Below are 44,736 nucleotides of genomic sequence, written 5' to 3'. Positions count from 1 at the left end.
TTTTCAATGAATTGGCGAACAACTTCCAGCGAATCAACCGTTTCTTGTGCGGTTTGTGTAGGAAAGCCATACATCAAGTAAGCATGCACTAAAATGCCTGCTTGTGTAAAATGATCAGCTACCTGAGCCACTTGTTCGACCGTAACGCCTTTGTCAATTAATGTCAATAATCGGTTGGAGGCAACTTCCAATCCACCCGAAACGGCAATGCAGCCTGACCTCACCAGCAGTTGGCATAAATCCTTCGTAAAACTCTTCTCAAATCGAATATTTGTCCACCAAACAACCGTCAAATCCCTGCGGATAATTTCCAATGCCACATCACGCATCAATGCCGGCGGTGCAGCCTCATCTACAAAATGAAAACCATTGTTGCCGGTTTGGGCAATCATGGCTTCAATTCGGTCAACCAACAGGGGTGCCGAGGTGAATTCGTAGTCTTTGATATAAGATAATGAGATGTCACAAAAGGTACATTTACCCCAATAACAGCCATGTGCTAAGGTCAATTTATTCCATCGGCCATCACTCCACAAGCGGTGCATGGGGTTTGCAATTTCGATCACCGACAAATAGTTTTCTAATGGTAAACCTGTGTAATCTGGGGTGCCCACATCTTTTTGTTTCACGTCAGAATCCTTCGATCCATTCAAGTAGGTAACGGTTCCATCGACGCAGCAAAAGGTTCGTTTCAAATCTTTCAATTCTCGATTGCCTTGTAGATGTTCCAAAAGATTCATCAAAGGCGTTTCTCCGTCGTCGAGCGTAATAAAGTCGACAAATTCAAATACGCGGGGTTCTTGTACGGAGCGCAATTCAGTATTTGCATAGCCCCCACCCAATGCCACTTTAATGTGTGGATGGTGTTTTTTTAGCCATTGTCCACAGCGTAGTGCGCTGTATAAATTGCCGGGGAAGGGTACAGTTATGGCGACCAGATCGGGTTTTTCTTGTTGGATTTTGGTCTCTAATTGTGCCACCAATAATTCATCGATATATGTAAGAGGTGCATCAAGTGCTTGGTGTAATTCATGAAATGTTGAAGCTGACCTACCTAGTCTTTCAGCATAGCGGCTGAAACCAAAATGTGGATCAATGGCCTCTATGATTAAATCTGAAATATCTTCTAGGTAAAGTGTTGCCAAATGCCGCGCTTTATCTCGTGTTCCCATACTGCCAAAGGCCCATTCTAAATCCGTTATTTGTTGAAAGCGGGATGCCTCAGGTAGGTAATTCTGTTCGGCAATGACGTGCGCCATTGTTGGATTTTTGTCGTGCAAAAAGGAAATAACCGGTTCGATGGTTCGCAGGTAAGACTTTTTGAGTCGGAGCATACGCGCTCCATTTGCATTGAGTTTTTGTCCAGAGCCTTCAATGTATTCAAATAATTGTTGGAGTCCTGTTTTTGAAAAAAGTTGTAGGATAACCTCCAAACCTAGGTCGGCCTGACAAGATGCCAATCCTTTCGTATTCATAAATCCCTTTAAATAAGCCGTTGCTGGATATGGCGTATTTAATTGGGTAAATGGAGGGGTAATAAAAAATACCTTCGGATTCTTTGCGCTCATCGAAATCAAAAGTAGGTGAAAAGCGGCTAAAAGAAAAGAGTCCCCTTACCTTTGGCAAACCTTGGAGGATTGCCAAAGGTAGTGTTTTGGGAATTTTTTGGCATTTTAAAAACTGATTTTTTTCTCCAGCTTCTTGGATTTCGTTCCAATTTTCGATTTTTCAAATTCCGAACCTGTACCTTTGGCAAACCTTTAAGGATTGCCAAAGGTTAGGGGGAAATGGGGGATTTTGATCCCGTCCTAAATTTAAAATCAAGAACTTGATTTGAGGTCAAAAATGCTTTACCAAGCATCGAGGCCTAGAATTTTTCTACCCAGTTCATTTAGTTCGGCAGTAGTGTATTTTGTTTGTTCCCATTTCCTAGGGTCGCCTGGAAATGCATATCCCTCGGGAGCTATGCGGTCTTTCCAGGAGTTGATGCGCCAATCTTTCAATGAAGCATTGTCCTCTTCAGCTGGCATCATGGATATATATTGGGCACAGCGTACCTTGTCGCTGTTATTTGCCCGAATGCCATGTGGCTGCGTGCTGTTGAAGATTAATAAATCACCGGCTGCCAACTTGACTTTTGTGGGGGTAAAACCGGTGATATCCGGTTTGAAGCGGTCGCGGTCTTCGGGTTGGGTTAATTTCCAGGTATCGTAGGAACGAAATAATTCAGGGATGCACTGAAATCCTCCCATGTTTTCGTCGAGTTGGTCCGCTAAAGCGAGTACCCCTTGTACATTGACCGGCTTTGTTTCTGGGTCATAATCCCAATGTATAAAGGCTTTGTATTCGTGGCCCGGTCGGATTGGAAAGTTCAGATTGGCTCGGTCAATGGTGACCCAAAGTTTTTCAGTTCCCCAAATATCAACAAAGGCGTCATAAACGCGTTGCTGCGATCGATTATCCCATAATAATTGATTATTGTAGCATTCTACCATGCCCGTACCTGCTAACTCTTTCATTTTCATTTCTGCACGTGGGGCGGTGTACCAGGTAGCTGGATCATGGGGATCTTTTTCCTCAAATTCCCATAAAAAATCGGCTGTTTTTAACGCTTGTTCGCGCAGAACTGCCTGTTTGATAACCACGTAGCCATTCGTTATCCAAAACGTCCAATCTTCATCGCTTAACATACGAAGTGCACGACCGTTTTTTCGATCATTCAGTTTGAGTGCGCTACTTTTTGCAGTAGATGGGTTGCCAGGAATTTCATAATGGGCATTATTGGGGATTTTCGTTTGCATGCAGTTTGTTTTTGATGAATCAAATTTCGACTATTTATTGATAGGTGAATTTCATTCTATTCGCCAATTTTTGACCTGTATTGATAATTTAATTTGACATATACATTAAATTGGTAAATTTAGGTATGAAAATAGCTTTGGAGTCCATCCGTCCTGATGCGGATAGTTCGTTTCGATTTTTGCATACACCTAATTTAAACGAGGTGTTTTATTGGCATTTTCATCCGGAGATTGAGTTGGTTTACGTAGAAGCAGAAAATGGTATTCGCCATATTGGGGATCATTTAGCTACCTATGAAGGATGTGATTTGGCTCTGATCGGGTCGTATATTCCACATTTGAATTTTGATTATGGAGTAAAAGCGACGGTGGAGACCGTGGTGATTCAGTTTCCGGCGGATTATTTTGAACAAGGTTTGGCACGAATTCCAGAATTAAGTCAGGTTGTAGAACTTGTTGCTCGGGCAAAACAGGGTTTGGCATTTACGGGTGAGACGAAGCGGATAGCTGGAGATAGGTTAAAAAAGCTACATCATTTAGACCGATTTAGTCAATTTGTAGAGTTGATGGGCATCTTTCAAGATTTAGCCGCGAGTGCTGAATACATGGAATTGGGTGCGCGACCTGTTGCGAATGCATTGGTTTTTAAGAAGCAAACGCGTATACATCAGGTGTATCAATATGTTGATACGCATTTTTTGGAGCCAATTAACACGCATAATATCGCAGAACACATAAGTTTATCTGTTCCTGCTTTTTGCCGATATTTTAAAAAAGCAACTCATTTGACCTATACTGATTTTGTAAACCAATATCGTATCCGTTATGCCCAAAAGCTTTTATTACAAGGCAGTAATGTGAATGAGACTTGTGTAGCATCAGGATTTGAAAGTTTATCTTATTTTATTCGTGTATTTAAGAAGTTTAGTGGCGAATCTCCGTCAGGCTTTAAGCGTAATAGTACTTAATTTTTCTTGTACTAGATTTTTAAATTTCGTGATTTTGGTACAGAATCGATTTGCGAACTTACTTGCAAGCATGTTATTTTACTCTAGGTCTTAACAACATCTGCGCGCATGAAAAATTTACTTATTTTACTTCTTTCTTTTTGTATATTTTCATGTAACGAATTAAATTTTCTCGAGAACCCAACTATACTTAATAAAACAAATCCCATCGTTTCCCCAGTAGATTCATTTCAGGTTGCTGGAGAATTTGTTCCAAATCAGTTTTTGGTCAAATTTCGAGTTCCTGTATCTGTTGCTCGACGTGATTCTATTTTTAAGTCATTTTCAGCGTCCATATCAGAATTCATTTTCACGAAAGCGATGAAGTATTATGGCGACAGTACGGGTATTTATGTGCTCGAAATTCCCCTTAAAACAACTGAAGTTTTAACGAAAGCAAAGGAATTCAAGGAGTTACAATACATCGAACCTAATTTTATTGTCCAGGCGGTTACGGTAAGCGATGATCCTTATTTTAAATCGAACCTACTTTGGAATATGAATGGTGTTTATGGAACGGATGCTTCGATTGCTTGGTCCAAAGGGTTATTGGGTTCTAAAAAGATCTATGTTGGCATTTTGGATGCAGGTATTATGGTTCAACATGAGGATTTGTTAGGTAACATGTGGGTAAATACGAAGGATACAGTCAACAAATTTGATGATGATCGAAATGGTTTTTTGGATGATGTTTCGGGTTGGGACTTTGATGGAGGTAATAATTCTGTCTTTGATGGTCCTCAAGATGAGCATGGTACGCAGGTTGCCGGAGTTATAGGGGCTGTCGGGGGTAATGCCAAAGGAATTGTTGGTATTAATTGGAACGTTACCATGATTCCAGTTAAATTTATTGGCAGTGCGGGTGGTACAATTTCAAATGCAATTAAATCCATTAGTTATTTGGTTGAATTGAAACTAAATCAAGGTATCAACATAGTTGCGATTAATGCCTCTTGGGGGTCTAGTTCCTACTCTCAAAGTTTATTTCAAGCTATTGGCCTAGCGGAAAAAGCGGATATCCTTTTCGTGGCGGCGGCGGGTAATAATGCGACAAATTTAGAAGTGACTCCATTTTATCCAGCCAGTTTTTTACTTGAAAATATTATTTCGGTTGGCGCCTCAACGTCAACTGGCACCCTTGCTTCTTTTTCGAGTTACGGTTTATCGGCCGTCGACCTAGTAGCCCCGGGCGTGGGAATTTACACAACGATTCCGCCAAAAACAGGAGCTTCCGCGTATGCGCCATCCTCTGGTACCTCGCTTTCTGCGGCTCATGTGACTGGTGCGGTAGCGTTGTATGCCGCAAGCCAAAAAGTTGTACCAACAGGAAAACGTATAAAAGCAGCTTTGCTAGACTCTGTTGTTGTGCAAGCAAATTTAAAATTAAAGGTGAGTAAATCAGGCCGACTGAACATTGCGCATTTAAAATAGGTAATCAGACATTATTTATTTTTCGGACTAAACCACTAATTAATGGGTACATTGGTGAATGATTTTGAAACAAATGTGTTTATTTTTTTGCTTTTTGGCTTTTGCTTTTCCATCATCCAGTCAACCTACTACCTTATCCTTTGCAAGCATAAATATATTAGATAGTCTAATTCATTCCGCTCCATCATTGGCTTTGCTTACCGCCGATTACAATCACCTTAAATTGGATTCAATGATTTTGAGGCAAAAGCCTTTAGATTCTGTTGCAATTTACGCCGTTGCCCAATCTTTTTTTAAAGATCTACGCGATGGAAATCGAAAACCTAATCTATTCTACCAAGGCTTAAAAATTGATCGTAAAAATATTAATCTGACATCAAATTTTAAATCATTAGCTAACCATCTAATTAATTGATCGTCTGAAGTGGTTCGGTTTTTGGTCATGCTTCGTGATTCAGTGAATATCTCAGACGAAAAAAAGGACTTACTCATCAAAGCCGTCAATGAATACCGTTGGCTTAGCACCTTGCGCCAAAATCGATCCGTTGTTTTGGTCAATATTCCATCGACAATTTTACGGGCATATGATGGTCAGGTGGAAAAGGCCTCCATGCGCGTGGTGGTAGGTAAAGCTTCAAGGCCGTCTAAATTGTTAGTAAGTCCGATGAAAAACTTGATCATTACGCCGTATTGGAATGTACCCCGGAGTATTAGTGTAGAGGAATTAGTTCCGGAGATTCGTAAAAATATACGGTATTTTTATGCTAGTCATTTAGAAATATTTGATACAAAGGGGAGAAAGGTTGCGCCTGAAAAGGTGCCTTGGTCACGCTTAAACGCTAATTATTTCCCTTATGAAATGCGTCAGCGTTCGGGCAAATGGAATACATTGGGCATCATGAAGTTTCAGTTTGACAATCCGTTTCGGATGTACTTACATGATACGTCGGAGAAAAAATTATTTAAAAATGAGAAGTGCTTTTATAGTCATAGTTGCATCCGTGTTGAGCGCCCAATTGATTTGGGACGGTTTTTACTCAAGCCCCATTCCAAGGCGGTGGATACCTTAGATGTTACGGCGGCCTATTCATATTTGACGCCGAGATACATCAAAATCAACCGATCTATTCCACTGGTGATTTGGTATAGTTTGGTTGATTTTGATGCCAATGGCCAAATCAAATTTTATCCGAATATTTACGGACGAAACTAGATTTTATAATATTGTTCCCAGCCTTTTCTTGGCTCAGGACCGGCAAGTAATTTGTTCGCCAAAGCGTTATTCGTGATTTTTTTTGTGTTGCGATCGAATGTCAATTTCGCATTTAACCGTTGGGCCAATACCCCTAGTGCAAACACTTGACTCAATGGTCCAGCAATTTCAAATCGTGAACGCGTTTGTTCTTGCCCCATACAGCCCTTGAGAAAATTGGCATAATGGTTGGAAGGGCTTTTTTGTACTTCAGGTAATTTCAAATCTTTGGCTGCATCACCTAAAATGGATAATGATGAACCATGAGACCCTCCTTTGAACGTTAAATCTTTACCATAAATAATCTTTCCCGGATTCAATTTAGCCGGTTGGATTTTACCATTACTAGCCGGCGGAATATTCGGATCTAATTCGGTTGTCCCATAGTTTTGAGGAACAGATGGAAGGTTATTTAAACCATCATACCATGTAATGTCCATAGCGGGCATGTCCTTGCGTTTTGGGAATTTGAATTGGATGGTTGACGACATCGGATAGAAAAAGGCATTATGGCCGTCGGCGCGAAGCATATTTATCTCGGTCGGTAATCCCAATTCCAAAAATTCATGTGCGGTATCCATAATATGTGCGCCCCAATCTCCCAATGCGCCCAGACCATAATCGAACCAGCAGCGCCATTGGCCATTAACAAAATCCTTCTGATAATCATGTGTTTGCGCTACTCCTTGCCAAATATCCCAGTCTAATGTAGATGGAATAGGTTCTGCCGCTGGGAAGCTTTTGATGTTTGGATCCCAACCATGCCACCTGCGTGGGGAGTTCATGTGTGCAGTCATAGAGGTAACATCTTTGATGATACCTGCTTCTTTCCATGCTTTAAATTGGAAGAAATTAGCCTCCGAGTGACCTTGGTTTCCCATTTGGGTAACTAATTTAGGATGCTTTTTAGCGGCAGCCATCATGAGTTCAATTTCCTGGAAGGTACGAGCCATCGGTTTTTCAACGAATACATGTTTGCCTAAGCCGAGGGCCATCATGGTAATAGGAAAATGGGAGTGATCTGGAACACCGATTGCCACCGCCTCAATCTGATTGCCCATTTGGTCAAACATCTTGCGGAAATCTTGAAAACGCGGAACGTTTGGAAATTTTTCCAACACTTTTAGTGTTTGAGGAGCACCCATGTCTACATCACAAAGTGCAACGATCTCAGCCAGTCCTGTGTTGAATAAGGACATGACATCAGATCCACCTTGATTACCGATACCTATACAGGCAAGTTTAACTTTCTCGCCGGCGTTTCTACCGTGTAAAATAGTGGGAAATGCAGCAGCTGCTGTGAATAGGGCGGAATTTTTTAGAAAATCCCGGCGGGAGTTGTTTTGATTTGTCATAGGTTTGGGGGTGTTTGAGTATTAAAGACGTAGATGTTACTAATTTACTTAATTTGACACCTTTCTTCCTTACAATCTGCCCCGATTTCCTTTTGTGTAATATTTGTCAAATTGGGTAAACGCTGCCGGGGTCGTAGACCCCGGCAGCGTTAGTAAACGAGTAAACAAGTGACATAGTCTATCTACTTATTGATAATTTAATGTAATCAGCATGAAGGAGGATTAATCACCAACTTTTTCACCTATTTCTTGATAAACTGCGCCGAGGAATTCAATGATCAAGACCCAAAAGAAGTAGGTGTTTCATCTATCGTAAGGTATACGACATATTACCCTTTACTTTGATGACTTCAGCAATTTTCTTAAATACGATTTTAGGAATATCTATTTTGTATTCATCCAAATGTATATCAAACTGGCACGTTAAGACTAAATTTTTACCAGTTGAAACCAACGTACCCTTCAATTCAACCGGACGCGAAACGCCATGAATCGTTGCCGTACCCATCGCCGTAACCGTATACGTACCCGCGACTTTTAAATCAATGGACTCCTTAATTTTACCCTTGAACGTAGCTGAAGGGAATTTATCAGTCTCCAAGTAATTTTCGTTGAAATGCTCTTGCATCAACTTATTTGGAAAGATGAAACTAGTCACGCGCATCTGAACAGCAACTTCATTGGTCGCGGAATTAATAATGCTTCCCACTTGCTTATTAACCGCATCAATATCCTCCATCGGAGTCTTTGAGAAAAACGAAATTTCACCCGTCTGCGTGGTGAATAATTGGGCATTTGCCGCCCAGGTAAGGCAAACAAACATTAGCGTGATTAGGTATTTCATTGTTTCTTAATTTTTGGTTCGAAACTAAATGTTCGTGCAATATTGAAGCCATAAAATATGTCTCCATTTTCCCAGGCTCCTATCGTTTGACCTATAAAATGTTTCTCAATCATCCCCCGCGAATTACTTAGGTGTAATTGAAATACGTGACCGCCCGTTTCAATGTCAAAGCCGATGGCCAACGAATTATGATATGGGTAATTTTGACCAGCCGATTCTTCAAATGCTGACTTGTCAACCAGATTATAATAATACTCAGCTGACACGCTTAAGCGATTATTCAGTTTATAGCGTCCCCCAAATCCCATCGCCGCCTGCGTATTTTCCATATAAACGCTTTCTGCTAAATTAGTATGTAAAATCGTGGGCATCACTTGTAGGGATAACTTATCCGAAAACTTACGGGCAATCAATACTTGGCCGAGGTAGCTTTGGCGTTGCAGATTATTGTAAAATCGCATCACCGTTCCTGATTCCATCGTATATCCCGTTTTCATCGTATTACTCGCCACACTACCAAAAGCCGTTACCGTTACCGGCATCTTATTCGATTGCCGGAGCACCTTGTATTTTGCATAGGTATCATACGTTTTTTCAATGGTAGACCGACCAGCACCCACCAGTAAATTATCCGTAATAGCATATTCCAATCCCAAACGAATACGCGCCTCATCCAGGCCAAAAAAATTATCTATAAATCCAGAATTAATCGCCCCAAACCGATGAGAGATCCAAAAATTCACATGCTGCTTAGCGATCGTTTCAACCGATTGTCCATTGATCAACCGGGAAGCTTTAAATGTTGCCAAGGTGTAAGTTGGCTTTTTTGCATCTTCTTTTTCTAGCATGGCCAACAAGTCATCTTGCGCAACAAGTTGAAAAGAACTCAGCAGTCCACATAATAGGAGAAACCTATGCATATACACGTAAAGTTGTGCCCGAAAGAGCCGTTTTATAGGAAGCTATCGCTTTGTTTGTTACAGCAGACGTTGGTGCCCCCGTCATACTAAAAGTCGCCCCATGTGCCGTGCAAAAAAAGTTAGTGCCATTAAATATCACTTGCGCCCGGCCCTCATGTGAGCAAATTTGCGTTACCGCAGCAAAGCTCGTTGATGATACACGCGCAACAACAACTTGATTGTAGATCACATATTTGCCCACTGTATTAAGTACCGAATAGGCTGCGTTTGATAAATCAAGGGTAAAGTCAATGGCTGATGCAGGACCTACAGATTCGTTTTCACATGAGCTTAAACTGGCAGCACCGCAATAAACAGCTAGTAAAGAAGCTCCTTTAAAGCCCAAAGATTTCAAGAATTCATGGCGTTGTATTTTTGTTGACATATATGGTCGGGTTTAATGTTGGCAATTTAACGGATTTTTAACGCATTTGTTTTTTTCTATATTCCTAATTCTCATCAGTATAAACCATTTGAATTTTGTTTACTCTATCATTGTCGAAAAAAAATGCTGCCGAAATCCTTAGACTCGCGGCAGCGCTTACATTTAATTCAATAGAGACTTATGGTCGAACCCTAAATACCATCCCTGGGTTTTCAGTAGCTACATACAAAAAGCCATCAACCCCCATTTTGACATTACGCATTCTTCCTAAATTGACGAGCACCTTTTCTTGCTTAACAACTTTGTTGTCTTTAATCACACATCGGTTTAAGTAGTTGAATCGCAAAGAACCAACCATCAAATTACCCTTCCATGCTGGATATTTGTTACTGTCAATAAAAGCTAATCCCGAAGGAGCAATCGATGGAATCCAATATGAAATCGGCTGCTCCATGCCATCTTTTTTCGAAATAGCAGATATCGGTTTGCCATCGTAGTTGATGCCATAGGTGATGGTAGGCCAACCGTAGTTTTTTCCTGCCTGAATGATATTAATTTCATCCCCACCGCGAGGACCATGTTCCGTTTCCCAAATCGCACCGGTTGTTGGATTCAACGTCAATCCCTGCGGATTACGCTGTCCGTACGAATAAACACTTGGATGAGCTGATTTAGAATAAGGGTTGTCGGCCGGAATACGTCCATCATCAAACATCCGGTGAATTTTCCCATTATCATTATCTAATGCCTGTGGAAATACTTTTTCCATGCCACGTTCTCCCACACTGAAAAATAACATCCCCTTTTTATCGAAGGCCAAACGCGATCCAAAGTGATGGAACGTAGGCGTATACGGCAAGGCTTCAAAAATCTCTTGCGATTCAACCCAAGCATTATTCTTGATTTTTCCACGGACGATTGCCGTTGAAGTTAAGGTTTTGCCACCTTCTGTTTTGAATTTGGAATACGACATGTAGACCCAACCATTCGATGCATATTGTGGGTGCAAAACAACATCTAATAATCCACCTTGACTTTTGGACATAACTTGAGGCGTCCCGGAAACAAGCGTTTTATTTTTCTTTTGATCTACCAAATATAGTTTTCCAGACCTATCAGAAATTAAATACTCAAGACTAGGTAGTTGAGCAAAACCCCACGGACTATCAAATCCTGTGGCAATCGTATCCAATTCCACGCGCATCCCCTCTGATTGAAATACATTCGAGGTAGGCTTGTTGGCGAACTTATATTGTTCCACTCCAGCCAAATTCTCAACAATTAAATCCGCTAGTTTTTCAATTTCTTTCGCTGAAATTGTCTCTTTCCAAGTAGGCATACCTAACTCTGGATATCCATTCGAAATACTTGCTAAAATTTGCGCTTTGGTATTCCCATGCTTCCATTGGCGGTCTACGAAGGCCTCTACTTTTTCACCGTGACAAGATGCACAATATTGCGTGTAAGTTTTTTCAGCGGGAGCTTCTTCGGCAGGTTGCGTACGTAAGGACATGACGCTCAAAGAGCCCACGAGTAATAAACTTAATCCAATTAATTTCTTTTGCATAGTACCTATTATTAAGGTTACGAATCTAATAAAATTTTAACAAATTTAATATCCTGATTTAAACAGGCAATCGTTACTTTTAGAAAAAACCTATACCTATGAAATTAACTTTACTTTTCGTTTTCGTTAGCTCATTTAGTCTCTTTGGTCAAATTCCTTCCGGGACATGGAGCGCCGTAGAAGTTCAAGCGAGTGGCACTAAGCGACACGAAAGTGCATTTGTCAATTGCGATGGAGTATTTTATGCGCTAGGTGGGCGAGGAAAACGGCCAGTGGATGCTTATTATCCAAAACAAAATCGCTGGGAATTTGTGGCTGATGCGCCCTTCGAATTTCATCATTTTCAAGCTATTTCTTTTCACCATGAAATTTATGTGATGGGCGCGATGACCGGAAATTATCCGCATGAAAAGCCTTTGGGGATAAAGACCTATTTGCTTTATAGTTTTTATCACAGTCCGTTTAAATCCCAAACTTCGGTTTGGTATTTTTTGTTAAACGCAATAATTTCGTTTATTTAATGGTAATGCATTTTAATTGCGAACCTTTGGCTTTTGGATTTTTTTTGCATCTGCATCCGTAAATTTTGAAAAGTAGCCATTCTGCTATTTCTTTGTACTCTTCAAATTGGCCTGATACGCATATTTTGATCTCAATGAGATCTTTGATATAAGACAATAAATTAGAACTAGGATTAAATAAACCCTCCCTGATTTTCGGGGAGGGTTTTTGTTTTAGAAGTAGCGCACGGGTCTAACTAACAACACAGCTCCTTTAGGAATATCTGTATAAAAAACCTCTTCTGAATTACCGCCTGTGTACGGTATATATATTGGCGTTGTTTTTACAGTGAATGCATCTGCTTCAGATGAAGAACAGTAATTGCCTCCAGTTCCTCCTATAATATTTGCGATAAGTTTTAATTTTAAAAGTTCTTGCCAACTCGGCAAAAACCAATCTTCATATCCTTCATTTGAATATTCTAAACACGCTTTTGCAGCACGCGAGTCTCTTAGACAAGAATTGTAGCTATTGATTGTATTTTGACACCCTGAACCTAATGAAGTACTCGTATTAGCGCTAATTCCTGGACACCCAAAAGATAATCCAAAACTTGGTTGACCTATATCTGCCGGCGCTGCGATCAACCCGTGAACTTGTCCTGCGATATATCCTGGGTCACCAGGCTGAAAGATATATGTAATTATCCCCCCTTGAATTCGATCTCCAATTCGTACATTACTAGCAACCGTATTTGTGGTCTTCAAACCACAATCATTTGTTAATTGACTCGGCGGCGTACTGCTTGACCCACCTGAACTCCCACTAGTACCTCCCCCCGAACTTGGCGGCGTTCCACTAGATCCACCCGAACTACCCGCACCCGGATTTGAAACAACAGGTGGCGGGGTGACTTTTATGCGAACACTGCGTTCTTCCCCATAGGCTACCCCTTTTTGATTGATGGCATAAGCACGTGCATAGTAAACTTGACCCTCTACTAAATTCCTAAACGTATAACCAAAAGAGCCTGGGCCACTGCCGGCAGTAATTTTCGTATTTTCGATTGTAGGGTTGCGATTCGTGCCCCAACAGATTCCGCGTTCCGTCACTGGTGTATTCCCTTCCGAAATTACTTTTCCATTCACCTCCGCTGAATTGGTCGTATACGTCGTGATTTCATGCGTAAATACTTCAGCAAATGTATAGCCAATAGTCTTAAATGAAATGGTCTCACCGTACCCAATTCCCTTTCTGTTTTTTGCAAATGCCCTGATATAATAAGTCGTTCCATCTTCCAAATTTTTGAGAAAGAGGTTCAAATTGGGCGATAGGGCAATAGCGTCATTGATATCCGGATTAGGTTGTTTGCTGTAACAAAATCCTAGTTCAATAATGGGAACACCACCATCATCCAAAAGCTTTCCGCTTATATTGGCACTTGAAAATGTTTCATTTGACACATTCGTTGTTTCTACTTTGGGCAAACGAATATCTTGTGTTTGGAATATTTTGTCCTCACCGTAGGCATATCCTTTTTCATTTTGGGCGAAGGCGCGCACATGGTATTTTGTGTTTTCGACCAAGGAACTCACCACGATTTTATACATCCCTAAGCCATTCGTGCTCGACGTAAATCGGGTGTCCTCGATTGTTGGGTTGGGTGTTCTGCTCAAGCAAATGCCCCGTTGAATTATTTCTCCTCCACCAGCATCTTGAGTTTCGCCACCTAATGTTGCTTCAAAAATTTGGACTGCTTCCGGATCCAAGGTACGTAAGGTAACTGGCCGATAGTCCTGCGTTTTAAAGCTGAGTTCGTTTCCATAAGATATGCCAATTTCATTAATGGCATACGCGCGAATAAAATAGGTCGTAAACGGTTTTAACTTCGTAATGACAATTCCATAATCTCCCTCCCCTTGACCAATCTGAATGCGTATATCTTGGATGGTTGGGTTGGCGGATAAACTCAAACAAACGCCACGGTCAACGACCGGTTTGCCTCCGTCGTAGGAAATGTTTCCACCGGCCAAACACGTGGTAATGAGTATGTTTTTGACGTCCGAGGTGGTTAAAGTAGGTGCCTGAAAAGCTAAGGTTTTAAATCGTTTTACAGGTCCGTGCACATCATTTGACGCCGTTTTTGCAAAAGCAAAATAGGAGTATTCAGTATTGGCTTGCAAGGACATGAGTGTCTTGGAAAACCCAGTATCAGCAACGATAACTTTATTCTCTAGAATGCGAGATGAAGTATCATTTTTGGCATAATAGAATCCTTTTTCGGTGATGGATTCCTCACTTGGATTGATAAATATTGCCTCAGCTTGCACAGAGGTTGCCTTTATTTTTTTTGCATCCTGAGTAAGCACCTGAACAGGAAATTTGTAAATCTCCTCCTTGCAACCTGAGATTGATAACATGATCACCAAAATCCATAACCCTAGTTTTTTCATAGATGCTAGTTATTCAATTGGTTAAACGTATTTCCTTTCCTGATGTGGTAAATAAGTTGGATTTGCGTACTGATAAAAAGGTCATTTCCTTTTTTCGCGAATGAGCTATTTTCGTTAGGTAAAATAGGTATTCGATTGCGCAAGGTATTTGCACCGAATGGCTCCAAACTCCGATCAAAAAAATCACTCTTTGGCGTAATGGACATGTTACTTCGATTATCTGATACGTCATCTAGATAATCTGAAAATGTAAAATGAACCGTTGAGGTTAGGCCTAGGTCAAATTGGTCACTCAGTTTTGTTTGTAGGCTAAGACCTATGGGTATGGCCAAAATAAATCGGGAATAATCTTTTCCTTCTGTATTTACAGCGGCTAGATTTTGCCATTTTTTTTGTTGGGGAGTATTCGAGGCTAATGAAACCATAGGCCGAGCGAAAGGTGTATGGAAAATCAAGCTCAAACCACCATGTACTTGGGTGCGTATACGCTGCCTTTTTAACACATTACTTCGAGTTCTCTGGAAATGAAAGGCGCCTTGTGCACTCAGCTCATGGACGTAATTTTGAAAATGTAAGTTTCGAATAAAATTACCCCCAAACTTTCCATTCGCGATATATTCATTGTCATCAGTGTTTAGTTGGGATAGCTGATAGCTAAATTTTCCAGAAAATTTCTGTGTATAGTATCGATTCAAGCCTATTCGGACGTTAAAACCTGCTGTTTTAGGGCCCATGGTGGGAAATGCCTTCCAAGGAACAAGATCGCCGATGTAATTGGCGGAACCGCCGCCTAGTTCAAGAGCATTATAGCGCTTAAAAACACCTTGATATACTTCTTGGCCAAATGAAATTTGGCACAAAAGGAGCGCAATAATCAAATGCTTCAGTTGGCAAAATCCCATGGAATTCGATCAATTTACTCCGCAAAATGAACCATTTAAAGTGTAATTCCACCACTTTTTTATTAAGTGGTTGGAGATTTTATTTATCGGATTTAGTATCCGGATTATTCCCCACGTTTTTGCCCGCAATAAATCCCGTTGTCCAGGCCGATTGAAAATTAAAACCACCGGTGATTCCATCGATATCCATTACTTCACCGGCAAAAAACATACCTGGGCACACGGTACTTTCCATCGTATTCACATTAATTTCAGCCAAATCCACTCCGCCAGCCGTCACAAATTCCTCTTTGAACGTGGTTTTGCCTTTGACTTCATACCGGTCGTTAATGAGGGTATTAACTAATTTGTTCAGGCTTTTTCCGGCTAGGTCGTGCCAACGGCCCGAAGGGTCGATTTCGTTTTTAGCGAGAAGAAATACCCAAAGCCGATTGGGCATCGGGAATGGATTATGATTACTCATCATTTTGGAGCCATGGGCGCCAATAATCTGTTTGATTTGTGCGCGTAGACTTTCTTCTTTTTCTTCATCAAGCCAGTTGACAAGCACCGAACACTGGTATTCCTTTTCGGCTAAGATGCGAGCGCCCCATGCCGAAAGCTGCAAGATAGCCGGACCGCTCATGCCCCAATGGGTGATGAGTAAGGGACCGCGGCCGATTAATTTTTGACCTTCGATGCGCACTACTGCTTTTTCAACGACGATACCCATCAATTCACGAATGGGATCTTGCGGCATATTGAACGTAAAAAGCGAGGGGACAGGCGGAACGATTTGATGGCCGATATCCGCAAGCCATTGGAGTCCCGAAAATTTCGGTTGGCCTCCGACGGTTACAATTACACGGTCAACTTCCAGTTCAGAATCCTTAAAATGCAGCTGAAAGCTGTTATTGGTGCGTTTTATAGCGTCCACCCCTTGGCTAGTAAAAAGTTCGACGCCTAGTTTGCGGGCTTCGTACCAAAAGCAATCAATGATGGATTGCGAGTCGTTGGAAAGTGGAAAAATACATTGATCCGGATATGTTTTCAGCGCAACATCACGCGATTCAAACCATTCAACCGTGTCTTTTGTATCAAATTGCTCAAAAGCCTTGCGTAAGAATTTTTCACCGCGTGGGTAATTTTCGGAAAGGATACGCTTGTTGAAGGTTGCGTTGGTTACGTTGCATCGTCCGCCACCTGAGATTTTCACTTTACCCAAAAACTTAGATGTTTTTTCGTATATGCAAACCCGTGCCTCGGGGAAATGTTGTTTGGCAGTTAGTGCAGCAAAGAATCCGGCGGCACCCCCACCGATGATGGCAATTGTGAGCATACCGTTAGGACTTTACGACCTTTAAATAAGTTTTGTATAGGGTGACAGGATAACGAACAAGTCCACCGGAAAGACTATTTGAATCGCAGCTCACAGGATTTGTTTCTGTCGTATTATATGAATTTCCGTGGTTTTGACATTTGAATCGACCATTTGTTAATATCCAAGCGCCGCGTGTACCCTGATGTGGACAGCAGTTGTCGAACGCTTTGATGGTATTGGCATCTGTTTTCAACAGGAGAATTCCAGCTTCGATGATGTTGCTAAAACCTGAAATATCTGCTAACTTATCGAAGTTTTTGTGTGCCAAATTAACGAAAACGGTTTTGCCTTCTTGGAAAAAGCCGTCTGCGTTGAATAAAGCCGAAATTCGTTTGAATTCTTTTTCCTCTTCCGTCGTAGCTGGAAGCATAGGTTCCTCCTCTGTTTGGCAGCTACTAAGTAGAGCGATTTGTGTAATCGTTAGCGCAGGACAAAGATGTTGAATGAAGTTTCTACGTTTCATGGTCGCAAGAAACAACATATTTAGGAAAATATAGATGGCAGACGAAAAAATACCTAAGGTTAACACACCTAACCTAGTGGATTTATTTACCAAGGAAAATATTCGCTTGGAGACCGTAGGTATTCGAAAGGATCGTGTATACACTTCTAAAAAAGGGCTTAGTCCATATACTGGGGAATTTGGTAAAGCACAAAAAATGCATTTGCTCAATCGAGCGCTGATTGGCTTTAGTTACAAGAGTTATCAAGAGATCAAAGACTTTTCACTTAAACAAAGTATTGATCTATTGCTGACTCCTGAGAAGCCTTTTTCCTTACCCATTAATGATTATTATTTAGATGTTTCAGATAATGCTGATGTCGTTAAGGCAGATGTTCCCAAGGGGGCTGTCTGGGTGACGGCGCCTGAATATATTAAGGATAATGGTACGTTGAATGGTAATCGCACGCAGTCATTAAAAGCGTGGCTTTCGAAGCAGTTTGTGAATCAAAAGACTTCTATCCATTGGCGTATGTTTTTGTTTTATCACAATTTATTAGTCGCCTCACTTCAAAATGGGGGTCCTGTAAAGAATGCATTTCAGTATGTGGATACGCTATTTAAATCTTCTTTAGGCAATTTTAAGGATCTGATTTACCACATTACGCTGGATCCTTCGATGCTCGTTTATTTGAATGGCAATCAAAATAATAAATTTTCACCCGATGAAAATTATGCACGTGAGTTACAAGAATTATTTACCGTAGGGAAAGGTCCAGACTCCAAGTTTACTGAAAAAGATGTGGCTGAAATGGCGCGTCTGTTAACGGGTTGGAATTTTGATTGGGATAAAACCATGAAAACGGAAGGTCGGACCGTAGTGACCAATGGATACTGGAATCACGATATTGGCGATAAGCAGTTTTCTGAGTTTTATGGTAATCGAAAGATTTCTGGGGCCAACAATCCTGATCGTGCGGATGGCGAATTGCGCGAGGCGATCGATATGATTTTTACGACCGATGAAGTTGCCAAATATATCTGTCGGCGCATCTACAGCTTCTTCGTCAACCCCATGATCGATCCGGCGATTGAGGATTTGATCATTACTCCACTGGCTAAGGTATTCAGAGATGCCAAATTTGAGATTTTACCGGTCGTACGTACCTTACTTTCTAGCGAACACTTTTTTGATTCGATTCATTACAATTCGATTATTAAGTCGCCTGCCGACTTTGTTATCGGCTTGGCCAAAGAATTTGATATGCCTTTATTGGACAATAAATTCGTTCCTGTTGTCATGGGTGAGGATGCGATTTATTATGACTATAAACGCTATAATGGGATCCATAATCAAATGAATAATTTGGGTATGAATATGGGTGATCCTCCCAATGTGGCTGGTTGGCCAGCATACTATCAAACTCCAGCCTTTGATTTGTTTTGGATTAATTCAGAAACAATCGTTAAGCGCGCCCAGCATACCGATTCAATGTTCAATTGGGGGAATTGGGTCTATTACAATAATGCCACGAAAACGGGCATGCTTGTTCGTGTAGATTTACCTGAATATATACGCAAGTTTAATACGCCTGAGAATTTAGATGCCTTGGTGGATCAGTTGATTGACAGACTCATCAACATCCCAATTAATGCAGCTTCTCGGGCAAGAATTATTGATCGGGTCTTACAGGGGAATAATAATCCGAATTATTGGTCGGGAGCCTGGTATGCTTTTGTAGGCAATCCTACGGCGGATAACCGACAAGTAATCCAGAATCGGTTGGCACAGGCGATGGGCTTTATTTTCCAATTGGGTGAAACACATTTACATTAACGAGCCATGAATAGACGTAATTTTATACATAATATGGCTCATTTGGCAGCAATGCCAGCCTTCATTCCGGGTATGGACTTGTTTCAACAAAATGAGTTGATGCAAAATACCGTGGCGGAAGGTAAGATTCTTATTCTCATCAGGTTAGATGGAGGTAATGATGGATTGAATACGGTCATTCCGTTGGATCAATATGAAAGTTTGAAGAAGGTCCGGCCAGGGGTGATTATACCTGAGTCCAAAATCATTCCGATTAAAGGGACTGCTGCCGGTTTACACCCCGCGATGGGAGGCTTGAATAATTTAATTGAGGAAAAACGCTTAGCGATCATTCAGTCTGTTGGCTATGCTAAACCCAATTATTCCCATTTCCGCTCCTCCGATATTTGGATGTCGGGCTCAGATTCGGATATAAATGTGTCTTCCGGCTGGATGGCGCGTTACATCGAATCCAAACACCCGAATTACCCTAAGGCATATCCCAATGCGAATTTTCCACATCCTTTGTCCATTGAAATCAGCTGGCAATCTAGCTTACTTTTTCAAGGTCAAAATTCATTCACCAGTCTGATCTACAACAACCCAGATAACTTTTACAAGTTGATGAATCCATTTGTCAACACCTATCCGGAGACGTTGCAGGGGTCAAGATTGGCATATTTACAGTTGATCGGCCGACAGTCCCAAGAGTACGGTTCTGTGGTTCAAGCAGCTTATCGGGCGGGTACGACGCCGTTTCCGTTTGAGGAAAATGATTTAGGGAAGCAGTTTAAGATTATTCACCGCCTAATTGCGGGAGGATTGAATACGCGGGTTTATATGTTGCGCTTGGGTGGTTTTGATACGCATGGCCAGCAGGTGGATACACAAGATTTTACGAAAGGCCAACATGCTGTTTTGTTGAAGCAATTGAATGATTCGATTGTCACGTTTATGAAAAACTTGGATGCGCAGAATTTGGGCGATCGTGTCGTGGGCGTAACGTTGTCGGAGTTTGGCAGAACGATTCATTCGAATGGTAGTTCGGGAACGGATCATGGAACTGTTGCGCCAATGTTTGTTTTTGGTAATGCGGTGAAAGGTGGTGTGATTGGTAAGAATCCTGTGATACCGACGAATTATAAAATGAATGAAGATTTGCCGGTGTTATATGATTACCGACAAGCTTATTCGTCTTTATTGAATCAATGGATGGGGTCACCTGCATCCATGAATAAACAGATTTTGTATCGTGAGTTCGAGAAGATTCAATTGATTAAGGATACGTTTGCGGATTCAGATTCGGATGGTGTTCCAGATGTATTCGATCAGTGTGCGAATACTCCACTTGGTACGGTAGTGGACCTAAACGGTTGTCCAGTCTTTAAGCTGCCAGCGGACAATTACTCGATTCAGTTGACAGCCACGACCTGTCCAGGCAGCACAAATGGCTCGCTTCAAATGACATTTAAAGATTTGAAATACACCTATTTGGTTGAAATTAAAGGACCTTCATCGTATGCCAAATCGCTCAAGGCTGTGGCCGGTGCGAAGCAAGTCTTGGATAATTTGGTCATAGGAACCTATACGATTTCCATCACGATTGAGGGGCAAAAGGATTATGTGCAGTTGTTTGATGTTCAGGTAAAACAGCCAGATCCGTTGGCTGTACAAGCGAGTTTGAGTCCAGATAATCAAATTTTAAAACTGGATTTACAGGGGGCGGATTCTTATTTTATTAAGGTTAATGCGCAAACTTTTGAAGTAAAAGCGGGAACGTGGTCGACGGATTTAGTCACAGGGAAAAATCAAATACGTGTGTGGACATCGCAAGATTGTCAGGGTGAGTTTAGTCGGGAGATATTCCGTTCTGAACAGATTCAATGTTTCCCGAATCCGACGATAGGTCCGATGACCGTTTATGTGGCAGGACGAGATCGTGAAGTGGAGATTGGATTGTATGATTTACAAGGAAAGATGTATGCGCGTGCGCTGCATGTGGTGGATGCCATGCGGATGGTTTCTTTAGATTTGAGTTCATATGTTACAGGAACCTATCTGTTGGAAGTAACGGGTCAAACGGTGCAACAACAAGTTAAATTGGTGAAACTATGAGAAAGTATATCGCAATAATCGTGGTGGGATTTTATTTGATGTCTTGCAGCGCTAAGAAGGAGGTAGAAGTTGTGCCAGCGGTACCTGAAAAGGCACCTGAGGCGGTGGAGTTGAGTAAGCCAACGAATAATTCCGTTTGTTTAGTGGGAGCTAATTCGCGTGCGGATGAAGTTCAGTTTACGTGGGTTCCTGCAGCGGGGGCTACGAGTTATGACTTGAAGATTACGAATTTAAAGACAAACACGACGGAGACTAAAAGTTTTCCAACGAGTCCGGCAACGGTTACTTTGGTGACTGGATTACCGTATGAATGGCAGATCGTTTCTAAATCCGTGAAGACGGCGATGACCGCAAGTTCGGCTAAATGGAAGTTTTATTTGACAGGTGCGGGAGAGGTAAGTTATGCTCCATTTCCTGCGAGTTTGACGTTTCCGGCCTCGGGCCAACAAGTCTCTGCGGCTTCGGGACAGTTGAAATTAACCTGGTCAGGATCAGACCCTGACACCGGAAATTCGTTGTTATCGTATGAGGTATTTGTTGACACGGACATTGTCAAAGTTAGGAATCGCGAGGTAGCTACTATAAAATCCAAAACAGAATCCGTAAGTATTCCGGTGAAGTCGGGTGGCACGTATTTTTGGATGGTCAAAACCTCTGATGGGACTTCTACGAGTTATTCGGCTGTGTATGGGTTTCGGGTAAATTAAGTTTCACCAAAAACATGTAGGGGGATTCTCGGAATATTTTCCGTACTTGTTGGCCTAAACCCCAGCACCATGGCTAAAGGCATGAATTCCAAGAAGGCGGATAAGAAGGAACCCGCGAAGACTCCAAAGGAGAAGAAAGAAGAAAAGAGAGAAAAAAAGAAAGCAGGCTATCAATAGATGGCCTGCTTTCTTGATTAAACACCCATTTTACCAATGGCACAGCTTACATAGGACTTCGCTTCTTTGAAAAGCGTATTATTGCCTTTTTCAGGATAGCCCATGCCATCTAATTTTTTGGCGATGGCAGTGCGGTTTAGGTGATCTCCTTCGATGGTGATTTTTTCTTCTTCTAATTCAATATCCACCTGCGTGACTCCCGCTAATTCGAGAATTCCTTTTTTGATGCTCGTCATGCACCCTCCACATTTAATGTTTTCAACGAATAATTCGAGCTTTTTCATATTGCTTGTTTTTTCTGCAAGGTAAAAAAGGCAGGTTAATTGAATCGTGATAAGAATCACAATTTGACTTTTATAAACTGATTTTTGCGCTAAAGAAACTAGCCTAAAAAAGGCAGCCCTCTCGAGCTGCCTTCCATTTTATTTCCCTTTTTTCTGTGCTGCCAGCCACTCCATAATCGTCACAGGTTTCCCGTTGACACGAACTGCCGACCCATCTAAATCTGTTCGTGGTAAGTTCTCATGCAAATATACCCACGACCAGTGGCCATTGTACTGGAAGCCTTTACCGCCATAGAAATTCGTGATGTCATTCACATGATCATAATAGGTGAAATGGACATTTTTCGCACCAGCTGCGCGTAGGCGATCGAAAACGGGCTCAACGGTCAATTTGGGAATAGTCGTCATGTCATCTTTAGAATGCACAAACCAAATCGGCATTTGCTTGATTTTTTGAAGATCGGTATCCGCAATGTATTCAGACCGATATGCTAAAGCACTAATGTATCCCGCCGCAAAATAATCTGGGTACAACAAAATTAATTTTAAAGCCATATACCCACCATTTGAACACCCACCTACATAAATGCGGTTGGCATCAATTTTCGGATTGGATTTGACATAATCCTTAATCAAGGCCATCAATCCTTCGTTATAGATATCGTTGTCTTTACCCTGCGTTCCAACGCCCTTTTCATTGTGCATCCAAGCGCCCGGACATTGTGGCGATAATACATAGGCTCCATCAAATATGGCTTGAATTCCTTCTGACGCATAATTTGCTGCCTTATTTCCTAGCAATGGGATCGTTGGGTCCGTTCCGCCTTCACCTCCACCATGCAACCAAATCACCAGTGGCGACTTCTCTTTTGTTGTTTTTGGCGCATAGGATGCATACGACATGGTTAATTTTTCACTAAATGTATATTTTCCTGTCAAGTCAAATTGATCCACCAAAGGCATGATTTTGCTTGTAGGCGTATCCCAAATTTGTTGGCTCTTCGTATGCATGATCGTCATTGCATAATCTACCCATACATTTCCTTTTCCGCGCAGGTATTGAATAGGTGAGGTGATCGGAGAAGTAGGGCTCACAGCTAATACAAGCGTGATGTTTTTACCTGTTTTTACGCGATTTCCTTGTTCGTCAGAGACATAAGCCGTGACGATATCCCGGGTATTTTGAAGATCAGCAATAGGGCCTGCGGCTGATTTCCGACTGGCAAAAACCTGGTATTCGGATGCCATTACTTTCGAAGTGGTGTCAGCCAAATGAAGGATCACTTTATTGACACCCGCACCCCAGTCAAATCCTTCAACAACATAAGAATAGTTGTCGGTGGGCTTACCTAAAGCGTTTAGGCAAATAAGGAGAGCTAGGCTGAGGAAAAATGATTTTTTCATGTTGAATTGAGTTAGATTTTTTAGTTAATTAGTTGTTAATAGAATAGACTAAGGTCATGATCGACGCACTGGGTACTTGAATCTTTCCATTCCGAACAGATTTAAAAGTTAAATTCTGATGTTCGGCGGTGGTGTAGGTTTTGATTTCGAGTTGGCTAGGCCAATTCATTTCAAATGCATTCCCCATATTAACAAGTACAAATACATTTGATTTTTGATCTGTAAATCCGGTGATTAGGCAATCGGGCTGTTGGATACTTACCTCGAAACGTTTCATGCCTGGCCTGACGAATCTGGAATAATTGCCTAAGGTCCAAAGGGTCTTGGAATCATATAGCTCCGCATCCAATTTGTTGGCATCATTCTCTCCTTTTGTTTGCCCATTAAACGTATAAATCAACCCATCTTTAAAGTCATTTGCGCTGACGGCTAGCCACCAGCTCCAGGATGTTGCGTTTGCATCGTGGATATCTGAATGGATGACTTTGGCGACATATAGCGCTGTTTTCATGCCTAAATCGACTCCGTTGCCTTTTATTTCACCTGCATTATCCCCTAGAATGCAATATTCAGATTGCCAATAATTGATATGCGCTTCTAGTGCTTTTTTGCCAACGGTCTGCCGGAGCGCGACACGTTTACTCGTGGGCGATGTGGTGAAGTAACTATGGCCAGCGATGACCTTTTCCACCATGGGTTCATTCCCGAGATAGTTCGGCGAATTTGCATTGAAAAAATCATCAATTTGGCCATCTTGACCAGGTCGATTGCTTTTGGTGTCAACTAAATAATTCAACTGGCCCGCCTCTGGAATTACAATCCGAGTTTTAGAATTTGTTTGTTGGAATTTTTGAGCAAGCTTACGTGTTGCCCAGGCCAAATCCTGATTGTTGATAGGTGTCCCTTCTTGCGAAGCTTCGCCCGACTTTCCAGGTCCCCAATCCCACTGGGGTTCATTGAATGGGCTTAGGTAGGTGAATTGAAAATGGCTTGAAACGGTCGTGATGAAATCAGTCCACGCATCTATTTTCTCTTTATTGAAGTTCCATTCAGCTAATTTTCCACTCCCGATGGCAAGCCCATTGCGTGTCATTTCTACGGGCGAAGAATTCAAGAAGCCCAATGTATAGGGAACTCCGTTTTTCTTTGCAGCGTCCAAGAAATATTGTTGGCCTTTCTGTTTCTCCCAATCATAGGTGTTGCCTGTGAGAAAACTTTCGGCGCGTCTCCATTCGTTAGTGATTTTACTGGTTTGTCCTTGTTCAAAACTTCCGGCTCCGATATTGAATCGCCATTGCGAAAGACCGATTCCTTTTGGGGTACCTGATGCGTCTGTTTCCAGACTAAAAAGCCATTCGGCAATTTGTTTTTTTTTGCTTTCGGGATAGTATTTTCCGATTATGGCCATGGACCAACAGTCCGACGCACCGAAGCTGTGCATCGTCTGATAAGTCTTGCGGGTATTGAAGGTAATTTGTTGGCCCTGCGCATGTAAACACATCAAAAACAAACCAATCCAGGCGTATTTTTTCATCTAAATCGGGTCGAATCGATGACTAAACATAGGCCTGCTTGGAAGACAATTAATGCGCCGGTTCCATACCAGAACCAATCTCCACCTTGCATTTTATTCATTCCGGCATCAATAGCGAGGGAAAGTCCGCTTCCCGTGAGGAGTAGTCCGCTGGTGGCTTGAAGGACCCAGCGGGTCGTCGATTTATTTTTCATCACTTTAACAGGTTGGAATAGATTGGTTTTCGGGTGTAGGTATCGTCAAACAAAAGTGGATATTCTTTCGGTCTTTTAAAATATCCACGTAACCAGGAGTCACGATCGCTTACATTCCAGAACGTAATGCCGTATTGTTGGTGTTTAGGCAACTCTTGATATGCCTTGAAAACAAGCTCAAATTTTTCTTGCTGAGCCTTTTTGGCCGTTTCATGATAAACAAACGTGGAATCGTTTTTTGGATTTACCGCAATGTCTAATTCAGAAAAATGGATGGTCAGCCCCGTCTTCGCGGATTGATTAATCACGTTAACAAGTTCGTCATTTTTGGAGTTGATGTTGATGTGCATTTGCAGCCCAAGTCCATGAATTGGGATATTCCGGGTTTGCAGATCTTTAACCAGATTTAATATGGCTTGCATTTTTTTTGGCTTGCCGTCTTGACCATAATCGTTGTAAAATAAGATGGCGTTGGGGTCGGCTTCATGGGCCCATTGGAAACTTTTTGCGATGTAGTCGGGAATGTTTTTTGACCAGACCGTTGGCCGTAAACTCCCATCATCCAAGAATGATTCATTGACAACGTCCCAGCCAGCCACTTGGCCTTTATAATGTTTGGCAACGGTTTGGATGTGATTTTTCAACATTTCTTCCCAGGCTTGGGTATCGCCTGAATATTCATTCATCCATTTGGGAACTTGATTATGCCAAACCAGGGTATGTCCATGGATGCGTTTTTGGTGGTCTTTGGCAAAAGCGACAATCTCATCTCCTTTACTGAAGTCGAAGCGATTGGCTTCGGGGTGGACGAGCATCATTTTCATGTGATTTTCTGCCGTGACGCTTGTGAATTCAGTGATTGCTACGTTTCGATAGGCGTTATTTTCTGATACTAATCTAGGATTTATAGATGCGCCGATGGGGAAATTATATCGGTCTTTGAGGTAAGGTGCTTGTCCGTAGGAAATATGGGTCAAGCCGACGAGAATGCCAAAAATTAATGTTTTCATATCAAAAAGGTTTCTGCAAGATAGGAATTATTGTTAATTCGTTTGACTGTCTTAACTACTTGCGAATTTCTTTTTTTTATACTAACTCGCTTATACATAGACACAAACGATATGAAAAAAACTTTTCCAATCCTTACCCTGTTAGCTTGTTTGATATCTACATCATTACTTGCTCAATCTCCCAAAGTTCTTGTGGTTACTGCACATCCAGATGATGAGACTGGTTTTTCAGTTACTATGTTCAAGATTACCCACGAGTTGAAAGGTATTGTGGACATGGCTGTTATGACTGATGGAGGTGGCGGATTTGCGGATTCGCAATTGGGAGCCATGTACTATAACTTGGATTTGACAGATTCCGTTGTGGCTCGTACGCATTTACCTATGTTACGGAAACAAGAAATTATAAATGCCGGGAAAATTATGGGGGTGCGCAATATTTATTTTATGGAGCAACCGGACGACTGGTATACCTTAGATGTGAAGCCTTATATCTCGGGTGAAAACTGGGATATTGGTTATGTAGAACGGCGAATGGATCGGCTGTTGGCCGACCGCGAGTATGATTTCATCATCACCATGTTGCCGCATGCGGGCCAGCATGGACACCATAAAACGTCGGTATTAATGGCATTGCGCGCGGTGCAGCGTTACAAAGGTCCAAACAAACCTATCATTATCGCCGGAAGTCCTATGTCGGCAACGAGTAAGCCCACCGAATTCACCCAATTGGAAGGCTATCCAGAAACGAGAATCAATCCCAATACGCCTACCGTTACATTGAATCGTGCATTTCGGTTTAAAGAGAATGATAAGGTGAGTTATAAGATTGTTGCCGACTGGGTTATTGGCGAATACAAATCTCAGGGAGCGATTCAAGAAAATGGAATTCACAGAACAGATTTGGAAGTATATCGCTATTATGACATTAATGATCCGAAGGGTTTAGTGAAAGTTCAGAAACTATTTGAGGCCTTGGCGAAAAGTGGTTTTGCTGCGCCTGGAAAGTAAACTAGGTAGATAAGGATGGAATAGGCGCATTTCTATTTAGGACACTCATGACCAGTTTTTTGACTATCAACATTTCCTCGGGATTACTCGATGCGACAAACAGCGTTAATCCCGCTAACGCATCATTGCTAATTAAAGGTTTAGTAGCCGCATTGAAAAGCAACTTGTTTTTAGCTAGAAATAATGGAAAGCTGGCTGCTGCAATGCGTTTGTTCCCATCGACAAACGCATGATTTTTAACAATGAGGTAGAGAAGCATCGCTGCTTTTTCTTCAATGGAAGGGTAAAAGTCGGCTTGCCCCCAACCTTGTTTTATTTGATTAATGGCGCTATCAAATCCGCCATCTTTTATTTTTCCAAAAACCTTTGAATTGAATTCGCTGCACATCACTTTGATAAGCTCTTGATATTCAGTCGGGCTAGGATAGGAGGGAGTTGCCGTATGATTTCCATATGTTTCAAGTGCCTCATGGTCATAGTCATCAAGCAACTGTAAGCCTTGATTAAACTGTTGGAGCCAATCAAAACCCTCAGAAGTATGTAGCTTTTCTTCTATCGCCCGACTTAATATGCGAATGCCATCATGCAGCACTTGGATTTCTTTGTTTTTCTGATTGAGTCGTTTTTCATTTAGGGCAATGCCTTCAATCAAGTACTCTTTTAGTCGCTGCGTGGCCCATTGACGGAATTGAGTACCACGATTTGATTTGACTCGATATCCTACGGATATAATGACATCAAGACTAAATTTTGAAATTGGTTTGTCGGATTTAGCAATATGCATTTTTTGCATATTGCTAAATTGATTTAATTCACCCTCATGGAAGACATTATTAATGTGTCTTGAAATTACGGATTGATCTCGATCAAATAGAATTGACAGCTGTTCTTGACTTAGCCAAACAGAATCATTATGAACTTCTACACTTAATTTGATGCCATCCTTACTTTCGAATATTTCTATTTGATTTTCCATTTTGCTTTTTTTCTTCCAAACGAATACGTATAATTTTTGGTATGAAAAAACCATTTAGATAGCCAGATTATCAACTACTTGATCATTTGAATTCTAGATTTCCGGTCAGGTTTTTAGCGCATTTTATTTATCTTTAATGCTTACCTGCAGCAACGCTATGAAAAAAACAGCTTTACTATTTCTATTCGTATCCCACATCATTTTTGGCCAAGTGCCTAGTCCCAAATCTCATTTTGGATTTTCAATCGGCGATAATTACCACCTAGCCACTTTTATCCAAACCGAAGCCTACTTACAAAAAGTATCGAAAGCTTCGCCCCGGGTAAAATTGCAATCCATCGGCAAAACAGAAGAAGGAAGAAACCAATACATGGTCATTGTTTCCGATCCCAAAAACATCAAGAATTTAGCCAAATACAAAGCCATCTCTCAACGCCTCGCTCGTGCAGAAGGCCTCTCTGAATCCGAAGCGAAGGCGCTAGCTAAAGAAGGCAAAGCAGTCGTTTGGATCGATGGCGGTTTACACGCCACGGAGACTGTAGGCATACACCAATGGATCGAATCCATTTACCAATTTACCACACGCACCGACGAGGAAACGAAGCGTATCTTAGAAAATACCATCATCCTTTTTGTACATGCGAATCCAGATGGACAAGAGCTTGTTTCTGATTGGTACATGCGCAAGGCGGATACGCTTAAGCGGTCCACAGAGCATTTGCCCCGACTGTACGAAAAGTATATCGGACATGATAATAATCGAGATTTCTACATGATGAATATGAGCGAGTCGGCAAATATGTCGCGCCAACAATACATCGAGTGGATGCCCCAGATTCTTTATAATCACCACCAAACAGGTCCAGAAGGAACAGTAGTTGCCGGACCTCCCTACCGAGATCCGTTTAATTATGTCTATGATCCACTATTAGTTACCGGAATCGACGCCTTAGGAGCGGCGATGAGTTCGCGTTTAAATGCGGAAGATAAACCAGGCTATACGATGAAATCGGGATCTGTTTACTCGACTTGGTGGAATGGGGGACTTCGCACGACGGCTTACTACCATAATATTATTGGATTGTTAACGGAAATCATCGGAAGTCCGACGCCACAAACTGTTCCATTGGTGCCGAGCCGTTTGATTCCTAATTCGGCAACTCCTTTTCCGATTACACCCCGGAAATGGTTTTTTAAAAACTCCATCGACTATTCACTTTCGCTAAACTATGCGGTGCTGAATTATGCAACACGCTATCGTGAAGAAGTATTGATGAATATCTACAAAATGGGTCGCAAATCCATTGAACTTGGTTCCAAAGATTATTGGACCCTTTCGCCGAACAAAGTGGAGAAATTGACTAGCATAGCAGGGACCAATCTCAGGTCAAAAAGTGACAGTTTATTTAGTGTCGTTTATAAAAATCCTGAAACACGAGATGCCCGAGCCTACATCATCACAGCTGATCAATCGACCACACGTTTTACTTTTGTAAATATTTTGTTGAAAAGTGGAATTCGGGTTGATAAAGCTACAAAAGCTTTTGAATTCAACGGAAAGAAATATCCGCAAGGGTCGTTTGTTGTTCAAACCAATCAAGCTTTTCGCCCGCATGTGATTGACATGTTTGAGCCACAAGATCACCCGAACGATTTCCAATATCCTGGAGGTCCTCCGGTGCGTCCGTACGATTCGGCTGGTTGGACACCTGCCTTTACGATGGGTATTCAGTTTGATCGGATATTAACCGACTTGCAAGCACCGTTGGAAACGATTCCGTATGGCCAACTGCAAATGAGCGCGCAATCATTTGAAGCAGCTAATTTCTATGCATTCCCTACCTCAGATAATACGTCATTTACCTTGTTGAATGACTTATTGAAAGCGGGCGTTGAAGTGACCAAAACAAAAGACGCATTTTATGTCGCGCACAGTTCAGCTGCTTCGTTGATCCTTTCGAAGTCTACGGTGAAGATTACGCCTTTGGCAAATCTTCCTAAACAAGATTCGAAAAAAGTAGGCGCTAAGCGCATTGGTCTTTGGGACGTATATGGTGGTTCGATGCCGTCTGGTTGGTTGCGCTGGATTTTAGAACAACATCATTTTGATTTCAAATTGGTCTTTGCCAAAGAAATCGACAAAGGTAATTTACGCGCTAAATTTGACGCAATCATTTTTGTTAGCAGAGCTATTCCAAGTGTGAAAGTAGAAGCACCCAACCAGTATTCTGGTAGAGAGCCCGTGGAAGCGGATATTCCTGCTGAATACCAAGAAACATTGGGTAAAATTACCGCAGCAAAATCGATTCCTTCGTTGCGTGCTTTCTTAGAAGCGGGTGGAGATATCATCACGATTGGTTCAAGCGCTAATTTAGCTTACCACTTGAATCTGCCGGTAAAAAATGCCTTAGTTGAGGTGGTCGCTGGTAATGAACGTGATTTGCCAGGTGAGAAATTTTATATCCCGGGTAGTGTGATGCAGGTTGCGGTGGATCATGGGGTGGAGGCCAACTGGGGTATGACGCCAAAAGCAGATGTTTATTTCAGTGCGAGTCCCGTATTTAATTTATCCGCGGAGGCGATTGCGCATGGCAACCTAATTCCATTGGCTTGGTATGCATCAGATAAAACCTTACGAAGCGGATGGGCTTTTGGTCAGACGTATTTGAAGGATGGTATTGCTGCTTTTCAAGCGAAAGTGGGCAAAGGTAACTTGTTCGTTTACGGTCCTGAGATTACTTTCAGAGGACAAACCCACCATACGTTTAAGATGGTATTTAATCAATTGTTTGAAACTAAATAGGTAATGCAAAAAAGATTTTGGGTACTTTTTGTATTGGCTGTATTCTCAATAATTACCTATTTAGATCGAACATCTATATCGATTACGGGTAGTCAAATTACCGAGGATCTTCATTTAACTGAAAAAGAATTCGGGTGGATCATGGGTTCCTTTGCATTCGCATATGGAATATTTGAAATACCTGTTGGCCTATGGGGAGATTTTAAGGGTCCCAAATCCGTGCTCTTTCGCATTGTGCTTTCTTGGTCCGTATTTACGATTCTGACGGGATTTTCGTATTCATTTACCATGTTATTTATCATCCGATTTTTATTCGGATTAGGAGAGGCAGGAGCCTATCCAAACGCTACGATTGTTGTTGCCCGGTGGTTCCCAAAACAAGAAGCTGGTCGGGCGCAATCATTCATTTGGATAGCTAGTCGGCTTGGTGCTGCTTTGGCACCATTCTTAGCAATTTACATTATGTCGATCTGGGGATGGCGTTATGTATTTTACATTTTTGGAGGACTAGGGATTATTTGGGCTTTCTTTTGGGCATATTGGTTTCAGAATGAGCCTAAGGATATGCCTGGTATTGAAGAAGCAGAACTTGCCCATATTGAGTTAGGACGTGAGGTTAAAATTCCTCAAAATAATCTGGCGGTGTTCTTAAAAATTATTAAAACCCCCAATGTCTGGGCCTTAATGAGCATGTATCATTGCCTGCTTTATGGCGCTTATTTTTATCTTTCTTGGATGCCCAAATATTTAAAAAATGGCAAAGGTATTGACGATGCGCACATCGCTTTTTTAGCCTCATTGCCGTTTATCTTAGGTACTGTCGGTTGTTTTAGCGGTGGTTTTTTATCCGATTTTATCGCCCGGAAAAAGGGATTAAAATGGGGCAGGAGATCTGTGGGAATGTTCGGATTGGTGATGTCGGGTTGTTGCATGCTTGGTTCTACGTTTATCCCAGACCCTACTGTCTCCATTATTATATTAGCTTTTGGACTCGCTTTTAAAGACTTTACCTTACCCGTTTCTTGGGCTACCTCTGCCGACATCGGTGGTCAAAATTCAGGTGCTGTTGCCGGTGCGATGGGTATGGCGGGCCAGTTAGGTTCTACTGTCATGTCGATTGCCTTTGGCTATATTTTAACCGCCACAGGGAGTTGGGATATCCCCGTTCGCATCATCGGAGTTGTGGTTATTTGTGGAGGTTTACTTTGGTTAAGAATTGATCCTACCAAGAAAATAGCATTCTAGATTTTAAGGAATACTAATTCGACTGTGTTAGAATTTTTTAAGAAAGAAGTGATCAAAAATGATAACGCTATCGATTCAATATTTAAATAAGGGACACCTGTTTTGGATCAAAATGTGAGACTTTATTTTTCACACTAGTAGGATAAAGATTTTTCAATTTGAACTATTTCCCTCAAGATCAATAACCCCAAAAACCGCGTGAAGGTTATCATTTATGGCGGAACCAACAATCTGTTCGCTCCGTTTCGTATAATTTAAAAACGGTATTTACCGGTGGTCCTGAAATAAGTTGATCCGCATATTGCGTTCGAGCTAAGTAATTGAACGCACCCATATCGCCGGTATAGGCTGTTTTGTTGTTGGCATTATACCGTTCATGCAATTCACATAGCTTTTCTAGGAAGCCATAGAAACTTGAAAAATGCCCACCAATAATACCGCAATTGAGCAACGTATCCTTCCCAAAACGATTTTCATAGGCTGCATAATCAGCAATTTGTTCACGTAAATGCGTGGCGTGATCGCGCATCCATTCATTGTCAAGTACTTTAGCTTCATCTCCACAAAAAATAGCATCGGGTTGATTAATGAATCGTACATCTTCAAACGGATTTGAAATCAGAACAACATCGGAAACATCTGTCACAAAGACAGCGCTTAACGGCGTGTGTTGGTTTTTCAAGTAGTCGAGGTAAACGAAATACCGAAAGACATTAGGGTTGAATGCGGGGTTATGATGAATGCCAACAAATGAAATAAATTCATTGGTATAGGTTTCGCAGGTTTCTTGGCTCAGATTATTATGGAAAAGAACGCCTTTGATTTTAGCTGCTGCTATGGATTCGGCCCAAGATTGAATTAAGGAATAATCGTCATGTGCCAGCGTCACATTTCGATTAACATCAAAAACGCCTGTGATGTGACAGGCCATGATGAGCGAATCGCTTGGTTTGTAATCAGGAAGACTCATTAATCAGAAATGATTAAATTTTCTTTTTTTATGGTCGAGCATGTACTATTAGGGTTATTCCGGTAGTAGATGTAAGTCCTTAACGCCACTTTTTTTGTTGGAAATTGCGCCAATGCCTTTTCATAAAAATGTGAATCTGCCGCAAATCCTCCTTCAAAATCAATCGCATCAAATACGTGTTTCCGACCAAAAAGCGTCCCAAATAATATTACATCATCTAAATGAATATGCTTGGATAAATCGTTTTTATCGGGGACATAATAGTCATCTTGCGAATCAACAATCGTTTCGGTGGTGGAACAAATTAAATCTACATCATGCATTTCGCGCAAACAGGCACTTAAGTGATTTGATTTGTATTCATCATCGCTATCTAAGATGGTTATGAATTCCCCTTGACTATTCCAAACTCCCCGATTTATGGAATCGGCTTGTCCTTGATTGCGATGGCGTATATAAATAATTTTGTCCTCATGCGCTTCCACCAGACGTAACAAAGATTCCCGGTCATTCGTATAACTTCCATCATCAATAATGATTAATTCGAATTGCTGAAAATCTTGATTAAGGACCGAATTTATAGCTCGTTTGGTAACTTCAAAGGCAGTGTTATACAAAGACATTAACACTGAAATTTTTACCGGAATGGACATAAAATAATATTTAGGCTAATTTAACGCCGTAAAATTAGCTTTATAAAGCTTACAAAACTAATGATTTGGAGCGCTTTGAATTTAAGCGAAGGATTTATGCATTACTGCTTTTTCGATTATTTATGAGGTAGAATGCCAAAATAGAGAAAGCAAACCCAATAAAAATCAGAAAGTAATTGATTGGTTTTTCAGCAGTCAGCGACATTCTCAATAAAATAGTCGTAATGATAAAACTTGCGTTTCGGAATATCATGTAAAATGAAAAGTGGTACATAAACGAAACAATCAGTAAAAAAACATCCATGAAAATCATTACCGTGAAGAAATCACCGTAAAACACAGTATTGGGATTGGGGTAATTTTGGTTGGACTGCATCGCAGTGTACAATTCCATTACCCAACTTCCCAAACTTGAAAAACTTAATAAAAACAATATAATCATCATCATAAATGACATGACTTTTTTGATGGCAACAAAATGTTGAATATCAGTAATCGCCTCTGATCGCTGCGAATTCTTGTAAATCTTGTAGTAAAACATGGTGGCTGCAAGCATCAACAAAGAGGCAATCAAATCATAGACAAGACTTAATAAATGGACATCTTCGATGGAAAGCGCTTTTCCAAAATCTAAATCTGCAATGTCATGGAAAAAACTTCTCAGCGTGATGAGTGTAATTACCTCAAATTGCTTGCCAATAAACTCGGAAATAGATTTGGGTATTATGATAACCAACAGCAAGACTTCATAAAACAAAATGAAACTAAAAGGTGTATAAATAGCCTTTAAGTAGCTGTGTTGGAAATCGCTAAAATAGGTAACATTATTCGATAAATATATAAAAGCCAAATGGAGAACAAACGCAAGCAAAGCAAGCCTTAGGATGATTAACTCTACGATTCTTACTCGTTTGGGATTTACGAGATGATCGAAGAATTGACTAAAATTTTCCAGATAACTCAACATATAAACTTACGTTTGGTCAAATTTAGCGCAATCGAAAACCGATTGGGTTTTTATTTAGTCGTAATCTTCTTTGCTTTTGGTAATGGCTTTTCCTCATTTTGTTCCAAAACTTCTATTTGGTCTTGAACAATTTCTTTGAGCGAATTATCAAAATAGACGCCATCTGATTCCATGTCAGCAATGTTACGGTGCATTGCCTTATAAATCAATTTTTTATCTTCTTTTGTTAGCGATTTATTAGATGCAAGGTTTCCAACAAAATTTACTAAGCCAGCCCGAGGGCCTGTTTCTTTTTGGAAAACATAGGTCTCATTTTCCATAACGGCAAACTCCCTGTAAACCGCAATAATAAATACGATAAACAATGTCGATATAATTGCTGTGAGTAAAATAATATCCATATCCATTATTTTTTCAATTTAGAGTTGATAAAATTTAATAAACCTAGGATTGTTGGCGGCCATAAACCTATAAAGATGGCCTTGTCTTTGTCGCCAACTACCAAATACAGGTATTCGCTGACAAAAATGACAATGATGACAACAACGATAATTAGAATTTCTGAAGCTTTAAATTTTTTAAACATGACGAATTTTTTTAGTATAAATCTGTAGTAATTTTTGGAAATATAAACAGATTATTTTTTTGGTTGAATAAAGTTGTAAAACAAATTTAAGGCCGCAGAAATCTGCGGCCTTAAAAAGTTATAGCTTATTATTTTGGAAGTACAACCGTATCAATTACGTGTACAATTCCATTACCAGCTTTCAAGTCCGTAGCAACAACCGTCGCTACACCACCTTTTTCGTCAGTCAATACAACCTTGCCATTTTTAACAGAAGCCGTAATTGTTCCACCGCTAACTGTTTTTAACGCCAAAGAACCTTTTGCATCTGCTATAGCTTTCACTACAGTTGCTGCATCAAATGTTCCCGCGATTACATGGTATGTAAGTACTTTAGTTAATGTAGCCTTATTCTCAGGCTTTAGTAAATAGTCTACCGTTCCTGCTGGTAACTTAGCAAATGCAGCATTCACCGGAGCGAAAACCGTAAATGGTCCCGCACTTTGTAATGTTCCAACTAGTCCAGCTGCCTTTACTGCCGCTACTAATGTTGTGTGATCTGGAGATCCTACCGCTACATCTACAACTGTTGTCTGTGCATTAGATGCGAATGACAAGCCGATTAAAGCGATTAATGATAAAGCAATTGATTTTAATTTCATTTCTATTTGTTTATGTTCTTGCATATAACTCTTTAATTATCAATTAGTTTTAAAATTAGGTCGATATGGATCTAGGAAATTATCGATTCGTGCCAATAAGCCAGATAGAGGCACTTTAAGTGCCTCAGATGCGTCTAAATTTATTTTCATACGATATGGTGCACAAAAGCTGCATCAGATTCATTTAATAGAAAAGCACTTTCATTCTCAACGAAATTTGGTACTTATTGATTGCTATTTGGCCTAGGTAGATTTTTCAAAAAGGCCATTACGCGTACATCTATTTTCTTGAAAATCTCGTATTTTTAGTTACTCGAAATTAGCTACCATATCTGAATATGAAATTTCTACTCTTTTTGCTTTTCATACTTGCATCGTCCATCCAGGGTAAGGCCCAGCAGATTAATCTGATGCCCATGCCCTCCTCCATCAAATTGAGTAATAAAAATTTCCGACTTACCCCAAATTTTGCCTTTAGTATCTCAGGAATTTCGGATAAAAGACTAAATAAAGAGTCAAGCCGATTCATGCAACGCGTATCCGAGCGAACCGGTCTTTTTTTTAAAACATGGAACATCACAGATAAAAATTTTAATAATCCCTTTGCGCCACTTAAAATTCATTCCCTTAGCAAAGGGGTCGTGCAAATGGACATGGAGGAGTCCTATGAACTCAATATTGACGAATCAAAAGTAACAATTCATGCCAAAAGCGATATCGGTGCCATACGAGCTTTGGAAACTTTATTGCAACTCATTGCATCCGACGCAAAAGGGTTTTATTTTCAGGGCGCAAGCATACAAGACAATCCCCGATTTGCTTGGCGCGGATTATTACTTTCACAGCCCTATCATTTTATGCCAATGGACGTTGTCAAAAGAACGCTCGACGCCATGGCAGTGGTGAAAATGAACGTTTTTCATTTGTACATCAGCGACGATCAAGGGTACACGATTGAGTCCAAAGTTTTTCCTAAACTTCACCAACAGGCATCGGGGGGTAATTATTTTACGCATGCACAAGTGGCTGAAATCATTGAATATGCTGACCAACGGGGCATCCGAGTTATCCCAGAAATTGACCTTCCTGGCCACTCAACGGCTATTTTAACCGTATTCCCTGAGTTGGCCTCCACTAAAAAAGCCTATGTTTTACAAGATCATTGGGGGGTGTTTGATCCAACGATCGACCCAACACAAGAGCGCACGTATGTTTTTTTAGATACCCTTCTGACGGAAGTGGCCTCCTTATTTCCAGATCATTATTTTCACATTGGAGGCGACGAAAATACAGGAAATGATTGGGCGAAAAACCAGGATATTCAAGCTTTTATGAAGGAAAATAAGCTAAACGATGCTGTCTCACTGCAAAATTATTTCAATAAACGAATCCAAAAAATTCTCAAGCGCTCAGGCAAAATTACCGTTGGCTGGGATGAAATTTTAATGAAGAAAATGGATGATTCGACAGCGAAACAATATTTTGAAGCTGGGAACTTCAATCAATTAATCGAGTCAGATGTCCCCAAAGATATTGTGGTTCAATCATGGCGTGGCATGGAGGCTTTATTATCCTCCGCAAAAAATGGATATAAAAGTATCCTCTCTAAAGGCTATTACATTGATTTGGTTCAACCCACCTATTATCATTATTTAAACGACCCCATCCCATTTTTAAATAAAGTTATTATACCCGATAGTGAAGCCAATTTCAATCGGTTCGAGTCGGAAATCATTAAAAAAATCCAACAGGGGGAAAGGATTCTGAGCCCCTCAGAAGAGAAATTGATTATTGGGGGAGAGGCCACAATGTGGACCGAGCATGTGAGCCTGGAAACTATTGATTCAAGGCTTTGGCCTAGAACCGCTGCCATTGCGGAGCGTTTGTGGTCGCCTGCTGATGTTCGCGATGTGGATGATATGTACAGAAGATTGGAAATCATTTCACTCCATTTGGAATGGGTAGGTTCGACGCATTTGAAAAACAAATCAATGATGCTGAGGCGCTTAGCTGGATCGGATAACATTCAAGCCTTGGAACCGGTAGTCGAATTTATTGAGCCCCTAAAAGGATACAAAAGAAATGAAGCCAATAACTTTACCAAATATTCGCCCTATACGTTATTGGTTGATGTCGCGATTCCCGACCCAACGGCATTGAGAAATTTCAATAAGCTTTTGGAGTCTTTTCTGCGGATTCCTTCCGATGCTACGATGGAAAAGTTAGTTAAGCAGTTCCAAAAATGGGAAAATAACCACAGCATTATTCAAAAAATGGCAATCTCAAATCCATTGTTGGCCGACCTATTAACCCATTCCGCCTCGCTGCATGCCATTTCTAAACAAAGTGTCGCGCTTCTAAATCTTAAAAAGGCCAAGAAGAAACCGAGCGACTTACAAATCAATACCTACGCACAATTATTGAAAAAATCCATGAAGCCAGCTGGGTACTGTGAATTATCAATCGCAGAATCCTTACAAAAAATCATTCCTTTTTTAAGGCGAAACTAAATTCAATTTTTCGAAGGTTTGGCATGATATGCTGCTAATCCCTCCATCGGGGATTTGTTAACTGAACCAAATTGCATCTTGAATTTTTGACATGTTAGCTCAAGTATCTGCTTAAAATGGTAGCCTACCGACCCCACGCAATTGAAACTCATTTGTTGATAATCGGGATATTGGCTAACCAAGTTTGTGAAAAAGTCATCAAAGCTTTCCTCCACAAGATTCCGTACATACGGATGTTCCACATGGGCGTGGAGAAAGACACTGAAACTAGCACAAAATCGATTCGCATGTGGTTTAGCGTAAAGCGCATCCATGATGTCGGAGACAGATAATCGATAAGTCTCTACAAATAACGTTGATAGTTCCAATGGAAGAAATCCACGTAAGTAACTGGTCAATAATTTTTTCCCAAGGTAACATCCACTTCCTTCATCACCTAAAATATATCCCAGTGAATCTATATTTTGAACGATCTGCCCATTTCGAAATAAGCCACTATTAGCCCCTGTTCCAAGAATAGCAATAAACCCATCCGAATTACCCAATGCGCTTCTTGCCGCACCCAATAGATCTAGTTCAACTTGAACACGTGCATTGACAAAAAAAACATGCATAGCTTGTTCAATGAACTGTATTTTATCAGGAAAACAGCCCGCCCCATAAAAATAGATTTGTTGGACCTCCGCCGGAGTCACATTTGGCAACATAGCACTTTGCAAGGCATGTACAATTTGGTCTTGGTCTGAAAAATACGGATTGAATCCAATCGTTTCAAATCGATGCTCTTTGCCCTGATGATCCAGTAAACACCAAAGCGTTTTGGTTGACCCACTATCTGCAATCAATATCATACGGCGTCTATTTTAAATTTATTTCCCAAGAGATGGCCATATTTGGCATAATATAGAATAAAGCCATAACACGGAATTACTAACCAATAGCCTTGGTGCGGGGAGAATTGATCAGCTAAATAACCATAAATCAAAGGCAATATAGCTCCGCCTCCTATCGCCATGATGAGAAAAGATGAACCTATTTTGGTAAATGACCCCAAGCCATTTAATGCGAGTGGCCAAATTGACGGATAAATAAGCGCGTTAGCCAGGCCCAGTAAGGCAATAAAACTTAGCGATGTCTTGCCCTCCGTAACTAGTGCCAAAAGGCAAAACACAATCCCTGAAAACGCCGAGATTTGTAAAGCCCTCGCCTGAGATATGTATCTAGGGATGAGAATTATTCCGATTAAATAACCTATGAGCATGCCTGACAGGGTAAAACTCGTAAAGAATTTGGCTGTTGACAATGCAATCCCCTGCGAAGCCCCGAAGAGAATAATGCTATCCCCCGCAATGACTTCCACACCTACGTATAAAAATAGGGAAACCGCTCCCAGTAATAGATGTGGGAACTGTAAAATACTCGTTTTTGACGTTTCAGTAGGCCCAACTACCTCATTCTCTTCCGATGCAATTTCAGGAAGGTCGACACGGTAAATATAGGCTGCAATGAATAGTAAAACGACCGTCATCATTGCGTAAGGCGCCATGACTTTATTGGCAATTTCTTGCAGGAGTAGTGCTTTTTTTTCTAAATTATCGGCCGCGCTTTCTAACGCTTGCAAATCAGAATCGTTTAAGATAATCGTGCCTAGGGCAATCGGTGCGATGATTCCAGCTATCCCATTACTGATTCCCATTAGGCTAATTCGTCTTGCAGCACTTTCGATTGGCCCCAATTTAACTACGTACGGGTTTGCGGCTGTTTGAAGAATTGCCAAACCACTTCCTTGAATAAATTGACCAATCAAGAACACTGTAAAGGTTCTCGAATATGCGGCAGGAATAAACAAAAGCGTCCCAATCGAAATCAGAATTAAGCCTAAAACCATCCCATTTTTATAGCCTGTTTTTTTCAATAAAACCGCTGATGGTACCGCCAAGATTAAATACGAAATGTAAAAGGAAAACGCGACCAAATAGGATGAGGCATTTGTCAACTGACACGTAATTTTCAAATAAGGAATTAAGACTGAGCCTAACCAAGTCACAAATCCAAAAACAAAAAACAAAATACCGATCACCCACAGGTTTTTTGCGTAAGGATTATTTTCTTCGGGGACTACGTCCGCTGACCTGACTTGCGCGTGATTCATTTAGTTCGTATAAAATCCAAGGCCATTTTTACACTTCCTTGTTCCATCAAGAGGTCTTTGGCTTTTTCGTATGACGTAATTCCTGATTTTTCCATTAGCATCTTAACAGCCCTGTCGGTTATTTTATCATTAATTAATTTAACATGAACCATTCTATTATCCTCCACGCGACCTAACTGAATCATGGTGGTCGTACTGATCATATCAAAAATCATTTTTTGAGCCGTAGCACACTTCATGCGTGTACTGCCACAAATAAACTCAGGTCCCGTAATCACCTCAACGGGGAAATCCGCATGTGCAGCGATGGCCGACTGCGGATTACTCACAATACAACCTGTCGTTATCCCCTTTTCTTGGCATTGTTTTAAAGCAGCTAATACAAATGGTGTAGTTCCACTGGCAGAAATCCCCAAAACAAAATCCTTTGTTGATATATTTCTGTGTGCCAACATCGCCCAAGCAGCCGTGACATCATCTTCTTTTTCTTCGAGAGCTAGCACAAGATTTTCAGTACCACCAGCTAAAATTGCGTCAATCAAACCGGGTTCAATGCCGTAGGTAGTGGGTAGTTCGATCACGTCAAGAACGGATAGTCGGCCCCCACTTCCTGCTCCAACGTAAAACATTCTTCCACCGGATGTAAGTTTGGCCACGATTTGCTCAATAAGCGCATTTATCGCGGGTAATTCTTTTTCGATTGCATGTGCGACCGACTTGTCTTCTGCATTAATAGCAGCGGTCAATTCTTGAATTGATTTTTTCTCTAAATCTCGATGCGCGCCGACCTGCTCAGTTATTGGTGTCATGTGAACAAATTAAAATGAATGAATTTAAATTTTGATGAATATATTCTTTTGGTATAACATGTACGCCGGAATGAAATTGACACCCACATACATTAATGAAAACATCATACTCGCCACGTTAGGAGCGAATCCTATTTGGGTAGCGCCCTGAAAAAATAATTGATTCAGTGGCAATTCCCCCCAAGGTATTCCATAAAAAATTGGCGCTAGTAAATCCCCTAAAGTATACACAATGATGGCATTCATTCCATAAATAATGCCAAAATTAGCCCATTTTTGGTATCCAAGTACATCAATGAAATACATCGCGCTGGCTAAAGTCATGGCAGCTAATCCCGATGTGAACATAACGAAGGAGCTACTCCAAAGATTTTCATTTAGGCCAAATTGCCCGTTCCAAATTATACCCATAATAAAAGACACGAAGCCGCCTGCATAGAGCATAATTATTTTCTGTTCCTGTGTACGTTTTGAAAGTAAACAAGTACCCACGAGCATTCCAGTTATGGTTGTGACGAGCGAAGGAAACGTGCTTAAAATCCCTTCGGGATCCCAATTTCCTTGCCACATTTTGCCCGGTAAAAATTGTTGGTCTACCCACGCTGCCAAATTAATACCCGGTTCTAACATCACTTTGCCATACCCCGGGGTCGCAATTGTCGTCATGGCAACACCGTAGGCGATGAGAATTATGGCTCCAATGATTCCTTGTTGTTTGCAATTCGTATGTAAAAACAAGACACTACAAAGCAGAAAAACAATGGCTATGCGGTGCAGGGTACCTGTCCATCGCACTTCTTCCCAACTAAAATTTTCAATAAGTCCAATGGTATTTAAAAACATGCCCAGTGCAAAAATCTTTCCTGCCCGGATCAAAATTTTCGAATACATACTACTTGGTTTTGCCCCGGCTTTAAGCCGACGGCTATAAGCAAAAGAGATGGAGACGCCCACAATAAATAGAAAAAAGGGGGCAATTAAATCGGTGAACGAAATACCCCACCAATGCGTATGCGATAAAGGTTTAAAAACATGCGCGTCGTTGCCAGGAAAGTTCACTAAAATCATCGCGGCAATTGTGAATCCGCGGAATGCATCTAGTGAAAGTAGCCGTTTATCATCCATAATTTTCATCGTTTTACTTGATGCATATTTTATATGAATTTCAGCTTCCAATAATTGAAAACTATTTTTTCTGTTTTGGCGCGCTGATTATGTTTAAATACCTGCCCATCCAGTAAGGTAATAACCAAATATCACCGGCACTATGCTCTGAATTTCCATTGCTTCGGGTATAATCCATTGTAAACATATTTCCATTGTGGCGCTGAATAGGTCGCTCATCTGGAGGCAAAACATGTTTGGTTGTTTGATTTCGAAAATTTGGTTACAATTTTTCTATGTCACCTCTGTGGCTATTTGCTATTGCCCAATCCACTAAGTCAAGTGGATGTTCACGTAAATACCAAGCCGCTTCGTCTAAATCAAATTTTTGCGTCCCTGTCAGCGCCGTAAAAATATTCCAAGCACCTTCTTTTTCAGGCCGTTCAATTTCCCAATGATCCAGAATTGATTGCTTAAAACTAGCTTTCAATGTATCATTTAATGCATAGCGATATAAACCCCAGTAGCCAACAAAATACATTTCATCGTCGGAATGATTCCAACCATCCGAAAGGTTTTGGGCATGTGGATCTGCGTTTGTGGGTGCATGACCAATTTCTTTCATTGGTCGCATCAAATTTTCATAATACCCATATTTTTGCATGAGTTCGAAGGCCTTTTGTTTGTAAATCGGTTTTTTTGTAAACCGATAGGCTGTTTGCAACATCGCTACGATATTGGATGAATTGAGCTTGCGGTCCCCCACATGAATGGAAAATCCATTCACATAGTCCGGATTCCATTTTCCCCAAAGGGTGGGTTTTCCATCGAAATCAATGAGGTACAAATTGTTTTTGATGATGTGCGACATCAACGTATCTATCAAGACAATTGAACGTTTTTTAAGATCCGGAACATCTACGAGTTCGGCGAGCGCACCAAAAGCAAAAATATGGCCAATTACTTCATCTGAGGAGGTTGTCGATTTCCAATCCCACTCAGGTTCAGGTGAATGTTGCCAGCGTTCCGGATCCGATAGTTGCGAAATAAAACCGCGTCTTTCATAAGATCGAGCAGGAAATCCAGGGACAGGATTTACGGTGTATAATCGTTCCATAGACTCAAATGCCTCACGTATATTTGCTAATGCCTCCGCTTCTTTAGTAACTGCATACCTGAATATTTCTCCACCCAAATACATCGATGTCCATAAGCCATCGTTATCAGAATCTGATAAATAACCTGTGTTGACATTTCCATGGTCCATTCCGTTTAAATGGGCATTAAATCCATGGCGAATGTGCCTTTCTCGCACTTGAGCCTCATAATACATGGCTTTTTCATGTAAGGTCATCGACTTAAAACAAATCTGACTCAATCCTGTATTACTCAAAATTAAAATTGAATTTTTAGGGCCCTCTGAAATAGCAGTAACGTGGTTACCTGTTAGCCAGCGCTCCCCTTGGTAGTAATCGAATTTGCCATCTTTTCGCAAAGCAAATGCCCCATTCATAGAACCAAACCAAACTTTATCGCCACTAATTTTAACCGCTGTTATAGATTTTACCGGAATTTTTTGTTGGAGCTCACCTTGTTTTTGAGTCAACAAATCAATTTTAAAATAGCCTTCAGTCGTACCTATAATTCCTGCGTTTGCTTGTATGTCAAAAGCAGTGAAATTTTTACCCGACGTCCATAAGGTTAGTTGGCCTAATGAAGGATCAAAACGGTGTAATCCGCGCGTTGTTAATACCCAAAAATGTCCAGCCGTTGGATCATGCCGAATGGCTAATACGGTATCGTCGCTTA

General features: G+C 41.0%; 39 protein-coding genes. 11 read left to right on the top strand and 28 right to left on the bottom strand.

Annotation, left to right across the window (positions count from 1 at the left end):
- The coding region (locus AC1W6K_RS08020; RefSeq protein WP_481947100.1) for a B12-binding domain-containing radical SAM protein at positions 1–1,568 on the bottom strand (1,568 nt) is incomplete at its 3' end.
- Between the two features lie 282 nt (positions 1,569–1,850).
- Positions 1,851–2,801 (bottom strand): phytanoyl-CoA dioxygenase family protein, encoded by a 951-nt coding sequence (locus tag AC1W6K_RS08015; RefSeq protein WP_481947099.1) that lies wholly within the window; start codon positions 2,799–2,801, stop codon positions 1,851–1,853.
- Positions 2,802–2,926: 125 nt separating this feature from the next.
- On the opposite strand from AC1W6K_RS08015, the gene AC1W6K_RS08010 reads away from it, so the two are divergent.
- From AC1W6K_RS08010 to AC1W6K_RS08000, 3 genes are all read left to right on the top strand, one after another.
- The gene (locus AC1W6K_RS08010) at positions 2,927–3,769 is read left to right on the top strand and encodes an AraC family transcriptional regulator (RefSeq protein ID WP_481947098.1); all 843 of its coding nucleotides are present in this window, start codon (positions 2,927–2,929) and stop codon (positions 3,767–3,769) included.
- A gap of 108 nt (positions 3,770–3,877) precedes the next feature.
- Positions 3,878–5,239 carry a S8 family peptidase gene (locus AC1W6K_RS08005; protein ID WP_481947097.1) on the top strand — a complete coding sequence of 454 codons (1,362 nt, stop codon included), beginning with the start codon at positions 3,878–3,880 and terminating at the stop codon, positions 5,237–5,239.
- 442 nt (positions 5,240–5,681) lie between these two features.
- Positions 5,682–6,452: a L,D-transpeptidase family protein gene (locus tag AC1W6K_RS08000; RefSeq protein WP_481947096.1), complete on the top strand. Its 771-nt coding sequence runs from the start codon at positions 5,682–5,684 to the stop codon at positions 6,450–6,452.
- Here the strand turns inward: AC1W6K_RS08000 and AC1W6K_RS07995 are convergent.
- From AC1W6K_RS07995 to AC1W6K_RS07975, 5 genes are all read right to left on the bottom strand, one after another.
- Positions 6,449–7,846 carry a Gfo/Idh/MocA family protein gene (locus tag AC1W6K_RS07995; RefSeq protein WP_481947095.1) on the bottom strand — a complete coding sequence of 466 codons (1,398 nt, stop codon included), beginning with the start codon at positions 7,844–7,846 and terminating at the stop codon, positions 6,449–6,451. The genes AC1W6K_RS08000 and AC1W6K_RS07995 overlap by 4 nt on opposite strands.
- A 307-nt stretch (positions 7,847–8,153) precedes the next feature.
- A complete protein-coding gene (locus tag AC1W6K_RS07990) occupies positions 8,154–8,690 on the bottom strand; it encodes a YceI family protein (protein WP_481947094.1) in 537 nt (178 codons plus the stop codon).
- Entirely contained in the window at positions 8,687–9,610 is a 924-nt protein-coding gene (locus AC1W6K_RS07985; protein WP_481947093.1) for a DUF5777 family beta-barrel protein, read from the bottom strand. Before AC1W6K_RS07985 ends, AC1W6K_RS07990 begins: the two co-directional genes overlap by 4 nt.
- Positions 9,603–10,034, bottom strand: coding sequence for a Rieske (2Fe-2S) protein (locus AC1W6K_RS07980; RefSeq protein WP_481721293.1), 432 nt, complete (start codon positions 10,032–10,034; stop codon positions 9,603–9,605). Before AC1W6K_RS07980 ends, AC1W6K_RS07985 begins: the two co-directional genes overlap by 8 nt.
- Positions 10,035–10,212: 178 nt before the next feature.
- A complete protein-coding gene (locus AC1W6K_RS07975) occupies positions 10,213–11,601 on the bottom strand; it encodes a PQQ-dependent sugar dehydrogenase (protein ID WP_481947092.1) in 1,389 nt (462 codons plus the stop codon).
- Positions 11,602–11,699: 98 nt separating this feature from the next.
- Here AC1W6K_RS07975 and AC1W6K_RS07970 point away from each other — a divergent pair, with 98 nt between their 5' ends.
- Entirely contained in the window at positions 11,700–12,122 is a 423-nt protein-coding gene (locus tag AC1W6K_RS07970; protein WP_481947091.1) for a hypothetical protein, read from the top strand.
- A gap of 213 nt (positions 12,123–12,335) precedes the next feature.
- Here the strand turns inward: AC1W6K_RS07970 and AC1W6K_RS07965 are convergent, their stop codons facing one another.
- The 4 genes from AC1W6K_RS07965 to AC1W6K_RS07950 all read right to left on the bottom strand — a co-directional run bounded on the left by AC1W6K_RS07965 (position 12,336) and on the right by AC1W6K_RS07950 (position 17,298).
- The gene (locus AC1W6K_RS07965; protein ID WP_481947090.1) at positions 12,336–14,555 is read right to left on the bottom strand and encodes a hypothetical protein; all 2,220 of its coding nucleotides are present in this window, start codon (positions 14,553–14,555) and stop codon (positions 12,336–12,338) included.
- A gap of 5 nt (positions 14,556–14,560) precedes the next feature.
- The gene (locus AC1W6K_RS07960; protein ID WP_481947089.1) at positions 14,561–15,457 is read right to left on the bottom strand and encodes a DUF6089 family protein; all 897 of its coding nucleotides are present in this window, start codon (positions 15,455–15,457) and stop codon (positions 14,561–14,563) included.
- 79 nt (positions 15,458–15,536) lie between these two features.
- Positions 15,537–16,775, bottom strand: a complete 1,239-nt coding sequence (locus AC1W6K_RS07955) for a BaiN/RdsA family NAD(P)/FAD-dependent oxidoreductase (RefSeq protein ID WP_481947088.1) — start codon at positions 16,773–16,775, stop codon at positions 15,537–15,539.
- Positions 16,776–16,779: 4 nt separating this feature from the next.
- Positions 16,780–17,298 carry a Rieske 2Fe-2S domain-containing protein gene (locus tag AC1W6K_RS07950; protein ID WP_481947087.1) on the bottom strand — a complete coding sequence of 173 codons (519 nt, stop codon included), beginning with the start codon at positions 17,296–17,298 and terminating at the stop codon, positions 16,780–16,782.
- A 16-nt stretch (positions 17,299–17,314) separates the two neighbouring features.
- On the opposite strand from AC1W6K_RS07950, the gene AC1W6K_RS07945 reads away from it, so the two are divergent.
- Genes AC1W6K_RS07945 through AC1W6K_RS07935 form a run of 3 tightly spaced genes read left to right on the top strand, consistent with a single transcriptional unit; the run spans position 17,315 to position 21,897 of the window.
- Positions 17,315–19,096 (top strand): DUF1800 domain-containing protein, encoded by a 1,782-nt coding sequence (locus tag AC1W6K_RS07945; protein WP_481721281.1) that lies wholly within the window; start codon positions 17,315–17,317, stop codon positions 19,094–19,096.
- 6 nt (positions 19,097–19,102) lie between these two features.
- Entirely contained in the window at positions 19,103–21,190 is a 2,088-nt protein-coding gene (locus AC1W6K_RS07940) for a DUF1501 domain-containing protein (protein ID WP_481947086.1), read from the top strand.
- On the top strand, positions 21,187–21,897 hold the full coding sequence (locus tag AC1W6K_RS07935; RefSeq protein ID WP_481947085.1) for a hypothetical protein: 711 nt from the start codon (positions 21,187–21,189) through the stop codon (positions 21,895–21,897). The genes AC1W6K_RS07940 and AC1W6K_RS07935 overlap by 4 nt, the downstream gene beginning before the upstream one ends.
- Before the next feature lie 194 nt (positions 21,898–22,091).
- Here the strand turns inward: AC1W6K_RS07935 and AC1W6K_RS07930 are convergent, their stop codons facing one another.
- The 5 genes from AC1W6K_RS07930 to AC1W6K_RS07910 form a co-directional block, all read right to left on the bottom strand.
- The gene (locus AC1W6K_RS07930) at positions 22,092–22,358 is read right to left on the bottom strand and encodes a heavy-metal-associated domain-containing protein (RefSeq protein ID WP_481947084.1); all 267 of its coding nucleotides are present in this window, start codon (positions 22,356–22,358) and stop codon (positions 22,092–22,094) included.
- Between the two features lie 138 nt (positions 22,359–22,496).
- The gene (locus AC1W6K_RS07925; RefSeq protein ID WP_481947083.1) at positions 22,497–23,762 is read right to left on the bottom strand and encodes a prolyl oligopeptidase family serine peptidase; all 1,266 of its coding nucleotides are present in this window, start codon (positions 23,760–23,762) and stop codon (positions 22,497–22,499) included.
- A gap of 28 nt (positions 23,763–23,790) precedes the next feature.
- Positions 23,791–25,296: a glycoside hydrolase gene (locus AC1W6K_RS07920; protein WP_481947081.1), complete on the bottom strand. Its 1,506-nt coding sequence runs from the start codon at positions 25,294–25,296 to the stop codon at positions 23,791–23,793.
- Positions 25,293–25,490 (bottom strand): hypothetical protein, encoded by a 198-nt coding sequence (locus tag AC1W6K_RS07915; protein ID WP_481947080.1) that lies wholly within the window; start codon positions 25,488–25,490, stop codon positions 25,293–25,295. Before AC1W6K_RS07915 ends, AC1W6K_RS07920 begins: the two co-directional genes overlap by 4 nt.
- On the bottom strand, positions 25,490–26,500 hold the full coding sequence (locus AC1W6K_RS07910) for an endo-1,4-beta-xylanase (RefSeq protein WP_481947079.1): 1,011 nt from the start codon (positions 26,498–26,500) through the stop codon (positions 25,490–25,492). The genes AC1W6K_RS07915 and AC1W6K_RS07910 overlap by 1 nt, the downstream gene beginning before the upstream one ends.
- A 111-nt stretch (positions 26,501–26,611) precedes the next feature.
- On the opposite strand from AC1W6K_RS07910, the gene AC1W6K_RS07905 reads away from it, so the two are divergent.
- Entirely contained in the window at positions 26,612–27,511 is a 900-nt protein-coding gene (locus AC1W6K_RS07905) for a PIG-L family deacetylase (protein ID WP_481947078.1), read from the top strand.
- A 1-nt stretch (position 27,512) separates the two neighbouring features.
- On the opposite strand, the gene AC1W6K_RS07900 is transcribed toward AC1W6K_RS07905, so the two are convergent.
- Positions 27,513–28,487: a virulence RhuM family protein/type II toxin-antitoxin system death-on-curing family toxin gene (locus tag AC1W6K_RS07900; protein ID WP_481947077.1), complete on the bottom strand. Its 975-nt coding sequence runs from the start codon at positions 28,485–28,487 to the stop codon at positions 27,513–27,515.
- Between the two features lie 157 nt (positions 28,488–28,644).
- Between AC1W6K_RS07900 and AC1W6K_RS07895 the strand changes: the two genes are divergently transcribed.
- Together AC1W6K_RS07895 and AC1W6K_RS07890 are read left to right on the top strand one after the other, a co-directional pair.
- Positions 28,645–31,290: a M14 family metallopeptidase gene (locus AC1W6K_RS07895; RefSeq protein ID WP_481947076.1), complete on the top strand. Its 2,646-nt coding sequence runs from the start codon at positions 28,645–28,647 to the stop codon at positions 31,288–31,290.
- A gap of 3 nt (positions 31,291–31,293) precedes the next feature.
- Entirely contained in the window at positions 31,294–32,535 is a 1,242-nt protein-coding gene (locus AC1W6K_RS07890; protein ID WP_481947075.1) for an MFS transporter, read from the top strand.
- A 208-nt stretch (positions 32,536–32,743) separates the two neighbouring features.
- Here AC1W6K_RS07890 and AC1W6K_RS07885 read toward each other — a convergent pair whose 3' ends face one another.
- The 6 genes from AC1W6K_RS07885 to AC1W6K_RS07860 form a co-directional block, all read right to left on the bottom strand.
- Positions 32,744–33,505, bottom strand: coding sequence for a hypothetical protein (locus AC1W6K_RS07885; protein ID WP_481947074.1), 762 nt, complete (start codon positions 33,503–33,505; stop codon positions 32,744–32,746).
- Complete coding sequence (locus AC1W6K_RS07880) at positions 33,505–34,158, bottom strand: glycosyltransferase family 2 protein (protein ID WP_481947073.1); 654 nt, start codon at positions 34,156–34,158, stop codon at positions 33,505–33,507. The genes AC1W6K_RS07885 and AC1W6K_RS07880 overlap by 1 nt, the downstream gene beginning before the upstream one ends.
- 94 nt (positions 34,159–34,252) lie before the next feature.
- Entirely contained in the window at positions 34,253–35,125 is an 873-nt protein-coding gene (locus AC1W6K_RS07875; protein WP_481947072.1) for a hypothetical protein, read from the bottom strand.
- Between the two features lie 50 nt (positions 35,126–35,175).
- Complete coding sequence (locus AC1W6K_RS07870; RefSeq protein ID WP_481721032.1) at positions 35,176–35,526, bottom strand: hypothetical protein; 351 nt, start codon at positions 35,524–35,526, stop codon at positions 35,176–35,178.
- A 5-nt stretch (positions 35,527–35,531) separates the two neighbouring features.
- A complete protein-coding gene (locus tag AC1W6K_RS07865; RefSeq protein WP_481721030.1) occupies positions 35,532–35,711 on the bottom strand; it encodes a hypothetical protein in 180 nt (59 codons plus the stop codon).
- Between the two features lie 128 nt (positions 35,712–35,839).
- On the bottom strand, positions 35,840–36,352 hold the full coding sequence (locus AC1W6K_RS07860) for a fasciclin domain-containing protein (RefSeq protein WP_481721028.1): 513 nt from the start codon (positions 36,350–36,352) through the stop codon (positions 35,840–35,842).
- Between the two features lie 338 nt (positions 36,353–36,690).
- On the opposite strand from AC1W6K_RS07860, the gene AC1W6K_RS07855 reads away from it, so the two are divergent.
- Entirely contained in the window at positions 36,691–38,862 is a 2,172-nt protein-coding gene (locus AC1W6K_RS07855) for a beta-N-acetylhexosaminidase (protein ID WP_481947071.1), read from the top strand.
- Positions 38,863–38,864: 2 nt separating this feature from the next.
- On the opposite strand, the gene AC1W6K_RS07850 is transcribed toward AC1W6K_RS07855, so the two are convergent.
- From AC1W6K_RS07850 to AC1W6K_RS07830, 5 genes are all read right to left on the bottom strand, one after another.
- A complete protein-coding gene (locus tag AC1W6K_RS07850) occupies positions 38,865–39,713 on the bottom strand; it encodes an N-acetylglucosamine kinase (protein WP_481947070.1) in 849 nt (282 codons plus the stop codon).
- Complete coding sequence (locus AC1W6K_RS07845) at positions 39,710–41,014, bottom strand: sugar MFS transporter (protein ID WP_481947069.1); 1,305 nt, start codon at positions 41,012–41,014, stop codon at positions 39,710–39,712. The genes AC1W6K_RS07850 and AC1W6K_RS07845 overlap by 4 nt, the downstream gene beginning before the upstream one ends.
- The gene (locus AC1W6K_RS07840) at positions 41,011–41,823 is read right to left on the bottom strand and encodes an N-acetylmuramic acid 6-phosphate etherase (protein ID WP_481947068.1); all 813 of its coding nucleotides are present in this window, start codon (positions 41,821–41,823) and stop codon (positions 41,011–41,013) included. Before AC1W6K_RS07840 ends, AC1W6K_RS07845 begins: the two co-directional genes overlap by 4 nt.
- Before the next feature lie 24 nt (positions 41,824–41,847).
- Positions 41,848–42,948, bottom strand: coding sequence for an acyltransferase family protein (locus tag AC1W6K_RS07835; RefSeq protein ID WP_481947067.1), 1,101 nt, complete (start codon positions 42,946–42,948; stop codon positions 41,848–41,850).
- A gap of 262 nt (positions 42,949–43,210) precedes the next feature.
- Positions 43,211–44,736, bottom strand: a 1,526-nt coding sequence (locus tag AC1W6K_RS07830) for a hypothetical protein (protein ID WP_481947066.1), incomplete at its 5' end; no start/stop codon positions are given.

This window comes from Aquirufa sp., assembly GCF_964796385.1.
The sequence above is the reverse complement of the archived record's forward strand: the minus strand, read 5'-3'. Positions and strand labels throughout refer to the sequence as shown.

Excerpts from the sequence above, each read along its gene's own strand:
- AC1W6K_RS08015 (WP_481947099.1), bottom strand. The coding sequence starts at position 2,801 with ATGCAAACGAAAATCCCCAATAATGCCCATTATGAAATTCCTGGCAAC.
- AC1W6K_RS08010 (WP_481947098.1), top strand. The coding sequence starts at position 2,927 with ATGAAAATAGCTTTGGAGTCCATCCGTCCTGATGCGGATAGTTCGTTT.
- AC1W6K_RS08005 (WP_481947097.1), top strand. The coding sequence starts at position 3,878 with ATGAAAAATTTACTTATTTTACTTCTTTCTTTTTGTATATTTTCATGT.
- AC1W6K_RS08000 (WP_481947096.1), top strand. The coding sequence starts at position 5,682 with ATGCTTCGTGATTCAGTGAATATCTCAGACGAAAAAAAGGACTTACTC.
- AC1W6K_RS07995 (WP_481947095.1), bottom strand. The coding sequence starts at position 7,846 with ATGACAAATCAAAACAACTCCCGCCGGGATTTTCTAAAAAATTCCGCC.
- AC1W6K_RS07990 (WP_481947094.1), bottom strand. The coding sequence starts at position 8,690 with ATGAAATACCTAATCACGCTAATGTTTGTTTGCCTTACCTGGGCGGCA.
- AC1W6K_RS07985 (WP_481947093.1), bottom strand. The coding sequence starts at position 9,610 with ATGCATAGGTTTCTCCTATTATGTGGACTGCTGAGTTCTTTTCAACTT.
- AC1W6K_RS07980 (WP_481721293.1), bottom strand. The coding sequence starts at position 10,034 with ATGTCAACAAAAATACAACGCCATGAATTCTTGAAATCTTTGGGCTTT.
- AC1W6K_RS07975 (WP_481947092.1), bottom strand. The coding sequence starts at position 11,601 with ATGCAAAAGAAATTAATTGGATTAAGTTTATTACTCGTGGGCTCTTTG.
- AC1W6K_RS07970 (WP_481947091.1), top strand. The coding sequence starts at position 11,700 with ATGAAATTAACTTTACTTTTCGTTTTCGTTAGCTCATTTAGTCTCTTT.
- AC1W6K_RS07965 (WP_481947090.1), bottom strand. The coding sequence starts at position 14,555 with ATGAAAAAACTAGGGTTATGGATTTTGGTGATCATGTTATCAATCTCA.
- AC1W6K_RS07960 (WP_481947089.1), bottom strand. The coding sequence starts at position 15,457 with ATGGGATTTTGCCAACTGAAGCATTTGATTATTGCGCTCCTTTTGTGC.
- AC1W6K_RS07955 (WP_481947088.1), bottom strand. The coding sequence starts at position 16,775 with ATGCTCACAATTGCCATCATCGGTGGGGGTGCCGCCGGATTCTTTGCT.
- AC1W6K_RS07950 (WP_481947087.1), bottom strand. The coding sequence starts at position 17,298 with ATGTTGTTTCTTGCGACCATGAAACGTAGAAACTTCATTCAACATCTT.
- AC1W6K_RS07945 (WP_481721281.1), top strand. The coding sequence starts at position 17,315 with ATGGCAGACGAAAAAATACCTAAGGTTAACACACCTAACCTAGTGGAT.
- AC1W6K_RS07940 (WP_481947086.1), top strand. The coding sequence starts at position 19,103 with ATGAATAGACGTAATTTTATACATAATATGGCTCATTTGGCAGCAATG.
- AC1W6K_RS07935 (WP_481947085.1), top strand. The coding sequence starts at position 21,187 with ATGAGAAAGTATATCGCAATAATCGTGGTGGGATTTTATTTGATGTCT.
- AC1W6K_RS07930 (WP_481947084.1), bottom strand. The coding sequence starts at position 22,358 with ATGAAAAAGCTCGAATTATTCGTTGAAAACATTAAATGTGGAGGGTGC.
- AC1W6K_RS07925 (WP_481947083.1), bottom strand. The coding sequence starts at position 23,762 with ATGAAAAAATCATTTTTCCTCAGCCTAGCTCTCCTTATTTGCCTAAAC.
- AC1W6K_RS07920 (WP_481947081.1), bottom strand. The coding sequence starts at position 25,296 with ATGAAAAAATACGCCTGGATTGGTTTGTTTTTGATGTGTTTACATGCG.
- AC1W6K_RS07915 (WP_481947080.1), bottom strand. The coding sequence starts at position 25,490 with ATGAAAAATAAATCGACGACCCGCTGGGTCCTTCAAGCCACCAGCGGA.
- AC1W6K_RS07910 (WP_481947079.1), bottom strand. The coding sequence starts at position 26,500 with ATGAAAACATTAATTTTTGGCATTCTCGTCGGCTTGACCCATATTTCC.
- AC1W6K_RS07905 (WP_481947078.1), top strand. The coding sequence starts at position 26,612 with ATGAAAAAAACTTTTCCAATCCTTACCCTGTTAGCTTGTTTGATATCT.
- AC1W6K_RS07900 (WP_481947077.1), bottom strand. The coding sequence starts at position 28,487 with ATGGAAAATCAAATAGAAATATTCGAAAGTAAGGATGGCATCAAATTA.
- AC1W6K_RS07895 (WP_481947076.1), top strand. The coding sequence starts at position 28,645 with ATGAAAAAAACAGCTTTACTATTTCTATTCGTATCCCACATCATTTTT.
- AC1W6K_RS07890 (WP_481947075.1), top strand. The coding sequence starts at position 31,294 with ATGCAAAAAAGATTTTGGGTACTTTTTGTATTGGCTGTATTCTCAATA.
- AC1W6K_RS07885 (WP_481947074.1), bottom strand. The coding sequence starts at position 33,505 with ATGAGTCTTCCTGATTACAAACCAAGCGATTCGCTCATCATGGCCTGT.
- AC1W6K_RS07880 (WP_481947073.1), bottom strand. The coding sequence starts at position 34,158 with ATGTCCATTCCGGTAAAAATTTCAGTGTTAATGTCTTTGTATAACACT.
- AC1W6K_RS07875 (WP_481947072.1), bottom strand. The coding sequence starts at position 35,125 with ATGTTGAGTTATCTGGAAAATTTTAGTCAATTCTTCGATCATCTCGTA.
- AC1W6K_RS07870 (WP_481721032.1), bottom strand. The coding sequence starts at position 35,526 with ATGGATATTATTTTACTCACAGCAATTATATCGACATTGTTTATCGTA.
- AC1W6K_RS07865 (WP_481721030.1), bottom strand. The coding sequence starts at position 35,711 with ATGTTTAAAAAATTTAAAGCTTCAGAAATTCTAATTATCGTTGTTGTC.
- AC1W6K_RS07860 (WP_481721028.1), bottom strand. The coding sequence starts at position 36,352 with ATGAAATTAAAATCAATTGCTTTATCATTAATCGCTTTAATCGGCTTG.
- AC1W6K_RS07855 (WP_481947071.1), top strand. The coding sequence starts at position 36,691 with ATGAAATTTCTACTCTTTTTGCTTTTCATACTTGCATCGTCCATCCAG.
- AC1W6K_RS07850 (WP_481947070.1), bottom strand. The coding sequence starts at position 39,713 with ATGATATTGATTGCAGATAGTGGGTCAACCAAAACGCTTTGGTGTTTA.
- AC1W6K_RS07845 (WP_481947069.1), bottom strand. The coding sequence starts at position 41,014 with ATGAATCACGCGCAAGTCAGGTCAGCGGACGTAGTCCCCGAAGAAAAT.
- AC1W6K_RS07840 (WP_481947068.1), bottom strand. The coding sequence starts at position 41,823 with ATGACACCAATAACTGAGCAGGTCGGCGCGCATCGAGATTTAGAGAAA.
- AC1W6K_RS07835 (WP_481947067.1), bottom strand. The coding sequence starts at position 42,948 with ATGGATGATAAACGGCTACTTTCACTAGATGCATTCCGCGGATTCACA.